Raw genomic sequence first — 55,310 nt, 5'->3', positions numbered from 1 at the left:
TCCGCGGCCCGAACGGCGCCGCCGCCCGCGTCGGCGCGCAGCACTCGCAGGATTACGCCGCCTGGTATGCGCAGATCCCCGGCCTCAAGGTCGCCATGCCCTATTCGGCGGCGGATGCGAAGGGGCTCATGAAATCCGCGATCCGCGACCCGAACCCGGTGATCTTCCTCGAGAACGAGATCCTCTACGGCAAGAGCTTCGAGGTGCCGGTGCTCGACGATTTCACCATCCCCTTCGGCAAGGCGCGGATCTGGCGCGAGGGCACGGATGTGACCCTCGTCTCCTTCGGCATCGGCATGACCTATGCGCTCGAAGCCGCCGACAGGCTCGCCGAAGAGGGCATCTCCGCCGAGGTGATCGACCTGCGCACGCTGCGGCCCATCGACTATGACACGGTCCTCGCCTCTGTCATGAAGACCAACCGCTGCGTCACCGTGGAGGAAGGCTGGCCGGTCGGCTCCATCGGCAACCACCTCTCCGCCACGATCATGACCCGCGCCTTCGACTATCTCGACGCGCCCGTGATCAACTGCACCGGCAAGGACGTGCCCATGCCCTATGCCGCCAATCTCGAACGCCGCGCGCTGATCACCACGGACGAGGTGATCGCCGCGGTGAAAGACGTGACCTACCGCTGAGGAGAGAGAAGATGGCGATTGAAATTCTCATGCCCGCCCTGTCTCCGACGATGGAGGAAGGCACCCTGGCCAAATGGCTGGTGAAGGAGGGCGACACGGTCAGCTCCGGCGATGTCATCGCGGAGATCGAGACCGACAAGGCGACGATGGAATTCGAGGCCGTGGACGAGGGCGTGATCGGCCGGATCGTCGTCGCGGAAGGCACCGAGGGCGTGAAGGTCAACGCCCCCATCGCGGTGCTGCTCGAGGAGGGCGAGGACGCCTCCGCCGCCGATGCGGTGGGCGCCACTTCCGAACCCGACCCCGCCCCGACGGCCGAAGCCCCGAAAGAGGCCCAGGCGCGTCCCGAGGCGCTGAGCGACGAGGCCGGCACCGGCACGCAACCCGACACCGGCGACGCGACAAAGGCGCCCCCCGCCCCGGTGAAGGATGGCGAGCGCATCTTCGCCTCGCCGCTCGCCCGCCGGATCGCCGCTCAGAAGGGCCTCGACCTCACCGCGATCGAGGGCTCCGGCCCGAAGGGCCGCATCGTCAAGGCCGACGTCGAAGCCGCCGAAGCCGCCCCGAAGGCGGACGCGAAACCGGAGGCCGCGAAACCCGCCGCCCCCGCCGCGGAGGTGAAGACCGCGCCCGCCGGCATGGGCCCGGAGACCGTGCTCAAGATGTATGCGGACCGCGAGTTCGAGGAGGTGAAGCTCGACGGGATGCGCAAGACCATCGCCGCGCGCCTCACCGAAGCGAAACAGACGATCCCGCATTTCTACCTGCGCCGCGACATCCGGCTCGACGCGCTGCTGAAATTCCGCGCCGAGCTGAACCACCAGCTCACCGGCAAGGGCGTGAAGCTCTCGGTCAACGACTTCATCATCAAGGCCTGCGCCAATGCCTTGCAGGAGGTGCCGGAGGCGAACGCGGTCTGGGCCGGCGACCGCGTGCTGAAGCTGAAGCCCTCCGACGTCGCCGTCGCGGTGGCCATCGAGGGCGGGCTCTTCACCCCGGTGATCAGGGACGCCGAGATGAAATCGCTCTCGGCCCTGTCGAAGGAGATGAAGGATCTCGCCCACCGCGCCCGCGACCGCAAGCTCGCTCCGCATGAATACCAGGGCGGCAGCTTCGCGGTCTCCAACCTCGGCATGTTCGGCATCGACAATTTCGACGCCGTCATCAACCCGCCCCACGGCGCGATCCTCGCGGTCGGCGCGGGGGTGAAAAAGCCGGTGATCGGAGAGGATGGCGAGATCGCCGTCGCGACCGTGATGAGCGTGACCCTCTCGGTCGACCACCGCGTGATCGACGGCGCGCTCGGTGCCGAACTTCTGAAGGCGATCACGGAGAATCTCGAGAACCCGGTGGCGATGCTGGCCTGACGCCCCGGAAATCCGCCAGAACAAGACCCCCGGAGCACCGGCTCCGGGGGTCTTTCACGTCCAGACGCCGGAGGGAGGCGGCTCAGCCCTCCTTCGTCTCCTGCTGGCGCGCCGGCGTGGCGTCGATGGCCGCGAACAGGTCGGAATTGGAGATGATCGTGCCGCTGTCGATCTTCACCGACCCGTCCCTGCCCACGAGCACCATGCCGAACCCGTCGATGCCGAGCTCCTCGCGCACCTTGCCGCGGGCGGAGGGATTGCTGTCCATCAGCACGAGGACATCGCGCGCCTTCAGCGCCTCCTCCGCCTCCTCGAGCTGCATCCGCGCCGATTTATAGGTCACCTCGTCATGGCTTTCCCCGAAGAGCAGCACGAGCCGGTTCGCGTCGCGATATTCGCTCAGGTCGCCCTCCTGCGGGTCGAGCATGCGAAAGACATCGCCGGAAAGCTCGCTGCCCTGGGCGACGGTGCCCGACCCGAGGCCGGACGCGGCGCGGGCGAGCGGGGTGGTATGGAATGGCATGGGATCCTCCTGTCCTTGTCGTGTCGGACGTCGTGTCAGACTGTCGGAAGGACAACGCGGAACGGGCCGGATTGATCCGGGAAAACGCGACTGTGATCGGCACGGGACCGCGACAGGCGGTCAGCCGCGCAGGCCGAACTCCGCGCGAACGGCCTGCTTCTCCGCCTCGTCGGTGATCTCGCAGGCATCGAGATAGCGGGACTTGTCGTTGCCCTTGCGGATCTGCATGTTGTCGCCGTGGTTGACCACGTAGAGCATCGCCGGAAACGGCACCGGTGCGAGCGGATAGCCAAGGCGCGCGCAGCGCTCCGCATAGCTCTTGTGCCCCTTCCCGATCAGCCGCATGTAGAACACCGGAAGGCGCTGCCGCCCCCAGTCCACCGCGAAGAAGGCGCAGGAGCCGCAATGCTCCCAGAAATCGAGCGCCCCGCCGATCGCCCGGCCGAGCGGCGCGATGCGCCCGCTCGAGGCATCGACCATATAGCCCTGTTCGACCAGATAGCCGCGCCCGTTGTTGTCCCCCGCCACGAAACCGAAGAGGTCGGGATGCAGCAGGTCATCGGCGTCCAGATGCATCACATAGGTGAATTCGTCGAAATGCGCGGCGGCATATTCGGCCAGCAGGCGCACCTTCACCCGCTGGTCGGAGACATTCGCCGCGGCGGTGTGCGGCGGCGCGGTCACGAAATGATACCCCGGCGCATCGGGGAAATTCTCCGGCCGGTCCTGGCTGCACAGCAGGATCTCGAACCGCCGGTAGCTCTGCGCGCGCAGGGAATTCAGCGTGTCCTCGAGGATCGCGCAGACCCGCCCCCAGTCCTCCGCCCGCGCCTTCGGCAGAAGCGGGATCATCACGAGGATCAGCGGATCTTCCGGCGGCACATGCGGCTTGGACAGCAGGACGCGATAGCCCGACGCGAGCAGGGATTTCACATTCATCGGTCAGGCGATCCCTCTGGTCCCGAGCGGCCGGACACGGCGGATCAGCTGCGCGCGCCGATAAGCTGGTTCATCGACACCGAGGGCTGCGAACAGCCCGCCTCGCCCACGACCTTCGCGGGAACGCCCGCGACGGTGGTGGCGGGCGGCACGTCCTGCAACACCACCGACCCGGCGGCAACGCGGGAGCAATGGCCGATCCTGATGTTGCCGAGCACCTTCGCCCCGGCGCCGATCAGCACGCCGTCGCCGATCTTCGGGTGACGGTCCTCGTCCTCCTTGCCGGTGCCGCCGAGGGTGACGTCATGCAGGATGGAGACATTGTCCCCGATCACCGCCGTCTCCCCGAAGACGAGCGCATGGGCATGGTCGAGGAACAGCCCCTTGCCGATGCGGCAGGCCGGGTGGATGTCGATGGAGAACTGCTCGGACATGCGCATCTGGAAGAAATAGGCAAGATCGCGGCGCCCCTCGTTCCAGAGCCAGTGCGACACGCGATGCGCCTGCACCGCCTGGAAGCCCTTGAAATACAGCAGCGGCTGGATATAGCGGTGGCAGGCCGGATCGCGTTCGTAGACGGCGGAGATATCGGCCCGCGCCGCCTCCGCGATCGTCGGATCGGAGGCATAGGCCGCATCCGCGATCTCGCGCACGAGCTGTTCGGACATTTCGGGCGAGGCGAGTTTCTGCGCGACCCGGTAGGCCAGCGCATCCTCGAGCGTCTCATGGTGCAGGATACAGGCATGGACCATCCCCCCCAGAAGCGGTTCGCTCGCGACCACGTCGCGCGCCTCCGCGACGATCCGGGTCCAGACGGGGTCGACCTTGGTCAGTTGGGTGCGGGTCTTGGCCATGCGGAATTCCTCTCTCTCGAGACTCTACTATAGATAGGGGTGCGGGCCAAAACGCAAGCCGTTGCGCGGACAATTGAACCGGATGTGGCGCAAAAATCCCCGAACCGGAGGCCGGGTCGGGGCAGGCAGGGCAGATCCGCCTCACTCCGAGGGCAGCGCGAATTGCGCGCAATGGATCGCAAGGCGGATCGCGCCGCCGGCAAATTCCCCGCCCTCCGCGGTCAGCACGAGATCCTCGGGCGCATAATAGGTCAGCGGCGTGCCGGTGAGCCCGCGCAGCCAGCTCCCCCGCGCCGCCGACAGGCCGGAGCCGTAGCGGTTCGCCGACGCCGCCACGCCGAGCGAGAACCCGGTGAGCCCCGCCCCGGTGATCTCCGCCAGCACCCGCCCCGTGACCCCGTAGACCACCGATTGCCCCGGCAGCGCGGCCGCGATCGCGGAGCGCGCACCCGGCGCGAGCGTGTGGTCGAGCTCGATCACACGGAAAACCATGCCCGCGCCATGGGCGGACAGGGTCTGGAGCCCGGTGACCCAGCCGCCGCCGTCATGCCCCGCCCAGCCCCGCTGGTCCGCGACATAGGCCCGCATCCCGCGCCGCGCCGGCAGGAAAACCCAGCCGCCGTTCACGAAAAGCGCGATCTCGCCCTCATGCCCGGCCCAGCCGTTCACCGCCCCCGGCCCGACACCATAGGCATCGCCCTCCGCCGCGGTTGCGGGCGGCGTTCCGGCGGTCACGGATTTCAGCGAAAGCTGCACCAGCCCGTCGAGGCGGGCGAGCGCCTCGTTCACCGTCACATGTTTCTGCGCCTGCGCGGGCTGGAGCAGCGGAAGTGCGAAATGCGTCGTCTCACTCATGGATCTCGATCCTTCTGAACAGGCCCGGCCCGAACCTCTCGGACATCTGGGCAACATGGATTTCGTAGGCGCCTTCCACCCCGTCCGCCGCCTTCTGCGCGGCGGTATAGGTCCAGCCGGGCCGCGCCACCGTCACCTCGCGCAGGATGCGGCCCGCCGACACGACGCGCAGCAGGTAGAGCTCCGCGCTCTCCCCGAGCGGCACCTCGAAGGACTGCCAGCTGTCGCCGTCGATCCGCGTCCGCCGCACCCAGCCGAGCACGGTCTCGCCCGCGGCGGTCCCCGCCGCACGCAGATGCACCGGCGCATAGGGCCGGAGGCCGATGCCGTCGAAGGCCGCCTGCACATGCTCATAGGCGGGATCGTCATAGCCGCGCTGCGCCGGGCCGATCCGGTAATGGCGCGCCAGCCCCCGCGCGGAGAGCGGCAGGTCGAGCTGGCGCAGCGCGGCATCGAGCAGCACGAACCGCGACCCCGCCGGCCAGCCCGCGCCCAGCGCATCCGTCCCCGCCTGCCCCCGCAGCCGCAGCGAGATCTCGTAGGTCCGCGGCGCGACCAGCTCGGCGGTGGCGAACTGGAACACTTCCCAGCGCCCCGCCGTGCCGTCCCCGATCGCCGCCACATTGGCGCCGTTCAGCACCTCGGACGGCGACACGGAACTCATCTCGCCGCGCGCGAGCGTCACCCGGAGCGGCGCGCCACGGTCCCAGAGGCCGGGCGCGGCGGCGGCGAGCGCGGTCTGCGTGACCCCCATCGTCGCCGGTCCCGGCAGCAGCGTGTCGAGCGCATAGCCGCTGTCCGAGGCGGAGGCATAGACCGCCGCCGCCCCCGGCCAGGGCTGCGCCGTCGCCGCGACATGCGGGCTGTGCGGCACCTCCTCGCCCGTCAGCAGCGGCAGGTCGAGGAACAGCGCCTGCACCGGCAGCGGCGCCGCGAAGGGCCGCGCCGCCACGATCTCCTCCACCGCGTCCGAGGGCTCGTAGATCTCCGGCTCCACCCGCACCGCCTCGATCTGCTGCCCCTCGGCGAGCGTCGCGCGGTCGATCCGGTAGCGCAGCACGCCCTCCGCCGTCGCGACGTTCACCACGTCCCCCGCGCCGCAGCCAAGCCGCGAGGGCGGCAGCGCGAAGCGGATGCTGTCGCGCGCCACCCGCGCCTCCGACAGCCAGCGTTCGACCACCTGCCGCCCCTCCGCCCGCGTCAGCGCGACCGGCAGGTCGGTCTGCGACACGAGCCGGCTGTCGTCGTCGGGAAACACCGCCTCCTCGGCCCGCGCGGCATAATCGCCGTCGGCATCGACATAGGTCAGCTTCACCCGCCCCGCGACCTCCGCCTCCGGCGCGCGGATGAGCACGGGACCGCCCTCGCCCTCGCCGTCCCCCTCTCCCGACAGCGCGAGATCCGCCTCGTCGAGATCCGCCACCGCCCGCCCGTCGCGCGAGCGGAAGACGAGCCGCCCCCCGCGCTCCACCGCCTCGAACCCGAAGGCGAGCATCAGCGGCTGAAGCGCCGCGCGCGCCCCCGCGATGTCGCTCACCCCATAGCCGCGCAGCACGCCCCAGAGCGCGGCGGTGTCGATCCCGGTCACGCCGGAGCGCGCACAGATCTCCGTGACCACATCCGCGAGCGCGCGCGAGGTGGACCGCCCGTTGAGCCAATGCCCGCGCGCGTAATTGGCGCCGTCGCTCCACAGGCCGGTGACCGCCGGAAAGGCCGGATAGGGCCGCGCGTCCCAGGCCCAGACATGCGCCCGCCCCATGTCGATCATCGGCCCGCCATAGACCTGCGACACCGGATTGTGCGCGGCCTCCCTCCAGTAGGAGGTCATCGCCCGCACATACTGGAGCTGGATGAAATCGTCCCGCCGGCCGTTGGAATATTTCGGCAAGTCGCTTTCCGAGGATTTCGGATCGAGGAACTTGTTGGGCTGGTTCGTGCCCTTGTCGATCGCCGCGCAGCCCATTTCGGTGAACCAGACCGGCTTCGACTGCGGCACCCAGGCGGTCGGCACGGCGCTGCGCACGCCCCCGATCCGCTCGAAATGGTCGTTCGACCACCAGTTGCGGATGTCCTTGTAGCGCCAGATCCAGTCCTCGCCCCAGGCCCCGTCGGCGATCGGCGTGCGGATCTGCGCCGCCTCATGCTCGGGGCAGGCATAATACCAGTCATAGCCCTCCCCGCCCTCGATATTGGCGCGCAGGTAGTCGAGATCGTAGACCGACCCCCAGCCCGCCGCGGCATCGGCATGGGCCTCGCCCTCGCGCCAGTCGGACAGCGGCATGTAATTGTCGATGCCGATGAAGTCGATATTGCCATCGGCCCAGAGCGGGTCGAGGTGGAAATGGACATCCCCGTCCCTGTGACAGCCGAAATATTCCGACCAGTCGGCGGCATAGCCGATCCGGCACGCCGGGCCGAGGATCGCGCGCACATCCGCGGCCAGCGCAATGAGCGCCGCCACCGCCGGAAAGCCGTTCGCGCCGCGGATGGAGGTCAGCGACCGCATTTCCGAGCCGATGCAGAAGGCGTCCACCCCGCCCGCGAGCGCGCAGAGATGGGCGTAATGCAGGATCATCCGCCGATAGGAGAATTCCGCCGGTCCGCGATAGCCGACCGTCCGCCCCGAAGGCGTGAAATCCCCGACCTGCGCACGGCCGAAGAAGGCCGCGACCTCGGCCTCCGCCGCCGCCGAGCCATCGGGCGAGCCGGCGATGCCCGGCGCGCGCGAGGTGGTGATCCGCCCCCGCCAGGGCAGCGCCGGCTGCCCCGCCTCGCCCGTCCAGGGATCGACGAGCGCATTGCCCGCCATCTGCTCCATCAGGATGAAGGGATAGAACATCACCTCCTGCCCCGCCGCCTTCAGCGCGGCGATCGCCTCCACGACGGACTGGTCGGTGGGCGTGCCGCCATAAACCGCGCGCCCCTCCGCATCCCGCGGCACGCGCCCCGCGGTCCGCCGCGACAGCCCCGAGACCGACCAGCCCATCTTCGTCCCGTCCGCCTCCGCCTGCTCCACCTTCGGCTGCAAGCGGCACGATCCGCAGCGCAGGTCGTCCCCGAACCAGGACACGACGAGAGCGGTCGACCTGCACGATTTCAGCTCCCCGGTCAGCGCCTCGAGCGAGGTGGTGAAATCCGGCCGCCCGGATGCCGAATTGACATTCGCCACGCGCATCTCCCCGCCCTCCGCCGAGAGATAGACGGGCGTGGTCGCAAGCGCGTATTCCCCCGTTCCGGGGATCATCGCCACCGCCTCCACCAGATGCGCGAGATCGCCGCCGTGCTCCGCCTGGTCCGGGCGCATCACCTCGAAGGAGAATTGCGGCACGCGGTTGCCGAAGGGCGTGAGATCCACATCCTCGAGCACCACATAGGCGATCCCGCGATAGGCCGGCGCCCGGCCCGCCCCCTCGACCGCCTCGATCTTCGCATCCGGAAGCTGGTCCTCGCTGCCGGTGTAGACGCGCATCGTGAGCGTGCTCGTGTCGATCTCCCCGCCATCGGCCCAGACCCGCCCGACGCGCGAGATCTCGCCCTCGCAGAGCGCGACGGCGAGCGAGACCGAATAGCTGTATTCCGTGACCTTCGGGGCCTTCGGCGCGCCCTTGCCGCCGCGCCCGCCCGAGGTCTCGCTGTGCTCCTCGAACTCGGTCGCCCAGATCACCTGTCCGCCGACCCGCATCCGGCCATAGACCTGCGGCACCGGCGTGCCCTCCGAGGCGCCGGTGAGGCGGAAGCGTTCGACGCGGCCCGTCTCCACCGCCTCGCTGCCCGCGCCCATCAGGCGCTGGTCGAGCGCCCGCCCGAGCGTCGCCCCGAGCGCGCGCCCGAGCACCACGGACGACAGCCCGAGCACCCCGCCGCCCACCGAGGCGCCGACGGCCGCCCCCGCTGCCGAAAGAACGATAGTCGCCATGATCAACCTCCCACGGGTGGAAATGCGAAACAGGCGGCGATCCTGCGCCGCCAGGGTGCGCTGAGCGCATTCTCGAGGACACCATGCCCGCTATAGGCATGGATGAAGCTCGGCGCGGGCGCGGCACGCCCGACGATGCCGAGATGCTTGGCCACCCCGCCCTCCCGCATCCGGAACAGCAGCACGTCGCCCGGCGCCATCTCCGCGGGCGGCTTTTCGATCAGATGCCGCCGCGCCGCGCGCCAGAGCAGCTCCTCGCCCTGCGGCTCGCTCCAGTCGGGCGTGTAGGCCGGGATCTCCTGCGGCTCCGCGCCGTAGAGCTCCCGCCAGATCCCGCGCAGCAGCCCGAGGCAATCCGTCCCCGCCCCCCTGCACGAGGCCTGGTGCCGGTAGGGCGTCCCGATCCAGGCGCGGGCGCGCCCGGCGATACATGTCCCCGCCATGTCAGCCTCCCGACCCGGCAACGAGGCTTCCGCCCCCGTTCGCACCGCCGCGCAGCGGATAGCGCGCAAGCCAGTCGTCGCCCGGAATATGCGGAAATCCGCGGTAGTTGAGGAAATTGTCGAATTTCAGCCGACAGGTCTCCGCCCGCCTGTCGCAGCCCGCCTCGATCCGCACCGGATCGCCCGGCGCGATCTCCGCGCGCAGGTCTTCCCAGAGCTCGATCACCCGCTCCCCGGCGGACAGGCGGTCGGTCTTCACGATCCCCGCGAGCCCCGCCGCCGCGCCGCCCAGCACCGTCAGCCGCCCGCGCTCGAACCAGCGCGGCTCGAACCCGTCGAGCCGGGCGAAGCGAAAGATCTTGCGCTTCCCGACCTTCTCCACCGCGACCTCCGCCGAATACCCCGGCCGGCCCAGGTCCACGCCGCAGCCCCGGCCGCCGAGGATGGCCGAACAGCCCGGCTGGTAGACCCGGCCCTGCGGCTGGTTCAGCGCCTCGGTCAGCCCGCGCAGCTCGGCGCGAAAGCTGCCCCCGGCGCGCGTGATCTCGCCGAAGGTGCCGTCGAACAGCCGCACGCGCTGGCGCACATCCGTCCAGTTGACGAGCCATGCGCGCACCCGCGCCCCGTCGAACCGCCCGGCGCGGATATCCGCCTCGCTCACCGCGGCCGAGCTCAGCGCGCCCAGCGCCTCGGTGTTGTCGACCGAAAGCCCCGTCGCCTGTTCGAGCGCATGGGCCGTCAGCCCCGTGTCGGCCCGGAAGGTCACGCCATCGAAGGCGAGATCCCTGTCGTGATCGGTGAAACCATAGCTCTCCCCGTCGCGCCGCACCACCGCCCAGGTCCGGCACAGCGTGGTGGTGCCGCTGTCGAGATGCGCCTGAAGATCCGCAGGAAGACCCATCACACCCGCACCTCCACCACCGGCACGCTGGGCACCTCGCCCGCCTGGAAGGAGGCGACGGAGGTGGCGATCCGGTCGGTGTCGAAGCGCACCGGCACGTCGAACTCGCACCCCGCCGTGACCTCCGCGCCCTCTTCCGGCGCAGCCTCGAAGGTGATCAGCCCGCTCGCCGGATCGACGCGCCAGTCCACCGCCTCGAACCGCTCCTGCCCGCCGACCCCGGCGCGCACCGTGCCCGCCACCGGCTTCTTCACCGGGCGGACACAGCGCGCCGCGCCGGAGACATAGGATTTCGAGAGCCGGAACACCCGCGTCCTGCCGTCCCCCGTCGCGATCACCTGGTCGCCAAAGCCCACCTCGCCGGAGGGGCGGCAGGTCTTGTAATCCGACCAGTCCTTCCAGCGGAAGCCGAAAAGTTGTCCCTGGCGCGCCTCGAAAAAGGCGATCAGCGTCTCGATATCGTCGAGCGCACGCATCCCGAGCCCCGCGTCGTAGCGCCGGCGCGAATGCGCCCAGGGGGTGTTGCGCTCCTCGAACCCGTTGGCGAGCGTCACGACATCCGTGCGCCGCTCCGGCCCGCCGACCGAGCCGAAGCTCAGGTTGGCCGGAAATCTCACCTCGTGAAAACCCATGGTCTGCCCTCCGATCGAATGGCGTTGCGTTACTGGTTGCGCCGGCCGCGGCCGAGCGCGCGGGTGAGCTGCGCCGCGATCTGCGACTGGCTGCGCCGGAACCCGGCGACATCGGGCGTCGAGATGTTCATGGTGACGCTGACCGGGCGGGCGGAGCCTTCGGCGCGCACGCCGAGCCGGCCGTCCGCACCGCGGGTGAGCGGCATGATCGCCTCCGGCCCCGCCTCCCCCATCAGCCCGGTGCCGCCGCGCATCGGGAACTGCACCGGCCCCGAGACGACGCCGCCCCTGGCGAAGGGCATCACCCGCCCCTGCGCAAAGGCGCCGCCCGCCGCAAAGGGCAGGATCCCCCGGATCAGCCCCTCGATCCCGCCGCCCAGCGCCCCGGCGACATGGCGCGTCACCGGCTTCAGCGCCGCGGCATAGGCCGCATCCAGCATCGACCGCCCGACACCGCGCAGCGCCTCGGACAGCGTGTCGCCGTCGAACACGAGCCCGTCGATCGCCCGTTTCAGACCGCGCGAAAGCCCGCGCTCGAGCGTGCCCAGCTCGCGCCCGGTCTCCGCCACCGTCGCCTGGAACCGGGTCATTTCCCGGCCGAAGGCCGCGGCCATGGTCTCCGCACCGCCGAGCGCGCCCTCCATCTGCCGCACCCTTTCCTCGAAGCTCTCGTACCCGTCGATCTCATCCATTCTTTCGCCCTTTCGCTTGCCCTTTCGCCTGCCCCCCGTCGGGGAAGGCCCGCGCCAGCTCCTCGAGCCGCGCGCGCCCCATCGGCGCCGTGCCCGACCCCGCCCCGAGCAGGATCAGGAATTCCGCCGGTGTCAGCGCCCAGAACTCCGCCGGCCTCAGACCGAGCCCCCGGAACCCCAGCCGCATCAGCGCCGGCCAGTCGAAACCGCCCCTGTCGCCCATCATGCCCATGCGCCCGCCCTCAGTCCGGCACCGTGAAGGCGCGCGCGATCAGCTCCGCGCCGACCCGCGCCGCCTCGAGCGGCCCGCCGGCGATCTCCGCCGTCAGGATCTCCCGGTAGCCGCCGCTCCAGCCGCCGCCGCGCAGCCCCGCCACCACCAGCCGCAGCACATCCGCCGAGGAGAACTTTCCCGCCTCGTAGCGCTCCACGAGCGCCACGAGCGTGTCCGTCTCCAGCATCGCCTCGAGCTCCGCGAGCGCGCCGAGCGTCAGCCTGAGGACATGGCGCTCGCCGTCGAGCGTCAGCGCCACCTCGCCGTGCCAGGGGTTCGCCATGGTCACGCCGCCGCAAAGGTGAGCCGCCCTGCCGAGGCCATCGACAGCTCATAGGTCGCCTCGCCGTCGTAGCTTCCGGCATAGTCGATCCCGGTGATCTGGAACGCGCCCTCGACGATGCCGAAATCCGGGATGACGACCTGAAACCGCGGCACCTCCCCGTCGAAGAAGATCTGGCGGGCGCGGGCGTCCGTGCCCTCGTCCCGGAACACGCCGGACCCGGAGATCGTCGCGCTCTTCACCCCCGCCCCGCCGAGAAGCTCGCGCCAGCCTCCCGCGCTTTCGAGCGAGGTCACGTCGACGCTTTCCGCGTTGAAGGAGATCCGCGTCGCACGCAGCCCCGCGATGGTCTCGAAGGCGCCGGAGCCCGTCATGTCCAGCTTGATGAGAAGGTCCTTGCCGTTTTGGGCAGCCATGGGTCTAAACTCCGTCTTGAAAGGTTCAGTTGTCTTCGACGCGGGCGCGGAACCGCAGGTCGATCCTGCGCCTGTCGCCGTCCCGCAGGCGCCGCGCTTTCGCCGACACGAAGGAGAGGCCCACGAGCCGCCCCCGCGCGAGCGTCAGATCCGCGTCCGCGAGCACATCGGAAATCGCCGCCGCCGCCTGTTTCGCGGCGAGGAACCCCGCGCCGTCCGAGAGGACCGACACGGTGAAGTCATGCCGCGCGCCGCGGGCGGTCTTGTCGGAGGCGTCGGTGACCTCCTCGGGTCCGAGGCTCACGTAGAGCGCGGGAACCGCCCCGGCCGGCGCCGCGTCATGGATCGCCCCGCCGACCAGCCCCGCGAGGACCGCGTCCTCCGCGAGCGCCCGATAGACCGCCGTCTGCAAGGCTGCCGCGATGCCGTAGCTCATGACGCCACCTCCTCGCGGGCCTCGCAGACCAGGTAGCGGCCCTGCGGATCGTGTTCGCCCACCGACAGGATGCGGAATTTCCGCCCGCCCTCGACGAACCTCTGGCCGGGCTTCGGCCGGCGCGGCGATCCGACCGGCGCGGCGCGCAGCACGACGCGCACCGGCAGGCGCGAGACGGTCACGGCCTCCGCCGGCCGTTCCGATCCCCGTCCCGCCCCGATCGCGGCCCAGAGTGCGCCGAGCGCCTGCCAGACCTCGGTATGGCCGCCCGCGCCGTCGGGCAGCCGCAGCGCCCCCTCGAGCAGCAGCCTGCGGTTGAGATGCACCGGCGCCGCCATCAGACCCGCCCTCCGAACAGGCGCAGCGCGCGGTAGCGCTCGGTCAGCGCGTTCACCCCGAAGGGCATCGTCGCCCCGCCCACCGCCGTCTCGTGGCGGTGCTCGTAGTAATGCGCGGCCAGCAGCATCACCGCCTGGCCCAGGTCGGCCGGCAGCCCGTCCCAGGCGTCGGCCATCCCCGCGGTGAAGGCGATCCGCGCCTGCCCGGCCACCGGGATCTGCGGCAGCAGGAAACCGGCGGAGACGAGCCGCGGGCGGTGCATGTCGGGCTCGAGCATGTAGCGGCCGGCGGGGATCACCCGTTCCGCGCCGAGGCGGTCGGTGATCGACAGGGCGGTGATCGCGCGCACCGGCGCCACCGGCAGGACCTGTGCCCCCGGATCGCGCCAGGCCCCCACCGCCAGAAGATAGTCGCGCGCGATCAGCACCTTGCCGGTGCGGGCCTCGACCGCGACCATCGCCGCGCGCAGCACGCGCTCCAGGAGCCCGTCCTGAAGCCCGTCGTCGCCGAACCCGGTGCCCAGCCGCACATGGTCCCTGAACTCGGCGACCGGCAGCGCCGCCGCGGCCACCTGAGTCTGCTCCATCAACATCATGGTCTTTCTCCGTCTCCGGCGTCTCCGGCGTTCCCTCCGGGTTGCATGTCTGGATGCGCGGCCCCCCGTGACGCTCGGTCGGAGGGGAACTGCTGGACATCACGGGGCATTCGGGCCGCGCATCCATCGCCCCCGTGACCCCGCCTTCGGGCGCGGCCACGGGAAGCTCGTCTTCGGCCCCCTCAGACGAAGGAGAATTTCAGCAGCTTGATCGCCGCGAAATCGGAGACGTCGCCGCCGACGCGCTTGGTCGCGTAGAACAGGACGTGGGGCTTGGCGGAGAAGGGATCGCGCAGGATGCGCATGTCCGGGCGCTCCGCCACGGTATAGCCGGCGCGGAAGTCGCCGAAGGCGATGGCCGCCGCATCCGTGGCGATGTCGGGCATGTCCTCCGCGATCAACACCGGATAGCCCAGCAGGCGCGCGGGTTCGCCCGCCGCCAGCCCGTCCGACCACAGGAAGCGGCCGTCCGCGTCCTTGAGCTTGCGCACCTTGCCGGCGGTCTTGGAATTCATCACGAAGGTGCCGTTGGCGCGGTATTGCGCGCCCAGCGCATAGACCAGCTCGACGATGGCATCGGCCGGCGTCGCGGCGTCGAACTCGCCATTGGTGCCGGTCGCGACATAGCCGAGCGATCCCCAGCTCCACTGGTCGTTGTCCACCTGCGCGTGGTTCAGGAAGCCGGTCGGCTTGTCGACGCCGTCGCCGTTGACGAAGGCCGAGGCCTCCGCGGCGGCGAAACGGTCCGCGATCCGGCCGGCGAGCCAGCCCTCGATGTCGAAGGCGCTGTCGTCCAGAAGGCGCTGCGACGCCTTCGGCAGCGCCGAGAGCTCGTAGAGCGGGATGGAGATCCGGTCGATGGTCGGCGTCGCGGTTTCCGCCACGGTGCCGGTCTCCGTCACCCAGCCGGAGCCGAGGTCGGTGGTGTCGATCAGCACGTCGTAGGAGCTCGCCTCCACATTCACGACATTGGCGAGGGAGCGGATCGAGGCGGTGGATTTCAGCACCGACCGGATCGCCTCCGAGGTCTGCGGATCGACGAGATAGCCGCCGTCGCCGTTCACCGCCGCGGACATCGACTTGCCCTCGAGCGCGAGGCCGCGCAGCGCGTCGTCGTCGCCGTTGCGCAGATAGGTGCCGAAGGCGTTCCTGTGGGACATGTCCGCCTCGGGCCCGGCGGCGAGAGCCGGACGGGCAAAGCTTTGGGTTTTACGTTCAGGCATGGTCAGTCGCTCTTCCTGGTCTTGAAGTTTCGATTTGATCTCGGCCCCGAAGCCCTTGAGATCCATGATGAAGCCGTCCAGCGCGGCCTTTACGTCCCCGGCCGGTCCGGTCGCATTTCCCGGCCTGCCGGCCGTCGGTTCGGTGGTGCTCATCCAGGCGTTCCTCGTGGTGGTTGACGGGTGAGTTCGCCGGCCCGGTCACGGTCCGGCCAGCAGCGTGCGGGCGCCCTCGAGCGCATCCGCGAGATCGCGCAGCATCCGCTCCGCGGCGAGCGCGTCATCGCCCTTCGCCCCGGCGCCGAGCCGCGCCTCCGGCAGCATCGGGAAGGTCACGAGCGACACTTCCCAAAGCTCCAGTTCCGACAAAAGGCGCGTGCCCTTCGCATCCTTGCGCGCCGTGACCGTCCGATAGCCGATCGACAGCCCGTCGATCGCCCCCGCCGCGATCAGCGCCGCCGCCTCGCGCCCCTTCTGGAGCCCGGTCAGGATCCGGCCCCGGACATGGAGACCGCGCGCATCCTCGCGCACCTCGTCCCAGATCCCGATGGGCTGCGCCGGATCGTGCTGCCACAGCATCTTCACCGACCGGCCCTCCCGCGCGAGCGCGGCGAGCGATCTGGCATAGGCGCCGCTGAGCACCACGTCCCCGCCCGAGTCCCGGCGCCCGAAGAGCGAGGCGTAGCCCTCGATCTTGACCCCGTCCCCGACCCTCAGCTCCTCGCCGAGCCGGCAGAATTTCGTCTCGAGCCCGGTCTGCATGTCCGTCCGCATCTCAGTGTCCTTCCTCTTGCGCCGCCGGATCCGCCCCGGCGCGCTCCATCCCCAGGGGCGGCAGGCCGAGCATCGCCCGCTTTTCCTCCGCCGTGAGGAAATCCGCGCCCGCCACCCGCGCCCATTGCGCGTCGCGCTCGACCGACAGGGCCGGCACCTGGTCGAGATCGGGTTTCAGCTCCAGCGCCTCTCCCGTCATCTCCGACAGCCAGTGCCCGACCGCCGCCGTCACCTTCGCCACCAGCGGCAGGACCGTGAGCCGGTAGAAGGCCCGGTTCGCCTCCTGGTAATTCGCATAGGTCGCGTCGCCGGGGATCCCGAGCAGCATCGGCGGCACGCCGAAGGCGAGTGCGATCTCCCGCGCGGCGGCTTCCTTCGTCTTCTGGAATTCCATGTCCGACGGGCTGAACCCCATCGGCTTCCAGTCGAGCCCGCCCTCGAGCAGCATCGGCCGCCCGGCGTTGCGCGCGCCCTGGTGGTGGGTCTCCATCTCCGACAGGAGCCGGTCGTACTGATCCGCGCTCAGCGCCCCCTGACCGTCCGCGCCGCGATAGACAATGGCGCCCGAGGGCCGCGCGGCATTGTCGAGAAGGCTCTTCGACCAGCGCGAGGCGGAATTGTGCACGTCGATCGCCGTCGCCGCCGCCTGAATGGGCGAGAGCCCGTAGTGGTCGTCGCTCGGGTGGAAGCTCTTGACATGGCAGACCGGGGAGTGCCCGTCCGCGACATGAAAGCGATGCCTGCGCCCGCCCACCGCGTAGTCGTAGGCCACCGGCCAGCCATCCGCGCCGGGCACGAGGCTCATCCGGTCCGAGCGCAGCACATGCAGCTCCTCGGGCACCCGGCCCCATGTCCCCACCGCCTCGAGATAGCCGTTGCCGGACAGGAGGACCTGGGCATAGAGCGCCTCGAACAATTCCGCGCGGCCCTGTGCCGGGTTCGGGCGGGAGATCACCGTCAGGAGCGGATGCGCCTCGAACCGGGCCGTCCGGTCCTGAAGCACCAGCGGCAGCGCCGAGGCCGCCTCCGCGATCAGCTTCACCGAGCGGAAGCCCACCGGATTGCCGGTGAACCCGACCCGCGTCAGCGTCACGGTATCGCGCGGGCTCCAGGCCACGCGGCCCACACCCGACACCGCCGCCACGACCGGGCCGGTCGCCGAGGCCTTCGTCTCGGGCGTGCCGCCCGCGGTCCGCTTCAGAAAGTCAAACGCCATCCGTCTCTCTCCTGTCCCTTGTCCGGCGCGGCGCCCGCCTCCGGGGTCCGCGCCGTCTCTGAGAAAGGTTGTAAACGAGAGATCGAAAGAAATTCCGAGCAGGGCGCGCGCTCCGCCGCGCCTTGCGCAACACCTGTCAACCGATTGTTTTTATGTGATATAAATCCGAAACACCGGCTCGGCTTGCCATCCGCGCCGCAATTGCGGTCCCTCGCCGGAGGAAGTTCAGGGAAAAACTTTCACACAGAATCTGGTCCCGGCTAACCCGCGCCATGGCGCGACCGGCTCCTGACCGATGTCGCGCCGGGCCTTTCGCGGCTCACGCAAGATGCGGCCGGCCGGGCAAGTCGCGGGCCTTCCCTGCCTCCCGAGCTTTGACAGCGCGCTTACATGCGTCGTGCGACGCACAGCCACCTTGCACCGGGCCGAAACGGTTTCGCGCAACCGCTTCACATGAACGAAAAAACCCCGCCCGAAGGCGAGGTTCCGACGCGCTAACCCAGCGTCCTGATCCGTGGCTTGCCCGGATTTGGCAGGATCATCAGCTCGTGCACCGCCCAGACCAGCGCGTCGAGACGGTCGGGCGAGCCGCGGCCCCGATAGCCCTGCACCGTCATCCTCACCATCTGGTCCTCGAGCGCGCCCAGATCGCGCGTGTGAAACACCCGCCCCTGATCGTAGAGCGCGGCCACCGGCTCCGCCCGCGCCGCCTTGCCGCGCGAGGCGCGCAGGGATTTGTAGGGCACGAACGGGTCGATCTGCCGGATCACGGTTTCGACGAGGTCACCGCCCTGGTTGACCTCCGCCACGATCCGGTCGGCCTGCCAGCGGGTGAATGCGGCGATCGCCGCCTCCGCCCAGACCACCGGCGAGGCGGCGGAGAGGGAGGCATCCTCCAGCACATAGGCGCGCCAGTCCTGCGGCGGGCCTTGGGTCACGGCCCCCACGACGACGATGCCGCAGTCGTCCGAGCCGGAATGCCCCGTGACCGGCGGGTCCACGGCGACGACGATCCGGTCGAGCACCGGCACATGATCCTCGCGCATCCCCTCCAGGCGGGACAGCGACCAGAGCGCGCCCTCTTCCTCCTCGATCAACACGCCGTCGAGCTCCTGCCGCCCGAGCCGCGTGCCGGCGTAGCGCCTGCGCACCTCCTCGAGGAAGGAGGCCGCGAGGTTGGCGCGGTTCGCCTCCGTCGGCGCATGGGTCGCCACCGTGCTGCCGCGGTCGAGAAGCGCCTTCAGGATCCCCACGTTGCGCGGCGTGGTCGTCACCACCGCCCGCGGATCGTCCCCGAGGCGCAGCCCGAATTGCAGCATGTCCCAGGCCTCCTGCGGCCGGCGCCATTTCGCCAGCTCGTCGACCCAGGCCGCGTCGAATTGCGGCCCGCGCAGCGCCTCGGGGTCGCTGCCGGAAAACACCGTCGCCTCCGCCCCGTTCGGCCAGACCAGCATGCGCCGCGTGGCGTGCCACACCGGCCTCCGGTCCGGCGGGCTGCACGCGAGGAGGCCGCTTTCGCCGAAGACCATCACCTCGCGCGCCTGGTCGTAGGTCTCCCCCACCAGGGCGACGCGCCGGGCCCGGCCCTTCTCCCAGGGTTTCGCGCCTTCCACCATGGCGCGCACCCATTCCGCGCCCGCGCGCGTCTTGCCGGCGCCGCGCCCGCCCAGGATCACCCATGTGCGCCAGTCGCCCTCCGGGGCGAGCTGGTGATCGTGCGCCCAGGCCTCGAACAGGAACGGGAGCGCCAGAAGCGCCCCCTCCCCGAGCCCGTCGAGGAACTCAACCTGCTCCTCCCGCGGCCTTGAGGCGAGCCAGCCGATCAAGCACCTCAGCCCGTGCGGCGTCGAAGTCGATCTCTCCGCGCTGAAGCTCCCCGTCCTTGCGTCGCAGTTCATCGAGCCGTCTCCTTTCCACCTGTGCCGTTTCAAGCGCCGCCTTCAGCTCCTTGAAACTCTTCGGCAGGACGAAGGCCACATCCGGGTCGTCCGCCACGATCCTCTCGATCGCGCGGTCGATCACCAGGATCGCGCGGTCGAATTGCCTGAAGGCGACGATCATCCGATCCTCGCCAGCGTCCTCATCCCCCACAGATGACATCGCCTTTTCCATGGTCCGTGCCTCTCTTGCTCGCATGACCTCCGAGCCGAGCGCATGGGCCGTCCCCGTCCGGTCCCGGCCTGCTGCCGGGCCGGACCGTGCGGGACGACAGCGGCCATCCCCGTCGCACACCCCCTCAGGTGCCCGACACGGCCGCCCTGCCCATGTCTTCCAGCATGTCCCGATCCTGCCACGGCAAGGCGAAAAAGTCAAGTTTTCAATTACTTTCAAATTGTTAACGGACCGCTCGCCACCCTGAGCGGCGCCCGGACCGATGGCCGTTCCCCGGCGCGCGCCCTTGAAACCCGGTGAAACAGGACCAGTTCACGCGCCATGCCCTCGACATTCAAGACGACCCTCACAGAGCTCTACGAAGGCGACAGCGCCCGCGCGCATCGCTTCCGCTATGCGCTTCTCGCCTTCGACATCGTGACGATGATCTTCGTCATCATCACCTCCTTCCTCGCGCATGCGCTCTGGGTCGAGGTGACCGATCTCGTGCTGGGCCTCGTGATCCTCTGCGACTTCTCCGCCCGCGTCTGTGTCACGCGGCGCACGCTGCGCTACTTCCTGCGCTTCTCGACGCTGGCCGACATCGCCGCGCTCATGTCCTTCCTCGCGCCGCTCGCGGGCGAGGGGCTCGGCTTCCTGCGCATCCTGCGCACGCTGCGGCTGCTGCACACCTACCAGCTCCTCGAACGTCTCCGGCAGGATTTCAGGCTCTTCCGCGCGCATGAGGAGGTGATCCTCGCCGCGCTCAACCTGCTCGTCTTCATCTTCGTGACCACGGGCCTCATCTATGCGCTCGAACACGGGCACAACCCGCATATCCGCAACTATGCCGACGCGCTCTATTTCACCATCACCACGCTCACCACCACGGGCTTCGGCGACATCACCCTCGACGGCACCACGGGGCGCCTGCTCTCGATCGCGGTCATGTTCTTTGGCGTCACCCTGTTCCTGCGGCTCGCGCAGGTGCTCTTCCGTCCCACCAAGGTGCGCTGCGAATGCAAGGTCTGCGGCCTCATGCTGCACGATGCCGACGCCGTGCACTGCAAGCATTGCGGCACGGTCATCCATATCGGCACCGAGGGCCAGGGCTGAGGCCGCCATTCGACCGCCGCGGCAAGGCCCGCGCTCGCGATGGAGAGGTTTTCCATGCCGGCCCGTCGAACGAAAGGGGCGCCCCGCGGACGCCCCTTTCCCTTGCCTTACTGGTTCGCCTGCTGCTGCTGCGCCTCGATCGCGCGCCAGCGGGCCACGTTCTCGTTATGCTCGGCCAGCGTCTCGGCAAAGGCGTGGCCGCCGCTGCCATCCGCCACGAAGAACAGGTAGGGCGTCGTGTCCGGGTTGATCGCCGCCTCGAGCGAGGCCAGCCCCGGATTGGCGATCGGCCCCGGCGGCAGCCCCTCGACCACATAGGTGTTGTAGGGGCTGTTCGATTGCAGCTCCGACTGGCGCAGCCCGCGCCCGAGCACGCCGCGCCCGTCGGTGACCCCGTAGATCACGGTCGGGTCGGTCTGGAGCCGCATCCCCTGCCGCAGGCGGTTCTCGAAGACCGAGGCCACCTGGCGCCGCTCCTCGGGCACGCCCGTCTCCTTCTCGATGATCGAGGCGAGGGTCAGCATCTCCTCCGGCGTCTCGAAGGGCAGCCCCTCGCGCCGCTGCGCCCAGACCGTGTCGAGCCGCTGCTGCTGCAACGCCCGCATCCGCGCGACGAGGTCGGCCATGTCGGCCCCCTCGGTCACCTCGTAGCTGTCCGGCGCGATCATCCCCTCGAGCGGCGTGTCCTCCGGCGCGAGCGTCCCGGTGAGGAAATCCGCCTCCTTCAGGCTCTCGACCACGCGCCAGACCGTCGTGCCCTCGGCCACCAGGACGCGATAGCGCGTCTCCGCCTCGCCGCGCACCCGCGTATAGGGCTCGGGAACGGTGTCGCCCTCCTCGCCCGCCTCTCCGGGCTGGAACTCCGCCGCCTCGACATAGGTGCCGGTCGCGGGATCGAGTTCGCGCACCTGCATCAGCGCCCGGTTCACGCCGATCCGGTAGACCACTTCCGTGCCGCAGGTCGAGGCCCCGCCACGGGTCACGATGTCGACGATCTCCTCCATCGAGGCGTTTTCCGGCACGAGGAACGACCCGGCCTTGAGCTCGGTCGACCTGTCGGAATAGTCGGCGCCCACGCGGAAGATCGACGGATAGGAGACCGCCCCCTGCGCCGCGAGGTCTTCGGACACCCGGCGCATCGTCGAGCCCGAGGGCACGCGCAGGCAGATCGCCTGCTCGAGCGGCCCCTCGGCCACGTATTCGCGCTTGCCCCAGGCGATCGCGCCGGCCAGCGCGATGAGCAGGACGATGAAAAGCGTCAGCGCGTTCGAGGCGATGGATCGCCACATCAGCCGTCAACCTTCTTCAGAACGAGCGAGGCGTTGGTGCCCCCGAAGCCGAAGGAATTCGACAGCGCCACGTCGATCCGGCGCTCCCGCTTCGCATTCGGCGCGAGGTCGAGCTTCGGCTCGACCGCCGGAGTGTCGAGGTTGATCGTCGGCGGCGCCACCTGATCGCGGATCGCCAGAATGCAGAAGATCGCCTCCACCGCGCCGGCCGCGCCCAGAAGGTGCCCGATGGAGGATTTCGTCGAGGACATCGTCGCCGTCGCCGCCGCATTGCCGAGCAGCCGCTCGACCGCGGCAAGCTCGATCGTGTCGGCCATGGTCGAGGTGCCGTGCGCGTTGATATAGTCGATCTCCGAAGGCGCGATCCCCGCCCGCGCGATCGCCGCCTGCATCGCGCGGAAGCCGCCGTCGCCATCCTCGGCCGGCGCGGTGATGTGATAGGCGTCGCCCGAGAGGCCATAGCCCACGACCTCGGCATAGATCTTGGCGCCGCGGGCCTTCGCGTGCTCGTATTCCTCGAGCACCACGACCCCGGCCCCCTCGCCCATCACGAAGCCGTCGCGATCGGTGTCATAGGGCCGCGAGGCATGTTCGGGATCCTCGCGCCGCTTCGTCGACAGCGCCTTGCAGGCGTTGAACCCCGCGATGCCGAGTTCGCAGATCGCCGCCTCCGCGCCGCCCGCGACCATCACGTCCGCATCGCCCAGCATGATCAGCCGCGAGGCGTCGCCGATCGCATGCGCCCCCGTCGAACAGGCCGTCACGACGGCATGGTTCGGCCCCTTGAACCCGTAGCGGATCGAGACCTGGCCGGAAATGAGATTGATGAGCGAACCGGGAATGAAGAAGGGCGAGATCCGCCGCGGGCCCTTCTCCTTCAGAAGCACCGCCGTGTCCGCGATCGAGGAGAGCCCGCCGATCCCCGATCCGATCAGCACGCCCGTGCGCAGCAGCTCGTCCTCGTCTTCGGGTTTCCAGTCGGCATCGACCAGCGCCTGTTCCGCCGCCGCCATGCCGAACAGGATGAAATCGTCGACCTTGCGCCGCTCCTTCGGCTCCATCCAGTCGTCGGGGTTGAACGTGCCCTCCGTCCCGTCACCGAATTTCACTTCGCAGGCGTAATTCGTCGCCAGATGGTCCGCGTCGAAGCGCCGGATCGTCCCCGCCGCCGACTGGCCGGCCAGAAGGCGCTCCCACGTTTCCTCCACACCGCATGCGAGCGGCGAAACCATTCCAAGACCCGTGACAACTACTCGGCGCATCCTCGCCCCCTTGTTCTTTGACTGCCTCTCAATACACGCCCTTGTCCCACGATGGAAGGCCATGGGGCGCCGCCCGCGCAATTCCGCGACCGCGCTCCGCCGCCCCGGACCGGCGCCGGCACCGCCCCCGCCTGTGCCCCGCGCGCAAAGAAAAACGGCGCGCCCGGTGGGGTGCGCCGTTTCCATCGCGCCGCGATCCCGCCGGGACCGCGAAACGCCTCAGGAGGCTTCGGAGATGAACTTCACCGCGTCGCCGAAGGTCTGGATCGTCTCGGCCGCGTCGTCCGGAATCTCGATGCCGAATTCTTCTTCGAAAGCCATCACCAGTTCGACGGTATCGAGGCTGTCGGCGCCCAGATCGTCGATGAAGGATGCGTTTTCGGTCACCTTGTCCTCTTCAACGTCGAGATGCTCGACGACGATCTTTCTCACGCGATCTGCGATGTCGCTCATGGTCTTTCCTCACATAATTCCGGGCCCGCTGCCCATTTTTCCACTGGCCCTCGGGCCGCTCTTCGACATGCCGGCCGGCCCTTCCGGACCTGGTCCGGCCACCGGCATGGCCATGGGGCCGAAAACCGCCCCCGTGGCGCCATCTGCGCTGCTCATAGCACAATCCTTTCCGGTGGCAAATGGTTTGTGCCCACCCGCCCGGCAAGGCTCCGCGCGTTCACAGCATCGCCATTCCGCCGTTGACGTGAAGCGTCGTTCCCGTCGTATATCCCGCCTCCTCGGAGGCCAGATAGAGCACCGCCGCCGCGATTTCCTCGGGCCGGCCCATCCGCGCCGCCGGGATCTGCGCGTTGATCTTGTCCTTCTGCTCGTCGGTCAGCTTGTCGGTCATCGCCGTGGCGATGAAACCGGGCGCGACGCAGTTCACCGTGATCCCGCGCGTCGCCACCTCATAGGCCAGGGATTTCGACATGCCGACCATCCCCGCCTTCGAGGCGGCGTAATTGCCCTGGCCGGGATTGCCCGTCGCGCCGACGATGGAGGAAATGTTCACGATCCGGCCCCAGCGCGCCTTCATCATGCCGCGCAGCACGCCCTTGCAGAGCCGCATCGTCGAGGTGAGGTTCACGTTCAGCACGCTCTCCCATTCCTCCTCCGACATCCGCATGAACAGGTTGTCGCGCGTGATCCCCGCGTTGTTCACGAGGATGTCGACCGAGCCCATCGCCTCCGCCGCCTGTTTCGGCAGCGCCTCGACACTCTCCCGGTCCGACAGGTTGCAGGGCAGCACATGCACCCGCTCCCCGAGCTCCGCGGCCAGCGCCTCGAGCGGCTCCACCCGCGTCCCCGACAGCGCCACCGTCGCCCCGGCCTCGTGCAGCGCCGTCGCGATCGCCCCGCCGATGCCGCCGGACGCACCGGTGACCAGCGCATTCTTCCCCGTCAAGTCAAACATCTCTCTCGCCTCCCGAAGCCTTCCGCTTCATCTGCTCTTAAATATCCGGGTGAACCGGCCGCCCCGAGGGCGGAGCCCTCTCTCTTCACCCGTCCAGTTTCGCGATATCCTCGGGCGTGCCGATCGCGGTGCAGGCGATCGACCTGTCGATCCGCTTCACCATCCCCGACAGCGCCTTGCCCGCGCCGATCTCCCAGATCTCGGTGACGCCCTGCGCCGCCATGAACTCGACGCTCTCGCGCCAGCGCACCGAGCCCGTCACCTGCTCCACCAGGAGCGCGCGGATCGTCGTCGGGTCGGTCACGTCCGAAGCGGTCACATTCGCCACCAGCGGCACCTGCGGCTCGGCAATCTCCACATCGTCGAGCGCCTCGGCCATGACCCGCGCGGCCGGCTGCATCAGCTTGCAGTGGAAGGGCGCGGACACCGGCAGCAGGACCGCGCGCTTCGCGCCCTGCGCCTTCGCGATCTCCACCGCGCGCTCGACCGCCTCCTTGTGCCCGGAGACGACGACCTGTCCCGGATCGTTGTCGTTCGCCGCCTGGCAGACCTGGCCCTGCGCCGCCTCCTGCGCCACGCGCGTCACCGTCCCGAAATCGAGCCCCAGGAGCGCCGCCATCGCGCCGACGCCCACCGGCACCGCCGCCTGCATCGCCTGGCCGCGCGTGCGCAGAAGCCGCGCCGTATCCGCCACGGTCAGCGATCCCGCCGCCGCCAGCGCCGAATATTCCCCGAGCGAATGCCCCGCGACAAAGGCGGCATCGCTCACCGCAAATCCGTCCGCCGCGAGCGCGCGCAGCGCCGCGAGCGAGGTCGCCATCAGCGCCGGCTGGGCGTTCTGCGTGAGCGTCAGCGTCTCGATGTCGCCCTCCCAGATCAGCGCGGAGAGCTTTTCGCCCAGCGCCTCGTCCACCTCGTCGAACACGGCCTTCGCCGCGGGATATGCCTCGGCCAGCGCCTTGCCCATGCCGATCGTCTGGGCGCCCTGCCCCGGAAACACGAATGCGCGCGTCATGCCCGCCCCCTCCGTCATGCTCGGTTTCTCATTGCCGACGGGTCTACCCGCCCGGCAGGCGCGCGGCAAGCCCGCTGTCGCAATTCCCGCCGCCGCGCCCGCCGTCGCTTTCGCCCTTGATCGCCGGGCCGCAATGCGTATAAGGGCACATCCTTTCCGCAAGACAGCTATGAACCGCGCAGCCTCTCGTGGCCGGGCCGCGGAAAGGCCGAACCGCCCGACCTATGAAATGCGCTTGAAACGAACTGGAGTCTCCATGCCGCTTTACGAGCATGTCTTCATTGCGCGTCAGGACCTGTCCAACGCGCAGGCCGAAGGTCTCATCGAACATTTTGGCACCGTCCTTTCGGACAACGGCGGGAAGGTCGTCGAATCCGAATACTGGGGCGTCAAGACGATGGCCTACAAGATCAACAAGAACCGCAAGGGCCACTATGCCTTCCTGCGCACCGACGCCCCCTCGGCCGCGGTGCAGGAGATGGAACGCCTGATGCGCCTGCATGACGACGTGATGCGCGTCCTGACCATCAAGGTCGACACGCATGAGGAAGGCCCCTCCGTCCAGATGCAGAAACGTGACGAGCGCGACGACCGTCGCCGCCGCAACTGATCTTGAGAAAGGACCGAACCCATGGCCGCTAAACCGTTTTTCCGTCGCCGCAAGGTCTGCCCGTTCTCCGGCGAGAACGCCCCCGCGATCGACTACAAGGACACCCGCCTGCTGCAACGCTACATCTCCGAGCGCGGCAAGATCGTGCCCTCCCGCATCACCGCAGTCTCCGCCAAGAAACAGCGTGAACTGGCCCGCGCCATCAAACGCGCCCGTTTCCTCGCGCTCCTGCCCTACGCCGTGAAGTAAGGAGTAGATCCAATGGAAGTTATCCTTCTCGAACGCGTGGCCAAGCTCGGCCAGATGGGCGATGTCGTGACCGTCAAGGACGGCTACGCCCGCAACTTCCTGCTCCCGCAGGAAAAGGCCCTGCGCGCCTCCGACGCCAACATCAAGGCGTTCGAAGCCCAGAAAGCCCAGCTCGAGGCCCGCAACCTCGAGACGAAGAAAGAGGCCGAGGCCCTCGCCGCGAAACTCGACGGCCAGAAATTCGTCGTGATTCGCTCCGCCTCCGACGCCGGCTCGCTCTACGGCTCCGTCACCACCCGTGACGCCGCCGACGCCGCGACGGAGAACGGCTTCTCGCTCGACCGCAAGCAGGTCGCGCTGAAGGCGCCGATCAAGGAGCTCGGCCTGCACGAGGTCTCCGTGGTCCTGCACCCGGAAGTCGAGGCCACGATCATCCTGAACGTCGCGCGCTCCGCCGAGGAAGCCGAGCTTCAGGCCGAGGGCAAGTCGATCCAGGAACTCGCCGCCGAGGAAGAGGCCCGCGCCGAATTCGAGATCGCGGAACTCTTCGACGACATCGGCGCCGCAACCTCGGAGGACGAGGATTACGGCGACACCGCCCCGCAAGAGGCCGCCGAGGAAGAGTGACCCTCTCCCGCATCGCATGTCGAAAGCCCCGCCCCCGGCGGGGCTTTTGCATTTTCGGATGCAAAGTCAAATTGATGGGCGAGGTTTTGCCGACGCAGAAACCGCAAGCTTGGCAGATCCGGCCAAACATGCTGAATACCGGCAGCGTCACTGCAAATGAGAAGCCGAATGTCGACACTGGCCCGCCGGACCTTCCTCCTGTCCGCCCTCGCCCTCGCCGCCTGCGGCGACAACACCGCCGAAGTTTCCCGCGCCGCCCCCTTCGATCCGCCGCTCTATCCCAACGAGACGCCCGAGCTGCGCCGGCTGATCAACCGCTGGGCGGATCACTACCAGATCCCGCGCGAGCTCATCCACCGCCAGGCCATCCGCGAAAGCACCCACCGGCCCGGCGCGCGCAACGGCCCCTATTACGGCCTGTTGCAGATCCTGCCGCAAACCGCCCGCACGATGGGCTTCCAGGGCAAGCCCGAGGATCTGCTCGATCCGAACGTCAACCTCCAATATGCCGGCAAGTACCTCAAGGGCGCCTATATGGTGTCCGGCGGCGACATCAACCGCGCGATGGGCTGGTACGCCCGCGGCTATTACTACGAGGCCAAGAAGATGGGCCTCCTCCACGAGACCGGGCTCAGAGGCTGAGGCGGGCCTTCATCTGCTCTGAAATATCCTGGGGGTGAGGCCGCGGCGCGGCCGAGGGGGCAAAGCCCCCTTTTTCATGCCTGCGGGGGCAAGGCCGCCTTCGGCATGTCCGCCCGCCTCCGTCTCCACCCCCCGTCTCCACCCCCCGTCTCCACCCTCCCTCCGTCCCTCACCCATACCCGACGCACAGCAAAAAGGCCGCCCCGTCGCCGGAGCGGCCCTCTGTCCCCCGTCGATGACGAGTGCCCTTTTGCGGGCTTATGTCATTCCTCGTCCAGCGCCTCGACGGCCTTCTCGAGATCGTCCTTGGAGACCTCCTTTTCCGTCACGTCGGCCTGTTCGGCGATCCAGTCGACCACCTTGTCCTCGAACAGCGGCGCCTGGATCTGCTGGCGCATCTGGGCGTTCTGCTGCACGAATTCGAAGAACTGGCGCTCCTGGCCCGGATATTGCCGCGCCTGTGTCATCACCGCCTGGGTGAATTCGGCATCCGAGATCTGGATCTCCTGCTTCTGGCCGATATCGGCAAGCAGCAGGCCGAGCCGCACGCGGCGCTCGGCGAGCTTGCGGTGCTCGTCGGTCACCTCGATCTCGCCATGGTCATGGCCGTGGTGATCGGGGTTTTCCTCGTGCCAGAGCTGGTGCGCGATCTGGTTGGCCTCCGCGTCCACGAGCGAGGGCGGCAGATCGAAGGAGACCTTGCCGTCGAGCTGGTCGAGCAGCGCGCGCTTCATCACCGCGCGGGCCGCGCCGGCATATTCGCCCTCGAGCCGCTCCGCGATCTGGCCCTTCAGCGTCTCGAGATCCTCGACGCCGAATTTCTTCGCGAGCTCGTCGTCGATCTCCGCCTCTTTCGGACCTTTCACGGCCTTCACCGTGCATTCGAAGGTCGCATCCTTGCCGGCGAGGTTCGCCGCGCCGTATTCCTCGGGGAACTTGACCTCGACGGTCTTCTCGTCGCCGGCCTTCACGCCCACGAGCTGCTCCTCGAACCCCGGAATGAAGGAGCCGGAGCCGAGCACGAGCGGGTAATCCTCCGCCGCGCCGCCCTCGAAGGCCTCGCCGTCCACATAGCCCGTGAAGTCGATCACCACCTGGTCGCCGTCCTCGGCCGCACCGTCCTTGTCGTCAAAGGACTGGGCCGTCGCCGCGAGGTTCTTCAGCGCGTCCTCGACCTCCTCGGCAGAGGCCTTCACCACCAGCCGCTCGAGCGTCACGCTCGACAGGTCGGCCTCGGGGATCTGCGGCAGGGCCTCGTAGGTCATGGTGACGACGACGTCGTCGCCCTCCTTCCACTCCTCGCCCGCATCCATCTTCACCTCGGGTTGGAGCGCGGGGCGGTCGCCAGTCGCGTCGAAATGCTCGTTCATCGCGCCGTCGACGCTTTCCTGCATCGCCTCGCCCAGGACGCGCGGACCGAACTGTTTCTTCAGGAGCGCCATCGGCACCTTGCCCTTGCGGAACCCCTTCATCTCGATCTCGGGCTGCGCCTCCCTGAGCTTGGCATTCACCTTCTCGTCGAGCTCTGCGGCGGTGATGGTGATCTGATAGCCGCGCTTCAGACCTTCGTTCAGGGTCTCGGTGACCTGCATCTTGGCGTCCTTTTTACGTCTTGTGTCACGTCTTTATCGGGCCGCCGGGCAGCGACCATGTAAATCAAGCGCCCTTCTAGGGGCGAATGGCCCTCTGCGCAAGGCGATTCCCGCCCCCTGCACCGGTCCGGCGGACCCGCTACCGCCGCCGTCCCGGCGCCCGCGCGTTGTGGGGCGTCGGCAACACTCCCCCGCATTTGCCCGGCGCGGTCCTCCCCGGCCTCGCGCGGGGCGCGCGGTCCCGCTAACCTCCCGCACATATTCGCCAAATCATTCCCCGAGGCCTTCATGTCGCGCATTTCCCCCCTGCTCGTTCCGCTTCTCTGCCTGTCGCTCACCGCCTGCCGCATCAGCGAGGACGACGTCGCCCCGCCGCCGGTCGCCCCCGCGCCTCCCGGCAGCGGCACCGGCGACGATCAGCGCACCTATGAGGATTACAACAGGGTGCACGACCTCACCCTCGACGTCGCGGCCGCCCAGGACCTGACCGGACATACCGATCCGCTGACCAGGGACGATATCAGGCAGGTGCAGGATACGGCGGAGATGTCGGGGATCTATGCCATCGCGGCGGAAAGCCTGCTGGACACGCGCGGCGCCTTCGTCGGGGAAATGTCCATGACCGCGAATTTCGGAACCGGAGAGGTGTCGGGCAAGCTCCACAACAACCACATCGACAGCGCCTATTTCCCGGTGCCCGAACATGCCCATGGCCAGGTCACCCCGCTCTCCGGCGAGGTGACCTATGCCGGCAGCATCACCGAGGAGTCCGACACCGGAATTGCCGCGATTTCCGCGAACGGCACCGGGGTTCTTTCGACCGCTGCCAACGAGAAATACGAACTCTACGTCGACATGGACGGGAATTTCTATCGCGTCGACAAGGAGGCCCTCGTCTCCCTCGACATCGACCAGGTGGAGAGCGCCCTGGCCGCGGTCGGCGGCATCGAGGGCAACGTCAACATCCTCGACGACGGGGACGCGACCCTCTACGACCTCGACGGCGCCTATGCCGTCTGCGAAACGACGGTCTGCGCACCCCGGTGATCCGGGCGGCGCACCGCCGGAGCCCCGACATGCCCCGCCTGCTCCCGCTCCTCAGGGTCACGCTCCTCAGGGCCGCGCTCCTCGGTCTGGGCCTTCTCGCCGCCCCCGCCGCGGCGCTCGACCCGCGCGCGATCCTCTTCCACGCGGCGCGCGCGGATGCGGAGCTTGCGGCGGGCCGGCCCGAGAGCGCCTATCGCCGCCTGCGCTGGCTCGCGCTGAACGATGCCGGGGACACGCGCCGCACCGATGCCTATCTCACGGCACTGCAGCAGATCCGCCGCGACCGCCCGCTCGGCTTCGCCGCCGGCCTCGCCGTGCTGCCCTCCACCAACATCGCCCGCACCAGTTCGCATGACCGCTTCGAGACCGGGGTCGGCACATTCGATCTTGCCGACGAGCGCGAGAAAAGCGGGCTGGGCCTGCGCCTCGACACCGCGGCGAACGCCACCTCCGCCTATGCGCCGGGCCGCGAACTCGGCCTGCGGATCTCGCTCGGCGGCGCCTGGTACGACGATCCCGCCCTGCGCCTGGTCACCGGCGCCCTCGCCCTGAGCCACACCTGGATCCTGCCCCGCCGGACCTGGACCGTCGCGGCCCTCGCCTCGGCTACGGCCTATCCCGCCCATGACGCGGACAGCGCCCCCGACTGGCAGGGCGCGGGCGCCGCCCTCTCCGCCACCCGCGCGCTGTCGGACGCCGGAACGCTGCGCGGCTCCGTGCTGGTGCAATACCGCGACTTCGAGACCCGCGACTACATGGACGGCCCCTTCGCCGCGCTGGACCTGAGCTACAGCCGCCTCGTCTCCCCCCGCGCGCGCGTCACCCTCAGCGCCGGGCTCGACCGCGCCCGCACCCGCGCCGACCATTACGCCTATGGCGCCGCCAGCCTCGGCCTCGGCTATCGCCGCGCGACCCGCTCCGGCCTCACATGGGAGGCGGGCGCCGGGGCGGAACTGCGCGGCTTCGACGCCGATTTCACCGCCCTCACCCATCCGCGCGAGGACCGGATCTACGACCTGAGCCTCGCCCTGTCGCACGAGAAGCTCCGCGTCCTCGACACGCAGCCGCGGCTCGAATGCACCGCGCGGTTCCACGAGTCCAACGTGGCGCTCTACGACTACGACAGCCTCGACTGCGCCCTGAGCCTGCGCCAGGACTTTTGAGCGGTCCGCCCCCGCCGTCCCCGCTCAAGCAGATGTGATCACCCCCAAAGGCAGCACAGACTACTTCTAATGTCTGTATCACCCTTGGGAGTCCCTCCGGATGGCCATGATCACGCTCCGGCTCCGCGGCGACCAGATCGGCACCTATACGCGCTTTTACGGACAGGGGAACGGTGCCGAACGCGTCGTGACGGTCGAGGGGGTGACGGCCCTCGGCCCGCGTGAGGCGCTCTATACCGTCATCGTCGAACAGGTGGGCGACGGCGTCGAGGAATTCCGCAACGGGCAATTCGTCACGATCCAGGGCCCGGACGGGTCCGTGGTGATGCCGAAGACCTCCGTCCAGCCCGATATCGAACAGGGGCTGGGCGCGGGCGACGAACATCTGCTGATCGCCGAACGCCCCTTCCTGATCGACCTCGGCGGTGTCCCGGCCGGGCCCGAGACGGTGCGGTATTCGCAGGCGGACAAACCGGCGGGCGCCGGCGGCGACGATGACGGCAATCTCGATTTCGCCGATTTTTCCTGCTTCGCACCGGGGACCGCGATCGCGACGCCGGAAGGGCCGCAGGATGTCGCCGCGCTGGAGCCGGGCACGCTGGTGACGACGCGCGATCACGGCGATGTGCCCCTGCTCTGGGTCGGGCGCCGCACCCTCGACCTCACGCAGGCGGAGGAGCGCGGGAAACCCGTGCTGCTGAAACCCGGCAGCATGGGCCCGGACTGCCCCGCGAGGGAGACGGTCGTCTCGCCCGATCACCGCATCCTGATCCGGGACGCGGCCTGCGACTTCCTGTTCGGGGCGGCCGAGATCCTGGCGCCGGCAAAGGCGCTCACCGGCCTGCCGCGCATCCAGAGCATGCGCGGCAAGACGCGGATCACCTATGTGACGCTGTTCACCCGGCGGCACGAGATCATCCTCGCCAACGGGCTCCCGGTCGAGACGCTCTATCCCGGCCCGCAGGCGCTGCGCCGCCTCGGCCCGCTGCTCCGTGCCTCCCTCCTCGCAGCCTGTCCCGGCATCGCCGGGAGCGACGTCGGGCGCAGCTATCCGCCCGCACGACGCATGCTCTCGGTGACGGAAGCGGTGGAACTGGTGACAGTGATCAACGCGCGCAACAGGCTCCTCTCCCCGCCGCCCGCCCCCCTGCACGCGGCGCGCCCCGGCGGAGAGGGATGACGCGGGAAGACGGGAGATGTCGGGATGGTGCGGGTGAGAGGGACAAACCAGAACCGCCATCTCTTCCCGAACTGCTGGAAGAACTGGGAGTGGTCGCAGATGATCGCGTCAGAACCGGAAGTTCAAAAGGCGCTGGATGCTTCGCATGAAGCCCTGTTGCCGGAGATGGAGCCATGACCCATCTCGCGCGCCAACACACTGAACATGCACAGCCTGTTTTTACCGACGCAGCCAAGTTCCCTGTGCGGTGCAAGGCGAAGAAACCACCTCCCTTTTCCCTGAGACTGAATGCCGAAGAACGTCAGAGGCTGGAGACTGCGGCGGCAGGCATGCCGCTCGGCAGCTTCATCAAGGCCCGGCTGTTTGACGGTGATCTGCTCCCCGCCGCACGGGTGGACAGGCTCCGGCGAAAGACCATGCGGCACTGGCCCGGATACTGGGGATGCTCGGTAACATGCGCCTCGCCAGCAACCTGAACCAGCTCGCCAAGTCCGCCAGTATCGGGGCGCTGCCCCTGACCCTGCAAGTCGAAGAGGAACTGGCAACCGCATGGGCAAAGCGATCGAACAGATCCAGATTAGGAAAACCAGTTCTGGAACACGAGTTGAAAGCTCGAGAAGTAGATATGGACCCGACCCGCCGATAATCATCCCGGCCCGCGGCTTCTGGAAAAGGTCGCACACTCAGGCCGGACAGAAGCTCGCGCTCGATCACATGCCTGAACGGTCGGAAAGGTCTTGCACTACGGGCGGCAACCACAGGAGTCCCAGAATGACATGGGCCGGCGCCTCCCCAAAAGGACGCTCCGTGCGAAATGAAGTGCATGGCCTGTTCCCGCCACCTCGCAGGCCCCGAACCCGTGAGTTCTTAACCCATGAGTTTTTCATGTGTTCCGGGGCCTCGGCAGAACGGCGGCACCGCTGGACGGCGGTTTCGTCACATCCGATCCGGCGCGGGAGACACTGGATGCGGGATGAATGTCCTCAGGACCGGCGCAGCATGTCCGGCGTCAGTTCGGAGACACGTGTCACGCCCATCAGGCGCATGCCGCGGGTGATCTCGGCAGTGAGCTGGCCCAGCATCCGCTCGACCCCCGGCTGCCCCGCCGCCGCAAGGGCATAGAGATAGGCACGCCCGAGACCCACCGCCTTGGCTCCGAGCGCCAGGGCCTTGAGCACGTGAGTGCCGCGCTGAAAGCCTCCGTCGACCATCACGTCGAGCCTGTCGCCGAGCGCCTGGACAATTTCGTCGAGCTGATCGAAGCCTGTCCGCGAACCGTCGAGCTGCCTGCCGCCGTGGTTCGAAAGGACAATGCCCTGACAGCCGATTTCCGCCGCCCGCCTCGCATCCTCGACGCTCATCACCCCCTTGAGACAGAACGGCCCGCCCCATTCGGCGACCATCCGCTCCACATCGTCCCAATTCATTGACGGATCGAGCATCTCGGTGAAATAGCGCCCGATGGTCAGGGCATCACCCCGCATGTCGATATGGGCATCCAGCTGCGGCAGGCTGAATTTCTCATGGGTGACATAGTTGATCCCCCACATCGGCTTGAGCGCGAATTGCAGCATGCCACCAAACGTGAGGCGGAAGGGGATCGAGAACCCCGTGCGCAGATCCCGTTCGCGGTTGCCGCCTGTAATGCTGTCCACGGTGAGCATCATCACATTGATGCCGCTGTCCCTGGCGGCCTGCATCATCGCGGAATTGAGGCCCCGATCCTTGTGAAAATAGAACTGATAGACCTGCGGCGTGGGATGTTTTGCGGCGAGCTCGGCCATGGAGACCGTGCCGAGGGAGGACACGCCGAACATCGTGCCGAATTTCGCCGCCGCTCCCGCCGTGGCGCGCTCACCCTCGTGATGAAACAGGCGCTGAAGCGCGGTGGGCGAGAGATAGACAGGCAACTCGAGCTTCTGCCCCATGATCTCGGTCGAGAGATCCACATCTGTCACCCCACGCAGCACGTTGGGCACGAGATCGACGGCTCCGAAGGCCTCCGTGTTGCGCCGCAGCGTCACCTCGTCATCCGCGCCGCCGTCGATATAGTGGAAGATCGGCCCCGGAACACGCCGCTGCGCGAGCCTGCGAAAGTCGTGGAAATTGTGACAATCCTTCAGGCGCATGTCGTCTCTCCTTCAACTGCGGCGCGCCAATGCGCCGCGTAGTCCGCAAGCCGCGCTCTCTGTCGTGGGGTTACCCGGCGGGTTGCGGGCGGGGAGGCCTGCCGGGCGAAAAGCATCGCGGCCCCGACGGAGGTGCCGGTCGCGGACTCCGCAATCTCGACGCCGTCCTCATGCAGGCTGGCAAGCATGTCCAGATATTCGGAATTGCGCGCAAACGGCCCTTCGACGATGACCGGGCCCTTCGCGCCCACGAGGTCGAGGCAGGTCCTGGTCATCAGGGCGAGATAGAAGCCGAGCGCGGCCATGCGCGCCCCGTGCGTCCCCGGCTCGCCGGTCCAGCGGGCCTCGCGCCCCTGGAAAGGCCCCGATCCCGGCTCGACGGCGGGCAGGAGCATGATGGATTTGTCCAGAATCTCTGCGCGGTCCGCCTCCCTCACGGCAACCTCGCCGCCCGCGCGAACGATCTCGTATTCGCGCCCGCCCATGAACCGGGCGGAAGGCACAGCCTGGCCCAGCGCATTGACGTTGACCAGCGTGTCGCGATCGGGATCGAGCGCGGTCGCCTCCCCCCGGACGGACATGGCCACGACCCAGGTGCCGGTGGAGACTACCGAGAATGCTCCAGTCCGGCCAAGAACATGTGGCAGGAGCGACGCGTTGGAATCATGTATGCCGCAGACCACCGGCGTTTCCGTGGACAGCCCCGTGCGCGCGGCAATGTCCTCTGTCACTGTCCCGAGCACATCGCCGGAGCGGTGCGCGGGGGCAAGTCTGCCCGACAGTCCCAGCCGCTCCACGAGCATCGAAAAGCCGCCTTTCCAAGGGTTCCACAGGTCAGTATGGCACCCGAGAGAGGTCACATCCGTCGCCATGACCCCGGTGAGCTTGTACCCCCAGTATTGCGGATAGGTAAGCACATGCGCCGTGCGCGCCGCCAGGGCAGGATCGCTCCGAAACTGCCAATGGAGCTGCGCGCCGAGGTTCAGCCCCATGGCAAGGCGCGCGGATCCGGTCTCGGAAAACGGCGGCCGGATCGCGTCGTAATCCGTCGCCATCCGGTCCGGCCCGTCATGTTCGTAATCGAGCATCGGAGCGGCCAGCGCGCCCTCCGTGTCCAGCAGAACCGCCGCAGCTCCATGGGTGGTCACGGAAATGGCGTCAATCCCGTGGCTCGTCTGAAACGCCGCAAGATGTTCGAGGAAGAACGCCCAATGTCCGTCGAGGTCGAAATGCGGCCACGGCGGCCCCTGCAACACGTTGTTCGGACGGGTGACTACAGCAATCTCCTTCAGGGTCTCTCCATCGACCAGCGCAAGCTTGGCGTTTGTCTTGCCAACATCGAGGACAGCGATATGTCTTGGCACTGTCATCTGTCGGCTCATGGCAAATGAAACACGGTTTCGAGCGCTTGCTCCCTGGGACGATTGTCGGGATGCGTTTCCATGATGTCCGCCATGTGCGCCCACCAGCGTTTCATCACCGGATGATCAGGCAGCGCCGCCATCGCGTGATCCTCGCGCCGCCAGAGCACGCCAAAGAGGTGTCGCGTCTCCGGATCGTAGTGGATCGAATAGTCCTCTACCCCGGCCTCCTTCAGCAGTTCGACCAGTTCCGGCCAGATCTCTTCGTGACGCTTGCGGTATTCGCCGAGCTGTCCTTCATTCAACACCATGCGGAAAGCATATTTCTCCATCATTTCCTCCGGAGGTTCCTGTAGATGCGCGGCAGGGCGATGACCCCGATCAGAAGCGCGCCCACGACGATGGACATGACGATGCCCGGCACGTTCAGAAGTCCCAGCCCGAAGGTCACAAGCCCCATGACGAAGGCCGCGATCACCACGCCGGGGAGCGATCCGGAGCCGCCGAGGATATTGACCCCGCCGAGCACCACCATGGTCACGATCTCGAGTTCCATCCCGGATGCGATGGACGGGCGCGTCGAGCCGAGGCGCGAGGTCAGGCAGACCGAGGCCAGCCCCGACATGAGCCCGGTCAGAAGGAACAGGATGAGTTTCACGCGTTCGACGCGAACGCCCGAGAATGTCGCGGCAGTGGCATTGTTGCCGATGGCATAGACCGTCCGCCCGAAGTTCGTCTTGTGCAGCAGCACGCCATAGACCACCGCAAGCAGGACGAAGAACACCATCTCGACCGTGATCACCCAGAACGCGTAGCCCTGCCCGAACCACGCGAAATCCGCGGGATAGCCGCGGAAGGCCCCATCGCCCAGGATGATGTAGCTTATGCCGCGAAACAGGCTCATCGTCCCGATGGTCACGACGATGGACGGAAGGCCGAGGCGTGTGACCAGAATGCCGTTGAACGCCCCGCAAAGCAGACCGGTCAGAAGCCCGGCCGCCACGATGGCGGGCGTGCCGAATCCTGCCTGCATCACGAGCCCCATGGCGGTGGACGACAGCGCGATGATGGACGCCACGGAGAGGTCGATCTCTCCCGAGATGATGAGAAGTGTCATGGCGAAGGCGATCATCGCCTTTTCCGTGAAATTGAACGTCGCGTCTGAAAGATTCCATGCGTTGAGGAAGTAGGGAGAGGCAAACGAATTGAGGACGAAGATTCCGATCGCCACGAGCAGGAGCAGGCTCTCCCAGCTTTTGAGGATCCGGGTCGCCGGGCTCGTAAGGCGATCGGGGATCAGACGCGGCGTGTTCGCGGTTCGGGATTCGATATGGCTCATTGTGCATGCTCCGCGGATTTGAGGATGACGCGGCCTTTCGAGCGGCCTGCACGCGAATTGAAGGTCACCGCGATGATGATCGCGGCACCGGAAATGGCCAGTTGCCAGAAGGGCGAGACGTCGATCACCGGAAGCGCGTTCTTGATAATTCCCAGGAACAGCGCGCCGAGGACGGCACCAGCCACTGTCGCCACACCCCCCGCGATGGACACGCCGCCAATGACGCAGGCCGCGACCACATCGAGTTCGAATCCTCCGGCGATGTCGACATAGGCTACGGCATAGCGCGCGACCCAGAGATAGCCTGTCAGCCCGGCCAGCATGCCGGAAATCACGAAGGCGAGGAACTGCGTCCTTCCCACGTTTATGCCGGTGTAGACCGACGCATGCGGATTGCCACCCACCGCAAAGAAAGCCCGCCCCAATGTGGTGCGGCTCATCACGAGCCCGAGCCCGAGCGTCACGATCACCGCCACCCAGCCAAGCACCGGGAGTCCGAGGATCGCCTCGCGGGGAAAGCTCTTGAAAGCCATGCTCATCTGATGCGAATTGACCCAGCTGCCATTGGTCAGAAGAAAAATGACACCGCGGAAGATTGTCATCGTGCCCAGCGTGACGACGATCGGCGGAATGGAAAGTTTCCAGACGAAGAACCCGTTGATCGCTCCCATCAGCGCCCCGAGCCCAAGCGCCAGCGCGATGAGGACGGCCACCGGCACTCCGGGAAAGGACACGTTGATCAGTGCGCAGACCATCCCCGTCAGGGCGAGATTGGCGGCGACAGAGAGGTCGATGGACCTGGTGAGGATAACGACCATCTGGCCCAGGGCCAGAATGACAAGCGGCGCGGTATCGGTGAAGACGGCGACGAGGTTGCGCGGAGTGATGAATCCGGGAAAACGGCTCGCCACGCCGGCGAGCAACAGGAGGATCGCGGCCACGAGGATCGCCTCGCGGGATTTCAGGAGGCTCATGCGGCTTCTCCCTTTGGTGAAATGCCCGCCGCATGACGGACGAGGGTTTCCGGGGTCATGTCGTCGCCTTCCAGCTCCGCCACGATCCGCCCTTCGCGCATCACGATGATCCGGTCAGACATCCCGAGGATCTCCGGGATTTCGGAACTGACCATGATCACGGAAAGTCCTTCGGCGGCCAGTTCGGACATAAAATCATGCACGGCGGCCTTGGACCCGATGTCAATGCCTTTCGTGGGCTCGTCGAGGATGATGACCTTGGGTTGCGTCGCGAGCCATTTGGCGATCACCACCTTCTGCTGATTGCCGCCGGAGAGGCTGCCGACGGGTGTATCGAGCGACGCCGCACGCAGATCGAGGCGCTCCGTGTAGCGCCGCGCAAGGGCAAATTCCTCTGCCATCCGGGTGAAGCCGTTCCTCGAGAGGCGCGACAGTGAGGGCAATGTCACATTCTGGAAGATCGGCATGTCGAGGATCGCGCCCTGTTTGCCCCGGTCCTCAGGCACGTAGACGATCCCGGCGGCGATTGCATTGGCAGGAGACCGGATCACCCGCACCTTGTCCTCGATCCGGACGGCCCCTTTGGACGGGCGGGTCACACCGATCAGGCTTTGCATGAATTCGGATCGCCCCGCCCCGACGAGGCCGTAAAAGCCCAGGATCTCGCCCCGTCGCAGCGTAAACCCGATGTCTTCGAATTCGGTCGGATGACTGTAACCTGCGACGGTGAGAACGACCTCGCCGATCTCGGCGGCGCGTTTGGGATAGATCTGGTCGACAGATCGCCCGACCATCATCTTCACGAGTTCAGACTCGACCATCTCCGACATCTCGCCCGCTCCGATGAACTGGCCATCGCGAAAAACCGTATAGCGATCGGCGATCCGGAAGATTTCGTCGAATTTGTGGGAAATGAACAGGATGGCCTTGCCTTGCGCCTTCAACTGCTCGACGAGCGCGTAGAGTTCCTCGATCTCCTTGCGGCTGAGCGCGGCGGTAGGCTCGTCCATGACAACGACCCGAGCCTCGACCGACAATGCGCGGGCGATGGCGACAAGGTGGCGCGAGGCGATACCGAGATCCTTGAGGCGCACCTCCGCATCGATCCTGGCACCGATTTCATCGAGAATACGCTGCGCGCCGACATGCATGGCCTTGCGATCGATGAGACCGAATTTCCCTTTCGGCGCATGGCCGATAAAGATGTTCTCCGCAACGGAGAGCTCGTCGAAGAGCACGGTTTCCTGATGGATCGCCGTGACACCGGCCGCGGACGCCGCCTGCGCCGTCGCAAAACTCACTTCCTGTCCGTCCATGAGGATCCGCCCGCCGTCCGGCTGGTAGATGCCGGTCAGCATCTTGACGACCGTGGATTTGCCCGCGCCGTTTTCCCCGATCAGCGCGGTCACACGGCCCGCGAAAAGCTCGAGATCGACGCCGTCGAGCGCCTTCACCCCCGGAAAGGTCTTGGTGATGCCGTCGAGCGCGAGAACCGGCACGGCATTGGTCTGGTCTGAGCCCATGATCATAGCCCGTTGATACAATATATCTGCAATCAGGTGAGGCGGCGCCAATGGCCCAAAGGCGCCGCCCCCCTCTGGGACATCTCCGGAGTTAGAAGATGTCCTTGAAATCCGCGATGTTGGCCGCGTCATAGACGAAAGGATCGGCCATCGCCCCGGAGGTCGTGTCATCGAGCGTGACCTCGCCCATGCGCCCCATCGGAATGCTCGCGCCGGGCTCGGCGGTCGCGTCGCCCTTAGCAAGATGGTAGGCGATCATGGTCGCCGAATAACCGAGGTCGATCGGGTTCCAGATGGCGAAGGACTGGGACGCTCCGCTCTCGATCGCGCCCGCCATCTCCGAGGGCAGACCGAGACCGGTGACATTGACCTCGCCCACCTTTCCGGCATCCACGACGGCCTGCGCGGCGGCCACGATCCCCACCGACGTCGGCGCGATGATCGCGTCGAGATCGGGGTAGGACTGCATCAGGCCGGTGGCCTCACGATAGGATTTGTCGGCAAGGTCGTCGCCATAGACGGTCGCCACCACCTCGATACCCGGATAGTTTTCCATCGCCTTGTTCATCTCCTCGATCCAGATGTTCTGGTTGGTCGAGGTGGTGGTGGCTGACAGAACGGCGACCTCGCCGCCGTCCGGCAGGTGATCGGCCGCCAGCTTGATGATCATGTTGCCGATCAGCGGGTTCGAGGACGGGTTGAGGTGCATCTGACGGCCCTCTTCGGCCACACCGGAATCCCAGGAAATCACGGTGATGCCGCGCTGCATCGCCTTCTTCAGAGTCGGCACGAGGGCATCGGTGTCATTGGCGGACACGGCGATGGCGTCCACATTCTGCGCGATCAGCGAATTGATCACCTCGATCTGGCCTTCGGCGGTGGTATCCGTCGGACCGGTATAGATGATCTCGACATCGCCCAGCTCGCTGGCCGCCTCTTCGGCCCCTTTGGCCGCAGCTTCGAAAAAGCCGATGCCGAGGGCTTTCGCCACAAGGGCGATACGCATGTCTTCCGCGGATGCAGACCCGGCAAACAGCCCGGTCGCGACAGCCACGGAAGTCAGAAGTCTGGTCAGTTTCATGTGGAGTCCTCCCTGAATCTCCATGTTGCGCAGCGCCCGCCGATTGCGTCAGGACGCCGCCTCCTCCTCCCTCGCGCCCCCTGCGGGGGCCACGATGAGTCTGATATCCGCCGCTTCGATCATGGCGGCGGCGCGATCGCTGATCCCGTCATCGGTGATCAGCACGTCGATTTCCGAGAGAGGGCAGAGCACGAGGCTCGAACGGCTTTCGAATTTCGTCGAATCCACCAGCAGCACGATTTCATCCGCCTGCCCGATCAGCTTGTGTTCGGCCTGGATGAGGAGCGGGTCCGCCTCCATCACGCCAAGAGGCGCAACTCCTTGCGCGCCCATGAACATGCGCCGCGCATAGAAATTCCGCGTCACGTCATTGTCGAAGGGAGACAGCACGATGTTCTGCTCACGGTAGATCACGCCCCCCGAGATAAGCACTGAATTCTTCGAATTTTTCAGAAGATGTTCCGCGATAGGAAAGGAGTTTGTGAACACCTGGCAGCGGCGTGTCGCCAGCGGATGTACCATCTGGAACGTCGTCGTACCGCCATTGATGATGATCGGATCCCCATCCGCGCACAGGTCCACCGCCGCGCGGGCAATTGCCTGCTTTTGCTTGATGTTGATTGTTTCGTTCACCGCGAAGGTCCGCCCCGCCAGTCCGGGAAACGGGTTCGGCGCCAGAGCTTCCGCCCCGCCCCGCACCCGGCGCAGGCGCTTGGCGACATGCAATGCCGCGATATCCCGGCGGATGGTCGCCTCCGACGCGCCCGTGAGGCCACAAAGCTCCACCACCGTCACAACCGGCCGGTCCTGAACGGCAGACAGGATAATCTCGTGGCGTTCCTTTTCATGCATGGGTGTCCTCCTCTGAATTCAAGAGTGCCGCAGGGAAACGATCATTGTCAATCATATTATGTCATAAAAATCATTCTGCACCTGCATTATGATCGACAATGATCATTTATGATTGACAACAGCGCGCGCGCTGCACAGTGTTAACAGGCAATACGAAACTACCCATTATCTGAGGATCGGGAGGAGATCACCATGACATCCGCAACCTCGCGGCTTGCATCGCTCTGGGATGACGCCAAAGCGGAAACGATGAGCGAACCGGAGAAACTTCTGTACCGCTCCAACCTTCTCGGCTCGGACAAGCGCGTGACCAATTACGGCGGCGGCAACACCTCTGCGAAAGTCACGGAAATCGACCCGTTGACCGGTGAAGAGACCGAAGTTCTCTGGGTCAAAGGCTCCGGCGGCGACGTCGGCTCCATCAGGATGGACGGGTTCGCAACGCTCTACATGGACAAGCTACGCGCTCTCAAGGGCAAATATCGCGGCGTCGCGTTCGAGGACGAGATGGTCGGCTACCTGCCTCATTGCACGTTCAACCTGAACCCGCGCGCGGCCTCCATCGACACGCCCCTGCACGCCTATGTGCCGAAAAGGCACGTCGATCACATGCACCCGGATGCAATCATCGCCATTGCCGCCTCGAAGGATTCCAAGGCACTCACGCAGGAGATTTTCGGCGAGGAGATCGGCTGGCTTCCGTGGAAGAAACCGGGCTACGAGCTGGGCCTGTGGCTTGAGGATTTCTGCCTTAAGAACCCCGAAGCGAAGGGCGTCGTACTCGAGAGCCACGGGCTGTTCACCTGGGATGACGATGCGAAGGCCTGCTACGAGCTGACGCTGGAGATCATCAACAAGGCCATCGCCTATTTCGAGGAAAAGACGGCGGACATCCCGGCCTTTGGTGGTGCAATACACGAAAGCCTCGCCCCCGAGACCCGTCGTGAGGTGGCCGCGAAACTGATGCCCGTGATCCGTGGTTATGTTTCGGGCGCCCAGCATATGGTCGGTAATTTCGAGGACAGCGAAACGGTGCTCGAATTTGTCAACGCGAAGAACATGCGTGATCTGGCCGCTCTGGGCACCTCCTGCCCCGATCATTTCCTGCGCACGAAGATCCGGCCGCTGGTGATCGACTTCGATCCCGCGAAGAACAATATCGACGAGGTGCTCGACGGTCTCGACGCGCAAATTGCGGCCTACCGCGACGACTACGCAGCCTATTACGAGCGCTGCAAACACGATAATTCGCCTGCCCTGCGCGATCCGAATGCGGTCGTCTACCTGATCCCCGGCGTCGGCATGATCACCTTTGCCAAGGATCGCGCCACCGCACGGATTTCCGGCGAGTTCTACGTGAATGCGATCAACGTGATGCGCGGTTCCTCTGCGGTGTCCGAATATCGCGGCCTGCCGGAACAGGAAGCCTTCGACATCGAATATTGGCTCCTCGAAGAGGCAAAGCTGCAACGCATGCCCAAACCCAAGAGCCTGGCCGGTCGTGTGGCGCTCATCACTGGCGGCGCGGGCGGCATCGGGGCGGCAACGGCCGCACGCTATCTCACGGAAGGCGCCTGTGTCATGCTCGCCGACATCGACATGGAGGCGCTCGCCGAAGTGCGGGATGGCTTTGCCGCGCAATTCGGAGCGGATGTGGTGCGGGCCGTCGAGATGAACGTGACCGACGAAGCCGCGGTCGAAGCCGCCTATGCGGATGTCTCCGTTGAATTCGGCGGTGTGGACATTCTCGTTTCCAACGCCGGCATCGCCTCTTCCGCCCCAGTCGAAGAGACCTCCCTTGCGCTCTGGAACAGGAACATGGACATTCTGTCCACCGGCTATTTCCTTGTCTCCCGCGAGGCGTTCAAAGTGATGCGCCGGCAGGGTATCGGCGGCTCCGTGGTCTTCGTCGCCTCGAAGAACGGCCTCGCGGCCTCGCCCAACGCCTCGGCCTATTGCACGGCGAAGGCATCCGAGATTCACCTCGCGCGCTGTCTGGCACTCGAAGGGGCCGAGGCAGGCATCCGCGTCAACGTGGTGAACCCCGATGCGGTGCTCCGCGGCTCGAAAATCTGGGAAGGCGAATGGCTCGAACAACGGGCCGGCACCTACGGAACCGACAAGAACGGGCTGGAGGAGATGTATCGCCAGCGCTCGATGCTCAAACGCTCCGTGTTGCCCGAAGACATCGCGGAAGCAGCCTATTTCTTTGCCTCCGAACAATCCGCCAAATCCACGGGCAACATCGTGAACGTGGACGCCGGGAACGTGCAGGCATTTACCCGCTGAGCCCATTTCAAGCAATACCGCGCGCCTCACGGGGCGCGCGCGACGTTCATGGGAGGACAAGATGATCGACACCACCATTATCGAGGCGCAGAACGCAACGCGCGAGGCGGACCTCAGGCGCGATTACGACGCACTGGGCGAGAAACTGTCCCGCTCCGGGGTGGATATCGACGCGATGAAGGAACGCGCCAGGGGCTTTTCGGTCGCAGTGCCATCCTGGGGCACAGGGACGGGCGGCACCCGTTTTGCCCGCTTTCCCGGCAAGGGTGAGCCGGCCACGATCTTCGACAGGCTCGACGACTGCGGCGTGATCCACAGGCTCACGGACGCGGCCGGTTCCGTCTCGCTCCATATCCCCTGGGACAAGGCGGCACCGGAGGATCTCCTGGCCAAGGCCGAGGAGCAGGGGCTGCGCTTCGATGCGATGAATTCGAACACGTTTCAGGACCATGCGGAGATGCCGCTGTCCTTCAAGTTCGGGTCGCTGTCGCATACGGACGCGGCAACGCGCGCGCAGGCCGTCGAGCACAATCTCGAATGTATCGAGATCGGCACAAAGCTCGGGTCCAGGGCGCTGACGGTCTGGATCGGGGATGGTGCGAACTTTCCGGGTCAGACCCATATGGGCCGCCAGTTCGAACGCTACCTGTCCTCGATGAAGGAGATCTACAAGGGCCTTCCCGACGATTGGCGCCTGTTCTCCGAACACAAGATGTATGAACCCGCCTTCTATTCCACCGTCGTGCAGGATTGGGGCAGCTCGCTTCTGACCGCGCAGGAACTGGGCGACAAGGCGAAATGCCTCGTCGACCTCGGGCATCATGCGCCCAACGTGAACATCGAGATGATCGTCTCGCGCCTCATTCACGCGGGCAAGCTCGGCGGCTTCCACTTCAATGACAGCAAATACGGGGATGACGATCTCGACAGCGGCACGATCGAACCCTATCGCCTCTTCCTGGTCTGGAACGAGCTGGTCGACGCCGAAGGGACGCCGGGGCTGGAGCTGTCGCATATGATCGACCAGTCGCACAACGTGACCGATCCGATCGAAAGCCTGATGATTTCGGCGATGGAAATCCAGCGCGCCTATGTTCAGGCGAGCCTCGTGGACCGGGAAACGCTTGCGGGATATCAGGACGAAAATGACGCACTGATGGCCTCCGCCACGTTGCGCGCCGCCTTCCGCACCGACGTCGAGCCGATCCTGCAAATGGCACGGTTCGAGGCGGGCGCCGCGATCAACCCGGTCCTGACCTACCGCGCCTCCGGCTATCGCGCCAGGGTCGCCTCCGAGCGTCCCGAAGTTTCGGGTGCAGGCGGCGGGATCGTCTGAGCGGTCGCATCACTGTCCATTGCGGTTGTCCTCCGCAATGGACATCTCAGCTCTCTACAAGTCGGCCGGAAACACCGCGATAATGGTGCGACACACCGTCGTGAAGCCCATAGAGAATGGCCTGGAGAGAATGGTAAATGTCGGGTTTTCCGATGAACTGACGCTCTCTCTGTCGGCCATTCTCATCGACTTCGGGCACCCAGCCGCCGTCTTCTTCGTCCACGAAGAGATCGAACGCAGTGTCCCAGAGGCGGCGATACCAGTGCAGATCCCCTTGCGTGCCGCCGAGCTTCAAGAGGGTTGCGACGGCGCCGATCGCCTCCGTCACCGGCCACCAGTAGCGATCCGCGACCCTCACCGACCCGTCGAAGTTCAACGTATAGGCAAAGCCGCCCGACGGAAGCCAGGCGTCCCCGAGACCGGTTTCGATCAGAGCCCGCGCGTTGCGTAGCGCATGACCTTCCGGGCGGCCGGCCAGATCCCAGTGCTGGATCAGCAACCGGCCAAGCTCGAAGGAGTGCCCCGGCGTCGTGCCCGCGGGCCGGAACATCGGATTGCCCGCGTAACCCCGGTCCACCGACCAGTCCGCGTGGTAATGCTCCGGCAGCCGCCAGTCGTTCGCAGCGCCGATCTCATCCACGAAAAAGGACAGAATTCGCCCTGCCCGCTCAAGGTAGAGAGGGGCGCCCGTGACCTCGAAGGCGCTCAGATGCGCCTCGACGCCGTGCATGTTCGCGTTCATGCCGCGATAGTCGGAGAAGACGGTCCAGTCGCGCCGGAACTCGTCGCGCATCAGCCCCGCGTCCTCATCCCAGAAATGGCGCGTGATGACCTTGGTTACATCCTCGCGCAGGCGCAGCGCGTCGGGATGGCCGGCGGCCTCCGCGCTCGCCGCGGCCAAGAGGACGAACATGTGCCCGTAAGCCAGCTTATCGGACAGCACAGGCCCGTTCGCGTCGAAGGACCAGAGGTATCCGCCATGCTCCGCATCCCGATGACCGTGCCAGAGCGCCTGCATGCCCGCCTCGATCATCGGCCAACAGTCTGCCGCACCCGCGAGATGGCCGAGGGCGTAGGAATGCACGAGCCGCGCCGTGGTGATAAGCTCCTGCGGCCCGTCCACCGGCGCCCCGTCTCGCGTCAAAGCAGCAAGTTGGCCATCGGGACGCAGGCTGTTGCGGAAAAAGGCAAGCTGCGCCGTCGCATCCCGTCGGAGACGAGCGACGAACTCCGGCGTGTGGGCCTCGGACAAGGTTTTGTTTCCAGCGTACATCCCGCTCCAATCAGACAAAGCTCGCATCTATGAGATGCTGGGCATAGGGATCGCTCGCCTTGCGCGCGGCGATGGCCTCGGGCGCGAATTCATCCACGAACTTGCCTTCTTTCATCACGAGGATACGGTCGCACATATGGGCGATCACGGACAGGTCGTGGCTGACCATCACATAGGTCAGGTCTTCGCTCTCCTTCTTGTCGGACAGGAGGTTGAGCACCTCCGCCTGCACACTCACATCGAGCGCCGAGGTCGGTTCGTCGAGCAGCAGGATCGGCGGTTCGAGCACGAGCGCACGGGCGATGGCGACGCGCTGGCGCTGACCGCCGGACAGCTCGTGCGGGAAACGATCGGCAAAGTCGGCGGGAAGCCCGACCTGTTCGAGCGCCTCGCCCACGAGACCCTCGCCGACCGGCACTCCCATGCATCTGAGCGGTTCGGAGACCGCGCGCCCGATGCGGTGACGCGGGTGAAGAGACGCGAACGGGTCCTGGAACACGAGTTGCACCTTGCGGAGCTCCTCCCGCGTCCGACGATGGGACATCGGCGAGCCCTCGACGCGGATTTCACCCGTCCAGCCGCGCTCCAGACCGATCAGACAGCGCAACACCGTCGATTTCCCGCAGCCGCTTTCGCCCACGATACCCAGCGTCTCACCGCGCCGCACGTCGAAGTCAAGCGCGCGGACGACGTGGTTGCGGTCCTCGCCCTCGCCATAGACGACGTCGAGTCCCCTGACCTCGATCGCATTCATGACTGTGCCTCCAGTTGGTCAAGACGCTTGCGGTCCGGCACGGCCAGACGGCGCACCGGCCTGGCCGGATCGGGCAAGGCGGAGAGCAGACCGCGGGTATAAGGATGTTCGGCCTGTGCAAGATCGTGGATCGTCTCCACCACACGGCCCTTGTACATCACCGCCACCTCGTCACAGAAGGAGGCGACCATGCGGATGTCGTGGCTGATGAGGATCAGCGAGGAATTCTGTTCGCGCACCAGTTCGTCGAGAAGTTCGAGCACCTCGGCGCGCACACTCACGTCGAGTGCGGAGGTGGGCTCGTCCGCGATCACGAGGCGCGGCCGCGCGATCAGCATCATCGCGATCATCACCCGCTGCCCCATGCCGCCGGAAATCTGATGCGGATAGAGGTCCATCACCGTGCGGACGTTACGGATGCGCACCCGTTCAAGCATCGCTGCCGCGGCCTCCCGCGCCGCCTTGCCGCGCAAGCCGAGATGAAGCCCTGCCGCCTCCGCCACCTGGTCGCCGATGGAGCGCACCGGATTGAGCGAATAGCGCGGGTCCTGCATGATGAGCGACATCCGTTTGCCGCGCAGCTTGCGATAGCCACGCTCCCCGAGGCTCAGCAGGTCTTCGCCCTCGAACCGCATGCGCTCAGCGTCCGCCTTCGCCGATGGCGGCAGCAGGCGCATGAGCGCGCGTCCGACAGTGGACTTGCCCGACCCGCTCTCGCCCACGATCCCGAGCCGACCGGAAGAAAGATGCAGGTCGACGCCGTTCACCGCCTTGATACGGCTGCGCGCATAGGTAACCGACAGGTTCTCGACGTCGAGCGTCGGCGGGGTGGCGGAGGCTGTGAGCTCAGGAACGTTCATGGCGAGGGTCCAGAATGTCGCGCAGGGTATCCCCCACGATATTGAAGGAAAGACTCGTCAGCAGGATTGCCAGGCCCGGCATCACCGCAACCCACCAATAGTCGATCATATAGCGCCGCCCCGCAGAGATCATCGCGCCCCATTCGGGCGCCGGCGGTTGCGCGCCGAGGCCGAGAAAGCCCAACGATGCGGCGGTCAGGGTGATGACAGCCATGTTGAGGGTGAGGCGCACCACGACCGAGGGGATGCACATCGGCGTCACGTAGAGCGCGATGAGGCGCAGATGGCTTGCCCCATAGACGCGTGCGGCGGAGACATAGTCCGAATTGCGGATGACGAGCGTCTCGGCGCGGGCAAGGCGGGCGATCGGCGGCCAGGAGGTAAGGGAGATCGCGATGATCGCGGTGTTGAGCCCCGGCCCGATGGCCGCGGCAAAGGCCAGCGCCAGCACGAGCGAGGGGAAGGAGAGCACGATGTCGGTGATCCGCATGAGGATCGCATCCGTCCATCCCCCGAAATATCCCGCCGCGACTCCGATCACCAGGCCGATGGGCCCGACAATGGCCGAGACCGACAGCACCGTGCGCAACGTCAGGCGCGTGCCCCAGATGAGACGGCTCAGGATATCGCGGCCGAATTCATCCGTGCCGGCCCAATGCGCCCCGGAAGGCGCCATGAGCGCATCCGTGAGCACCTGGCGGTTCGGTGAGTAGGGTGCGAGCAAGGGGGCGAAAAGCGCCACCAGAACGAGAAAAGCCAGCAGGATGAAGCCGGTCAGGCCAAGCGGTTCGCGCGACAGGTTCCCCCAGAAAGGATGGCGGAGCGCACGCAGTGCGATGTTCGGGCGGGGCGCCCTGGCGGTGGATTGACGGGACATGGAGAGGTTGTTCATCCTGCCTCCTTAGTGCGGGGATCAAGCAGCGTGTAGGCGATGTCCGAAAGGAAATTCAGGACCATGAAAACGACGCCGATGATGATGGTTGCGGCGACGACGGCGTTGATGTCACCGATGAGCAAAGCACTGGTCATGTATTGACCGATGCCCGGCCAGGAAAAGACGACCTCGGTCACGACCGCCCCTTCGAGAAGACTGCCGTAGGAAATCGCGGCGACGGTGATAAGCTGCACCGCGATATTCGGAAGGATATGCCGGCTCAGGATGCGCGCGGGACTGACGCCCTTTGCCCGCGCGGCGATCACATAGTCCTGTGACAGTTGTTCAAGCGCGAAGCTGCGCGTCATGCGGGTGATATAGGCCATCGCCGCGTAGGCGAGCATCGAGGCAGGCAGGATGATATGGGTCAGCGCGTTCTGGAAAATCGCAACTTCCCCTGCCAGGAGGCTGTCGATGAGGATCATGCCGGTAACGCTGGGCACAATGCCCTCGTAATAGACATCGACCCGGCCGGGGCCGCCCACGACCTGAAGGAGCGCGTAAAAGACAAGAAGCCCGATCATCCCGAGCCAGAACACCGGGACGGAATGGCCGACGAGCGAGATCACCCGGATCGTCTGATCGACCCAGGTGTCGCGCCGCAGGGCCGCGGCGAGCCCCAGGGGCACCCCGACCAGCATCGACAGCACGATCGCCAGTGTCGCAAGCTCAAGCGTGGCCGGGAAGGCCCGCCAGAGATCCTCCGTCACCGGATTGCCGGTCAGCGCCGCCACCCCCAGATCGCCCTGAAGCATGTTCCAGACGTAATGCCCGAACTGGACCAGCACCGGCTGGTCGAGCCCAAGGCGGGCGCGCATCGCGGCATAGGCCGCGGGATCGGCCAACTCGCCGACGAGCGTGCCGACCGGATCCGTTGGAAGAATACGGCCGATCACGAAGGTGATCGCGATGAGCACGAGAAGGCTGAGGAAGAGCTGGAAAATCCGGCGTCCCAGCCGCATCGACGCGACGGTTTTCATGAACGACCGTGTCATGTTCACTCCGCTTTAGAGACTTTGTCGAGACGCGTCACCTGTTGTGGATGACCTTCGTAGCCCTTTACATCCGTGGAGATGGCCAACGGCAGAAAACGCTCGAACATGGGAAGGATCGCGGGAACCGCATCGACGAAGGCCTCTTGCATCTCACCATACATCTCGATGCGTTTTTCGGCATCGTTTTCCTTCAACGTGCGGGTCGTCAGGTCGGTCAGTTCGGGAATGTCCCAGCCCGACCGCCAGACGAAGTTGCCTGCGTTGTTGGCCTCCGGGGCGTTGTCCGGGTTGTTGGAAAACTGCTCCATCGCCCCCATCGCGTTCGGCATGTAAGCGGCGGTCTGCGGGATCAGAAGCTGGAAATTGCGCGACCGGTGATCGGGCACGATGTCCGCGCCGCTGCCTTGCGTGATCGAAGCCGTGATGCCGATCTCGGCGAGGCCCGCCTGCACCGCGGTCGCGAGTTCGACGCGCGGGGTCTGGGAAATCACCTTGATGTTGGTGTCGAACCCGTCGGGATAGCCCGCCTCAGCCAGAAGCTCGCGCGCCAGGTCCGGATCGTAGGTCCAGTCCGGATCGGGCAGCGCGCCCGCGTAGCTCTCCGGCACGGGCAGAAGACGCTTCTTGCCGTAGGGCCCCATGATCGCCGTCTCAATGCCCTCGTAGTCGATGGCATGGAAGATCGCCTCGCGCACCTTCGGATTCGAGTAGGGTTCTTCGGTCACGTTCATTGCCAGGGCATAGAAACCGCCGGTGGGAATCCCTCGGATCTCGACCCCGTCCCTGTCCCGGAAATACGCGATATCCATGGGCGACAGCGCGCCCGCGATGTCGATGTCTCCGCGTTCGAGCATCAGACGCTCCGCCTGGCTTTCCGGGACATGGCGCATGACGACACGGCTCAGAACCGGCGCGCCGCTCCAGTTGTCCTCGTCCGCGTTCATGATGACGATATCGTTGGGCGCCCAGCGTTGCAGGTCGAACGGCCCGGACCCTGCCGCATGCGTGCGCAGCCAGTCGTTACCCATGTCCCCGTCCCTGTCATGCGACATCACTTCCGCCTTCTCGACGACCGAGGCGGCCACCTCCGACAGGCGATAGAGAAGGAAATCGGCGGCCACGTCCCCGGTCAGGCTGATGCGGAAGGTCTTCTCGTCCAACGCCTCCGTGAGACTGTCGATGTTCTCCGCAGTATATCCCGTCGAGCCGAGCTTCGCGGCCGGAGCCTGGTTGAGCTTCAACACCCGGCGGATTGACCAGACGACATCCTCGGCGGTCACGGGATTGCCAGTATCGTTGAAGGTCGCATCCCGCAGATGAAAGGTGATGCCCTCATCGTCGATGTCCCAACTCTCCGCCAGTTGCGGAGACAGGTTGCCTTCCGCATCCGAGGCCACCAGCCGGTCGTACAGATTCGCCATGATCTCTAGCGAGGTGACCTCCTGACCCTGATGCGGGTCCAGCGAGATCACCTGCGCAAGTGACGTGCCGTAGACGAGCGTGTCCTCCGGCGTCTTTGCGAGCGCGGGCGCAAGCCCTCCGAACGCAAAGGATGCAGCCAACACACCGCATGCGACGCCGGATTTGAGAAATCGGATATCCATGTCTTCCTCCCTTGGGTGATATGGTGTGGGCCGGACCTCCACCGGCCTCACGCGTTTTCCTCTGATCAGGCCGCCTTGCGCCAGGGGCGTATCAGATCCTGAAGCATTTCCTCTTCTTCGCCGCTCAGATCGGTCAGCGGCGGACGCACGGAACCGACGGCGAATCCCTGTTGGCGCACACCGGCCTTGATGGCCGACACGGCATATCCGGGCTTGCGGCCGCGCAGATCCATGAAGGGAAAGAAGAACTCATTCAGGATACGTTCGCAGACCTCTCGCCGTCCGGCCCGCAGCGCGCCATAGAACTCCTGCGCAAGCGCCGGCACAAAGTTGAAGACCGCCGAGGAATAGGTCGTGAACCCGGCGCCGAGATAGGCCTCGGCGAACAGCTCCGCCGTGGGCATGCCGCCGACATAGGTCAAACGGTCGCCGAGCGTCGCGGTGATCCGGCGCACGAGAGCCATGTCGCCGGTGCCGTCCTTGAACCCGACAAGATTGGGGCATTCCTCGGCCAGGCGAGCGAGCGTCTCGGGCTGCAACACGCTGTTGTCGCGGTTGTAGACGGTGATGCCGAGGCCGGTCGCGTTGCAGACCGCTTTCACGTGGGCATAAAGACCTTCCTGCGGCGCGTCGATCAGGTAGTGCGGCAACAAAAGGATCCCATCCGCCCCTGCGCTCTCGACCTGGCGCGCCAGATCGACGGAAACGGCCGTGCCCCAGCCGCAGCCGGCCACGATCGGCACATTGCCCGAGGCCTCTTTCGCGGCGCGAACGATCAGCGGCACTTCGGCGGGGCGCAGGGAAAACATCTCTCCCGTACCACCCGCCGCGAACAGCACCGACGCATCGAAGGACGACAGCCACTCGATGTGCTGGCGATAAGGCTCGGCGACGAAATCGCCCGCCCCGTCAAAAGGCGTCACGGGAAAGGACAGCAACCCGCCCCCAAGTGCTGATTTGATTGCTTCAGTATCCATTGCGGCGCGTGCCCTCCCCTCAGCATCCGAGGTGCCCCGTGCATTTGACTATCGGGACGGTTCAACGGATGATATTAGAAATTCATATGACGACTCGTAGTATGATTAACGACGACTTGCAACTGGAGTTCACCAGAAATGTTGGAAGCCCGAAAGACGAAGGCGCGGCTGGCCGAAACTGTCATTGAGAAAATCAAGGCGGATGTGGGGGCCGGAAGGCACCCTCCGGGCTCACAGCTTCCGACGGAGCCCAAGCTGATGGAAGCCTTCGGCGTGAGCCGCACCGTGATTCGGGAGGCACTCGCCGAACTGCGCGCGGCCGGCTTCGTACATCCCATCCAGGGCAAGGGCGTCTTCGTAACCGATCGACTGCCCAACACCCTGCTCACCCTGTCACAGGACGAGCGGCGCTCCATCCCGCGCACGATCGAGCTGATCGAATTTCGCGCCGCGATCGAAGTCGAGGCCGCAGGCCTTGCCGCCGCCCGCCGAACAAGCTCACAAGATTTTGAAATATTGTCTAAAAGCAGAATAATGCGTCAATCCATTCATGACGACAGCCGCACCTCCCAGGCGGATTTCGATTTTCACATGGCCATAGCAACCGCCTCCAACAACGCCTATTTCGTCGAGGCGCTCTCCCAGTTCGGCTCCGCCGCCATTCCGCGCGCGAACCTTCCGAACCTGACCGAAGCCCGCACCCCGGCCTATCTCGAGACCATCCAGTCGGAACACGACAAGATCGTCGCCGCCATTTCCGCACAGGATGTCGAGGGCGCACGCGCGGCCATGCGCGCGCATCTCAAAAATGCGCAATCAAGATACCGCGCTCTGGCGCTTGCCGTAAGGGACGCCCCCGCGTCGTGATCGCCAATCCGCCACGGGGGGCTTTGCATTGCGGACATGTCATACTATGACTTGGTCTGACTCAAGATTCGGAGGCGACCCCCCGTGTATATCGGCACACAGCGCGAGCCGCGCCACGACACTGATTTCAAGATGTTGACCCAGTTCGGTGTACGGCATATCTCGCTCGATCCACCGGGTCCCTGGACCGACTGGACGCTCGAGGCGCTTGAACGTCATCGCGATCATGTCGAGGCGCGGGGGATGGTCCTGGACATGATCCAGCTCCCCCTGCCCTCCGTGCCGGTCGACAAGGCGCCCTGTGCCGATATCCTTCTTGCGGGGCCGAACCGCGATGCCCAGATCGACGCGATCTGTCGTCTGATCGAGAACTGCTCCAAAGCCGGCATTCCCGCGGCGAAATACAATTTCAATTACATCGGCATTCCGCGCAGCGCCGACGAGATCGGGCGCGGCGGCGCACGGCTGCCGTCGTTTCGCTGGGACAGGATGGACCCGGATGCGCCGCCGCACTGCGAGCCGCTGAGCGAGGAAGAGATCTGGGACCGCGCGGACTATTTCCTGCGCCATGTCGTCCCCGTGGCGGAGAGCGCCAAACTGCGGCTGGCCTGTCACCCGCACGATCCCTACACCCCGCCCGGCTATCGCGGTGTAACGCGCATCCTTGGCACGTTCGAGGGGATGAAGCGGTTCGTCCAGACCCACGAAAGCCCCTATCACGGGCTGAACTTCTGCATCGGAACCATGGCGGAGAACCTCGACCACCCGGACGCGGAAATCGACGGGATCGTGCGCTGGTTCGGGGAGCGCGGCAAGCTCTTCAACATCCATTTCCGCAATATCCGGGGCGGCAAGCTGGGCTTCTCCGAAGTGCTGCCCGACGACGGCGACGTGGACATGCTCCGCGTCCTCAGGGTCCTCAAGGAGGTCGGGTATAAATATATGATTATGCCGGACCACGTACCGGAGATCGACGCCGTCGATCCCGAAGGAGCGGCATTCGCCTTTTCCTACGGATATATCGCGGCGGCCTTGCAAGCAGCGAAAGGGAGCTGACATGACCTTCACCCCCCACGGCAAACACCTGATCGCCGGCGAGTGGATCGCAGGCGAGACGACCTTCCGCTCGGAGCCGGCCCATGGTCCGGCGTATGACTTCTCGGTGGGCACGCCCGACCTCGTGAACCTCGCCTGCGAAGCCGCCGAGGAGGCGTTCTGGTCCTACGGCTACACCCCCCGCGAGGATCGCGCCGTCTTTCTCGAAACCATCGCCGGGGAGATCGAGGCGCGGGCCGAGGCGATCACCACGATCGGCAGCCAGGAGTCCGGCCTTCCCGAGGCCCGTCTTCAGGGCGAGCGTGGTCGCACCACCGATCAACTGCGTCTGTTCGCCTCGCATATCCGCGCAGGCGATTATCTCGACCGCCGCCATGACCCGGCGCTGCCCGACCGCCAGCCGCTGCCGCGTCCCGATCTGCGCATGATGCAACGTCCGATCGGGCCGATCGCGGTCTTCGGTGCCTCCAACTTCCCGCTGGCCTTCTCGACTGCCGGTGGC

Annotated in this window: 58 protein-coding genes (2 of these 58 cut by a window edge); 17 read left to right on the top strand and 41 right to left on the bottom strand. The window is 66.6% G+C overall.

The genetic code is table 11. The features are described from left to right. Together P73_RS08630 and P73_RS08625 are read left to right on the top strand one after the other, a co-directional pair. Positions 1-638 carry the 3' portion of a pyruvate dehydrogenase complex E1 component subunit beta gene (locus P73_RS08630; RefSeq protein WP_043869302.1) on the top strand. Its footprint begins 748 nt before the window's first position, so 638 of the gene's 1,386 nt are visible here — the last part of the coding sequence; its start codon lies beyond the left edge, outside the window; it ends in the stop codon at positions 636-638. Positions 639-649: 11 nt separating this feature from the next. Continuing rightward, positions 650-2,005 carry a pyruvate dehydrogenase complex dihydrolipoamide acetyltransferase gene (locus P73_RS08625; RefSeq protein WP_043869301.1) on the top strand — a complete coding sequence of 452 codons (1,356 nt, stop codon included), beginning with the start codon at positions 650-652 and terminating at the stop codon, positions 2,003-2,005. Positions 2,006-2,087: 82 nt separating this feature from the next. On the opposite strand, the gene P73_RS08620 is transcribed toward P73_RS08625, so the two are convergent. The 20 genes from P73_RS08620 to P73_RS25520 all read right to left on the bottom strand — a co-directional run bounded on the left by P73_RS08620 (position 2,088) and on the right by P73_RS25520 (position 19,413). Next, on the bottom strand, positions 2,088-2,528 hold the full coding sequence (locus P73_RS08620; protein ID WP_052453123.1) for a DUF4174 domain-containing protein: 441 nt from the start codon (positions 2,526-2,528) through the stop codon (positions 2,088-2,090). A 120-nt stretch (positions 2,529-2,648) separates the two neighbouring features. Next, positions 2,649-3,467, bottom strand: coding sequence for a glycosyltransferase family A protein (locus tag P73_RS08615; protein WP_043869300.1), 819 nt, complete (start codon positions 3,465-3,467; stop codon positions 2,649-2,651). A gap of 44 nt (positions 3,468-3,511) precedes the next feature. Next, positions 3,512-4,321 (bottom strand): serine O-acetyltransferase, encoded by an 810-nt coding sequence (gene cysE / locus P73_RS08610; RefSeq protein ID WP_043869299.1) that lies wholly within the window; start codon positions 4,319-4,321, stop codon positions 3,512-3,514. A 141-nt stretch (positions 4,322-4,462) separates the two neighbouring features. Continuing rightward, complete coding sequence (locus P73_RS08605) at positions 4,463-5,176, bottom strand: DUF2793 domain-containing protein (protein WP_043869298.1); 714 nt, start codon at positions 5,174-5,176, stop codon at positions 4,463-4,465. Beyond that, positions 5,169-9,092: a baseplate multidomain protein megatron gene (locus P73_RS24320; RefSeq protein WP_052453552.1), complete on the bottom strand. Its 3,924-nt coding sequence runs from the start codon at positions 9,090-9,092 to the stop codon at positions 5,169-5,171. The genes P73_RS08605 and P73_RS24320 overlap by 8 nt, the downstream gene beginning before the upstream one ends. A gap of 2 nt (positions 9,093-9,094) precedes the next feature. Next, the gene (locus P73_RS08595; protein WP_043869297.1) at positions 9,095-9,535 is read right to left on the bottom strand and encodes an NlpC/P60 family protein; all 441 of its coding nucleotides are present in this window, start codon (positions 9,533-9,535) and stop codon (positions 9,095-9,097) included. Position 9,536: 1 nt separating this feature from the next. Next, entirely contained in the window at positions 9,537-10,436 is a 900-nt protein-coding gene (locus tag P73_RS08590; protein WP_043869296.1) for a DUF2163 domain-containing protein, read from the bottom strand. After that, entirely contained in the window at positions 10,436-11,068 is a 633-nt protein-coding gene (locus tag P73_RS08585; RefSeq protein ID WP_043869295.1) for a DUF2460 domain-containing protein, read from the bottom strand. The genes P73_RS08590 and P73_RS08585 overlap by 1 nt, the downstream gene beginning before the upstream one ends. A gap of 29 nt (positions 11,069-11,097) precedes the next feature. Then, positions 11,098-11,760, bottom strand: a complete 663-nt coding sequence (locus tag P73_RS08580; protein WP_043869294.1) for a phage tail tape measure protein — start codon at positions 11,758-11,760, stop codon at positions 11,098-11,100. Further along, positions 11,753-11,992, bottom strand: a complete 240-nt coding sequence (locus P73_RS08575; RefSeq protein WP_043869293.1) for a rcc01693 family protein — start codon at positions 11,990-11,992, stop codon at positions 11,753-11,755. The genes P73_RS08580 and P73_RS08575 overlap by 8 nt, the downstream gene beginning before the upstream one ends. A 10-nt stretch (positions 11,993-12,002) precedes the next feature. After that, complete coding sequence (locus tag P73_RS08570) at positions 12,003-12,317, bottom strand: gene transfer agent family protein (protein WP_043869292.1); 315 nt, start codon at positions 12,315-12,317, stop codon at positions 12,003-12,005. Positions 12,318-12,319: 2 nt separating this feature from the next. Beyond that, positions 12,320-12,733 (bottom strand): phage major tail protein, TP901-1 family, encoded by a 414-nt coding sequence (locus tag P73_RS08565; RefSeq protein ID WP_043869291.1) that lies wholly within the window; start codon positions 12,731-12,733, stop codon positions 12,320-12,322. 25 nt (positions 12,734-12,758) lie between these two features. Then, positions 12,759-13,169 carry a DUF3168 domain-containing protein gene (locus P73_RS08560; RefSeq protein ID WP_043869290.1) on the bottom strand — a complete coding sequence of 137 codons (411 nt, stop codon included), beginning with the start codon at positions 13,167-13,169 and terminating at the stop codon, positions 12,759-12,761. Further along, positions 13,166-13,507: a head-tail adaptor protein gene (locus tag P73_RS08555; RefSeq protein WP_043869289.1), complete on the bottom strand. Its 342-nt coding sequence runs from the start codon at positions 13,505-13,507 to the stop codon at positions 13,166-13,168. The genes P73_RS08560 and P73_RS08555 overlap by 4 nt, the downstream gene beginning before the upstream one ends. Continuing rightward, positions 13,507-14,103: a head-tail connector protein gene (locus tag P73_RS08550; RefSeq protein ID WP_043869288.1), complete on the bottom strand. Its 597-nt coding sequence runs from the start codon at positions 14,101-14,103 to the stop codon at positions 13,507-13,509. The genes P73_RS08555 and P73_RS08550 overlap by 1 nt, the downstream gene beginning before the upstream one ends. A 182-nt stretch (positions 14,104-14,285) precedes the next feature. Then, complete coding sequence (locus P73_RS08545) at positions 14,286-15,479, bottom strand: phage major capsid protein (protein ID WP_043869287.1); 1,194 nt, start codon at positions 15,477-15,479, stop codon at positions 14,286-14,288. Between the two features lie 45 nt (positions 15,480-15,524). Beyond that, complete coding sequence (locus P73_RS08540; protein WP_043869286.1) at positions 15,525-16,097, bottom strand: HK97 family phage prohead protease; 573 nt, start codon at positions 16,095-16,097, stop codon at positions 15,525-15,527. 1 nt (position 16,098) lies between these two features. Then, complete coding sequence (locus P73_RS08535) at positions 16,099-17,313, bottom strand: phage portal protein (RefSeq protein ID WP_043869285.1); 1,215 nt, start codon at positions 17,311-17,313, stop codon at positions 16,099-16,101. Positions 17,314-17,807: 494 nt separating this feature from the next. Then, entirely contained in the window at positions 17,808-19,148 is a 1,341-nt protein-coding gene (locus tag P73_RS08530; protein WP_043871522.1) for a DNA-packaging protein, read from the bottom strand. Further along, the gene (locus P73_RS25520) at positions 19,096-19,413 is read right to left on the bottom strand and encodes a hypothetical protein (RefSeq protein ID WP_139267105.1); all 318 of its coding nucleotides are present in this window, start codon (positions 19,411-19,413) and stop codon (positions 19,096-19,098) included. Before P73_RS25520 ends, P73_RS08530 begins: the two co-directional genes overlap by 53 nt. A 333-nt stretch (positions 19,414-19,746) precedes the next feature. Here P73_RS25520 and P73_RS08520 point away from each other — a divergent pair, with 333 nt between their 5' ends. Further along, complete coding sequence (locus tag P73_RS08520; protein WP_043869283.1) at positions 19,747-20,520, top strand: potassium channel family protein; 774 nt, start codon at positions 19,747-19,749, stop codon at positions 20,518-20,520. 107 nt (positions 20,521-20,627) lie between these two features. Here P73_RS08520 and mltG read toward each other — a convergent pair whose 3' ends face one another. From mltG to fabD, 5 genes are all read right to left on the bottom strand, one after another. Beyond that, positions 20,628-21,809, bottom strand: coding sequence for an endolytic transglycosylase MltG (mltG, locus tag P73_RS08515; protein ID WP_043869282.1), 1,182 nt, complete (start codon positions 21,807-21,809; stop codon positions 20,628-20,630). Next, a complete protein-coding gene (gene fabF / locus P73_RS08510; RefSeq protein WP_043869281.1) occupies positions 21,809-23,071 on the bottom strand; it encodes a beta-ketoacyl-ACP synthase II in 1,263 nt (420 codons plus the stop codon). Before fabF ends, mltG begins: the two co-directional genes overlap by 1 nt. A 219-nt stretch (positions 23,072-23,290) precedes the next feature. Next, the gene (locus P73_RS08505; protein WP_043869280.1) at positions 23,291-23,524 is read right to left on the bottom strand and encodes an acyl carrier protein; all 234 of its coding nucleotides are present in this window, start codon (positions 23,522-23,524) and stop codon (positions 23,291-23,293) included. A 217-nt stretch (positions 23,525-23,741) separates the two neighbouring features. After that, on the bottom strand, positions 23,742-24,479 hold the full coding sequence (gene fabG, locus P73_RS08500; RefSeq protein WP_043869279.1) for a 3-oxoacyl-[acyl-carrier-protein] reductase: 738 nt from the start codon (positions 24,477-24,479) through the stop codon (positions 23,742-23,744). An 85-nt stretch (positions 24,480-24,564) separates the two neighbouring features. Continuing rightward, positions 24,565-25,494: an ACP S-malonyltransferase gene (gene fabD, locus P73_RS08495; protein WP_043871521.1), complete on the bottom strand. Its 930-nt coding sequence runs from the start codon at positions 25,492-25,494 to the stop codon at positions 24,565-24,567. Between the two features lie 256 nt (positions 25,495-25,750). On the opposite strand from fabD, the gene rpsF reads away from it, so the two are divergent. From rpsF to P73_RS08475, 4 genes are all read left to right on the top strand, one after another. Next, positions 25,751-26,104 carry a 30S ribosomal protein S6 gene (gene rpsF, locus P73_RS08490; RefSeq protein ID WP_043869278.1) on the top strand — a complete coding sequence of 118 codons (354 nt, stop codon included), beginning with the start codon at positions 25,751-25,753 and terminating at the stop codon, positions 26,102-26,104. Positions 26,105-26,125: 21 nt separating this feature from the next. Further along, positions 26,126-26,353 (top strand): 30S ribosomal protein S18, encoded by a 228-nt coding sequence (gene rpsR, locus P73_RS08485; protein ID WP_028957713.1) that lies wholly within the window; start codon positions 26,126-26,128, stop codon positions 26,351-26,353. Positions 26,354-26,365: 12 nt separating this feature from the next. Beyond that, on the top strand, positions 26,366-26,980 hold the full coding sequence (rplI, locus tag P73_RS08480) for a 50S ribosomal protein L9 (RefSeq protein ID WP_043869277.1): 615 nt from the start codon (positions 26,366-26,368) through the stop codon (positions 26,978-26,980). Positions 26,981-27,148: 168 nt separating this feature from the next. Next, positions 27,149-27,622 (top strand): lytic transglycosylase domain-containing protein, encoded by a 474-nt coding sequence (locus P73_RS08475; protein ID WP_043869276.1) that lies wholly within the window; start codon positions 27,149-27,151, stop codon positions 27,620-27,622. Positions 27,623-27,885: 263 nt separating this feature from the next. On the opposite strand, the gene tig is transcribed toward P73_RS08475, so the two are convergent. Further along, positions 27,886-29,214, bottom strand: coding sequence for a trigger factor (gene tig, locus P73_RS08470; RefSeq protein ID WP_043869275.1), 1,329 nt, complete (start codon positions 29,212-29,214; stop codon positions 27,886-27,888). A 288-nt stretch (positions 29,215-29,502) separates the two neighbouring features. Here tig and P73_RS08465 point away from each other — a divergent pair, with 288 nt between their 5' ends. The 5 genes from P73_RS08465 to P73_RS25515 all read left to right on the top strand — a co-directional run bounded on the left by P73_RS08465 (position 29,503) and on the right by P73_RS25515 (position 33,080). Next, on the top strand, positions 29,503-30,261 hold the full coding sequence (locus P73_RS08465) for a hypothetical protein (RefSeq protein ID WP_043869274.1): 759 nt from the start codon (positions 29,503-29,505) through the stop codon (positions 30,259-30,261). 29 nt (positions 30,262-30,290) lie between these two features. After that, positions 30,291-31,424, top strand: a complete 1,134-nt coding sequence (locus P73_RS08460; RefSeq protein WP_043869273.1) for a surface lipoprotein assembly modifier — start codon at positions 30,291-30,293, stop codon at positions 31,422-31,424. A 100-nt stretch (positions 31,425-31,524) separates the two neighbouring features. Further along, positions 31,525-32,604: a Hint domain-containing protein gene (locus P73_RS24315; protein ID WP_082033158.1), complete on the top strand. Its 1,080-nt coding sequence runs from the start codon at positions 31,525-31,527 to the stop codon at positions 32,602-32,604. 24 nt (positions 32,605-32,628) lie between these two features. Then, positions 32,629-32,781 (top strand): hypothetical protein, encoded by a 153-nt coding sequence (locus tag P73_RS25935; RefSeq protein ID WP_158401924.1) that lies wholly within the window; start codon positions 32,629-32,631, stop codon positions 32,779-32,781. Continuing rightward, positions 32,778-33,080, top strand: a complete 303-nt coding sequence (locus tag P73_RS25515) for a hypothetical protein (protein WP_139267104.1) — start codon at positions 32,778-32,780, stop codon at positions 33,078-33,080. The genes P73_RS25935 and P73_RS25515 overlap by 4 nt, the downstream gene beginning before the upstream one ends. Positions 33,081-33,587: 507 nt before the next feature. Here the strand turns inward: P73_RS25515 and P73_RS08450 are convergent. The 8 genes from P73_RS08450 to P73_RS08415 all read right to left on the bottom strand — a co-directional run bounded on the left by P73_RS08450 (position 33,588) and on the right by P73_RS08415 (position 41,863). Beyond that, positions 33,588-34,733 carry an alpha-hydroxy acid oxidase gene (locus P73_RS08450; protein ID WP_043869272.1) on the bottom strand — a complete coding sequence of 382 codons (1,146 nt, stop codon included), beginning with the start codon at positions 34,731-34,733 and terminating at the stop codon, positions 33,588-33,590. After that, a complete protein-coding gene (locus P73_RS08445) occupies positions 34,724-36,103 on the bottom strand; it encodes an FGGY-family carbohydrate kinase (RefSeq protein ID WP_043869271.1) in 1,380 nt (459 codons plus the stop codon). Before P73_RS08445 ends, P73_RS08450 begins: the two co-directional genes overlap by 10 nt. Before the next feature lie 8 nt (positions 36,104-36,111). Beyond that, positions 36,112-36,426: an L-rhamnose mutarotase gene (locus P73_RS08440; RefSeq protein WP_043871519.1), complete on the bottom strand. Its 315-nt coding sequence runs from the start codon at positions 36,424-36,426 to the stop codon at positions 36,112-36,114. Further along, the gene (locus tag P73_RS08435; RefSeq protein WP_043869270.1) at positions 36,426-37,433 is read right to left on the bottom strand and encodes an ABC transporter permease; all 1,008 of its coding nucleotides are present in this window, start codon (positions 37,431-37,433) and stop codon (positions 36,426-36,428) included. Before P73_RS08435 ends, P73_RS08440 begins: the two co-directional genes overlap by 1 nt. After that, positions 37,430-38,407, bottom strand: a complete 978-nt coding sequence (locus tag P73_RS08430; RefSeq protein ID WP_043869269.1) for an ABC transporter permease — start codon at positions 38,405-38,407, stop codon at positions 37,430-37,432. Before P73_RS08430 ends, P73_RS08435 begins: the two co-directional genes overlap by 4 nt. Beyond that, entirely contained in the window at positions 38,404-39,936 is a 1,533-nt protein-coding gene (locus tag P73_RS08425; protein WP_217621810.1) for a sugar ABC transporter ATP-binding protein, read from the bottom strand. Before P73_RS08425 ends, P73_RS08430 begins: the two co-directional genes overlap by 4 nt. Positions 39,937-40,021: 85 nt before the next feature. Next, positions 40,022-41,011, bottom strand: a complete 990-nt coding sequence (rhaS, locus tag P73_RS08420) for a rhamnose ABC transporter substrate-binding protein (RefSeq protein ID WP_043869268.1) — start codon at positions 41,009-41,011, stop codon at positions 40,022-40,024. A 48-nt stretch (positions 41,012-41,059) separates the two neighbouring features. Further along, entirely contained in the window at positions 41,060-41,863 is an 804-nt protein-coding gene (locus tag P73_RS08415; RefSeq protein ID WP_043869267.1) for a DeoR/GlpR family DNA-binding transcription regulator, read from the bottom strand. 192 nt (positions 41,864-42,055) lie between these two features. Here P73_RS08415 and P73_RS08410 point away from each other — a divergent pair, with 192 nt between their 5' ends. Next, positions 42,056-44,152: a bifunctional rhamnulose-1-phosphate aldolase/short-chain dehydrogenase gene (locus tag P73_RS08410; RefSeq protein WP_043869266.1), complete on the top strand. Its 2,097-nt coding sequence runs from the start codon at positions 42,056-42,058 to the stop codon at positions 44,150-44,152. 61 nt (positions 44,153-44,213) lie between these two features. Continuing rightward, positions 44,214-45,488: an L-rhamnose catabolism isomerase gene (rhaI, locus tag P73_RS08405; RefSeq protein WP_043869265.1), complete on the top strand. Its 1,275-nt coding sequence runs from the start codon at positions 44,214-44,216 to the stop codon at positions 45,486-45,488. 46 nt (positions 45,489-45,534) lie between these two features. Here rhaI and P73_RS08400 read toward each other — a convergent pair whose 3' ends face one another. From P73_RS08400 to kdgD, 7 genes are all read right to left on the bottom strand, one after another. Then, positions 45,535-46,740: an AGE family epimerase/isomerase gene (locus P73_RS08400; RefSeq protein ID WP_245629252.1), complete on the bottom strand. Its 1,206-nt coding sequence runs from the start codon at positions 46,738-46,740 to the stop codon at positions 45,535-45,537. A 31-nt stretch (positions 46,741-46,771) separates the two neighbouring features. After that, a complete protein-coding gene (locus P73_RS08395) occupies positions 46,772-47,515 on the bottom strand; it encodes an ABC transporter ATP-binding protein (RefSeq protein WP_043869264.1) in 744 nt (247 codons plus the stop codon). Further along, positions 47,512-48,375 carry an ABC transporter ATP-binding protein gene (locus tag P73_RS08390; RefSeq protein ID WP_052453120.1) on the bottom strand — a complete coding sequence of 288 codons (864 nt, stop codon included), beginning with the start codon at positions 48,373-48,375 and terminating at the stop codon, positions 47,512-47,514. Before P73_RS08390 ends, P73_RS08395 begins: the two co-directional genes overlap by 4 nt. Next, positions 48,362-49,267, bottom strand: a complete 906-nt coding sequence (locus P73_RS08385) for an ABC transporter permease (protein WP_043869262.1) — start codon at positions 49,265-49,267, stop codon at positions 48,362-48,364. The genes P73_RS08390 and P73_RS08385 overlap by 14 nt, the downstream gene beginning before the upstream one ends. Further along, positions 49,264-50,304 (bottom strand): ABC transporter permease, encoded by a 1,041-nt coding sequence (locus P73_RS08380; RefSeq protein WP_245629251.1) that lies wholly within the window; start codon positions 50,302-50,304, stop codon positions 49,264-49,266. Before P73_RS08380 ends, P73_RS08385 begins: the two co-directional genes overlap by 4 nt. Before the next feature lie 2 nt (positions 50,305-50,306). Then, on the bottom strand, positions 50,307-51,908 hold the full coding sequence (locus P73_RS08375) for an ABC transporter substrate-binding protein (protein WP_052453119.1): 1,602 nt from the start codon (positions 51,906-51,908) through the stop codon (positions 50,307-50,309). A gap of 65 nt (positions 51,909-51,973) precedes the next feature. Then, entirely contained in the window at positions 51,974-52,885 is a 912-nt protein-coding gene (gene kdgD / locus P73_RS08370) for a 5-dehydro-4-deoxyglucarate dehydratase (RefSeq protein ID WP_043869261.1), read from the bottom strand. A gap of 138 nt (positions 52,886-53,023) precedes the next feature. Between kdgD and P73_RS08365 the strand changes: the two genes are divergently transcribed. From P73_RS08365 to P73_RS08355, 3 genes are all read left to right on the top strand, one after another. Next, positions 53,024-53,752, top strand: coding sequence for a FadR/GntR family transcriptional regulator (locus P73_RS08365; protein WP_043869260.1), 729 nt, complete (start codon positions 53,024-53,026; stop codon positions 53,750-53,752). A gap of 84 nt (positions 53,753-53,836) precedes the next feature. Beyond that, positions 53,837-54,808, top strand: coding sequence for a mannonate dehydratase (locus P73_RS08360; protein WP_043869259.1), 972 nt, complete (start codon positions 53,837-53,839; stop codon positions 54,806-54,808). Position 54,809: 1 nt separating this feature from the next. Next, positions 54,810-55,310, top strand: the 5' portion of a protein-coding gene (locus tag P73_RS08355; protein WP_043869258.1) for an aldehyde dehydrogenase (NADP(+)). Its footprint extends 1,020 nt past the window's final position; only the first 501 of its 1,521 coding nucleotides appear in the window; it begins with the start codon at positions 54,810-54,812; its stop codon lies beyond the right edge, outside the window.

The sequence above is a fragment of the Celeribacter indicus genome, from assembly GCF_000819565.1.
GTDB lineage: Bacteria > Pseudomonadota > Alphaproteobacteria > Rhodobacterales > Rhodobacteraceae > Celeribacter > Celeribacter indicus.
The sequence above is the reverse complement of the archived record's forward strand: the minus strand, read 5'-3'. Positions and strand labels throughout refer to the sequence as shown.

Excerpts from the sequence above, each read along its gene's own strand:
- P73_RS08475 (WP_043869276.1), top strand. The coding sequence starts at position 27,149 with ATGTCGACACTGGCCCGCCGGACCTTCCTCCTGTCCGCCCTCGCCCTC.
- P73_RS08615 (WP_043869300.1), bottom strand. The coding sequence starts at position 3,467 with ATGAATGTGAAATCCCTGCTCGCGTCGGGCTATCGCGTCCTGCTGTCC.
- P73_RS08410 (WP_043869266.1), top strand. The coding sequence starts at position 42,056 with ATGACATCCGCAACCTCGCGGCTTGCATCGCTCTGGGATGACGCCAAA.
- fabD (WP_043871521.1), bottom strand. The coding sequence starts at position 25,494 with ATGACGCGCGCATTCGTGTTTCCGGGGCAGGGCGCCCAGACGATCGGC.
- P73_RS08465 (WP_043869274.1), top strand. The coding sequence starts at position 29,503 with ATGTCGCGCATTTCCCCCCTGCTCGTTCCGCTTCTCTGCCTGTCGCTC.
- P73_RS08415 (WP_043869267.1), bottom strand. The coding sequence starts at position 41,863 with ATGCATGAAAAGGAACGCCACGAGATTATCCTGTCTGCCGTTCAGGAC.
- P73_RS25935 (WP_158401924.1), top strand. The coding sequence starts at position 32,629 with ATGGTGCGGGTGAGAGGGACAAACCAGAACCGCCATCTCTTCCCGAAC.
- P73_RS24320 (WP_052453552.1), bottom strand. The coding sequence starts at position 9,092 with ATGGCGACTATCGTTCTTTCGGCAGCGGGGGCGGCCGTCGGCGCCTCG.
- fabF (WP_043869281.1), bottom strand. The coding sequence starts at position 23,071 with ATGCGCCGAGTAGTTGTCACGGGTCTTGGAATGGTTTCGCCGCTCGCA.
- P73_RS08375 (WP_052453119.1), bottom strand. The coding sequence starts at position 51,908 with ATGGATATCCGATTTCTCAAATCCGGCGTCGCATGCGGTGTGTTGGCT.
- P73_RS08520 (WP_043869283.1), top strand. The coding sequence starts at position 19,747 with ATGCCCTCGACATTCAAGACGACCCTCACAGAGCTCTACGAAGGCGAC.
- P73_RS08390 (WP_052453120.1), bottom strand. The coding sequence starts at position 48,375 with ATGAACGTTCCTGAGCTCACAGCCTCCGCCACCCCGCCGACGCTCGAC.
- P73_RS25515 (WP_139267104.1), top strand. The coding sequence starts at position 32,778 with ATGACCCATCTCGCGCGCCAACACACTGAACATGCACAGCCTGTTTTT.
- P73_RS08540 (WP_043869286.1), bottom strand. The coding sequence starts at position 16,097 with ATGCGGACGGACATGCAGACCGGGCTCGAGACGAAATTCTGCCGGCTC.
- P73_RS08575 (WP_043869293.1), bottom strand. The coding sequence starts at position 11,992 with ATGGGCATGATGGGCGACAGGGGCGGTTTCGACTGGCCGGCGCTGATG.
- P73_RS08435 (WP_043869270.1), bottom strand. The coding sequence starts at position 37,433 with ATGAGCCATATCGAATCCCGAACCGCGAACACGCCGCGTCTGATCCCC.
- P73_RS08590 (WP_043869296.1), bottom strand. The coding sequence starts at position 10,436 with ATGGGTCTTCCTGCGGATCTTCAGGCGCATCTCGACAGCGGCACCACC.
- P73_RS08560 (WP_043869290.1), bottom strand. The coding sequence starts at position 13,169 with ATGAGCTACGGCATCGCGGCAGCCTTGCAGACGGCGGTCTATCGGGCG.
- rplI (WP_043869277.1), top strand. The coding sequence starts at position 26,366 with ATGGAAGTTATCCTTCTCGAACGCGTGGCCAAGCTCGGCCAGATGGGC.
- P73_RS08505 (WP_043869280.1), bottom strand. The coding sequence starts at position 23,524 with ATGAGCGACATCGCAGATCGCGTGAGAAAGATCGTCGTCGAGCATCTC.
- P73_RS08595 (WP_043869297.1), bottom strand. The coding sequence starts at position 9,535 with ATGGCGGGGACATGTATCGCCGGGCGCGCCCGCGCCTGGATCGGGACG.
- rhaI (WP_043869265.1), top strand. The coding sequence starts at position 44,214 with ATGATCGACACCACCATTATCGAGGCGCAGAACGCAACGCGCGAGGCG.
- P73_RS08620 (WP_052453123.1), bottom strand. The coding sequence starts at position 2,528 with ATGCCATTCCATACCACCCCGCTCGCCCGCGCCGCGTCCGGCCTCGGG.
- P73_RS08425 (WP_217621810.1), bottom strand. The coding sequence starts at position 39,936 with ATGATCATGGGCTCAGACCAGACCAATGCCGTGCCGGTTCTCGCGCTC.
- P73_RS08535 (WP_043869285.1), bottom strand. The coding sequence starts at position 17,313 with ATGGCGTTTGACTTTCTGAAGCGGACCGCGGGCGGCACGCCCGAGACG.
- mltG (WP_043869282.1), bottom strand. The coding sequence starts at position 21,809 with ATGTGGCGATCCATCGCCTCGAACGCGCTGACGCTTTTCATCGTCCTG.
- rhaS (WP_043869268.1), bottom strand. The coding sequence starts at position 41,011 with ATGAAACTGACCAGACTTCTGACTTCCGTGGCTGTCGCGACCGGGCTG.
- P73_RS24315 (WP_082033158.1), top strand. The coding sequence starts at position 31,525 with ATGGCCATGATCACGCTCCGGCTCCGCGGCGACCAGATCGGCACCTAT.
- P73_RS08625 (WP_043869301.1), top strand. The coding sequence starts at position 650 with ATGGCGATTGAAATTCTCATGCCCGCCCTGTCTCCGACGATGGAGGAA.
- P73_RS08365 (WP_043869260.1), top strand. The coding sequence starts at position 53,024 with ATGTTGGAAGCCCGAAAGACGAAGGCGCGGCTGGCCGAAACTGTCATT.
- fabG (WP_043869279.1), bottom strand. The coding sequence starts at position 24,479 with ATGTTTGACTTGACGGGGAAGAATGCGCTGGTCACCGGTGCGTCCGGC.
- P73_RS08565 (WP_043869291.1), bottom strand. The coding sequence starts at position 12,733 with ATGGCTGCCCAAAACGGCAAGGACCTTCTCATCAAGCTGGACATGACG.
- P73_RS08395 (WP_043869264.1), bottom strand. The coding sequence starts at position 47,515 with ATGAATGCGATCGAGGTCAGGGGACTCGACGTCGTCTATGGCGAGGGC.
- P73_RS08605 (WP_043869298.1), bottom strand. The coding sequence starts at position 5,176 with ATGAGTGAGACGACGCATTTCGCACTTCCGCTGCTCCAGCCCGCGCAG.
- rpsR (WP_028957713.1), top strand. The coding sequence starts at position 26,126 with ATGGCCGCTAAACCGTTTTTCCGTCGCCGCAAGGTCTGCCCGTTCTCC.
- P73_RS08580 (WP_043869294.1), bottom strand. The coding sequence starts at position 11,760 with ATGGATGAGATCGACGGGTACGAGAGCTTCGAGGAAAGGGTGCGGCAG.
- P73_RS08460 (WP_043869273.1), top strand. The coding sequence starts at position 30,291 with ATGCCCCGCCTGCTCCCGCTCCTCAGGGTCACGCTCCTCAGGGCCGCG.
- P73_RS08545 (WP_043869287.1), bottom strand. The coding sequence starts at position 15,479 with ATGAGCACCACCGAACCGACGGCCGGCAGGCCGGGAAATGCGACCGGA.
- P73_RS08570 (WP_043869292.1), bottom strand. The coding sequence starts at position 12,317 with ATGGCGAACCCCTGGCACGGCGAGGTGGCGCTGACGCTCGACGGCGAG.
- P73_RS08440 (WP_043871519.1), bottom strand. The coding sequence starts at position 36,426 with ATGGAGAAATATGCTTTCCGCATGGTGTTGAATGAAGGACAGCTCGGC.
- P73_RS08380 (WP_245629251.1), bottom strand. The coding sequence starts at position 50,304 with ATGACACGGTCGTTCATGAAAACCGTCGCGTCGATGCGGCTGGGACGC.
- P73_RS08445 (WP_043869271.1), bottom strand. The coding sequence starts at position 36,103 with ATGACAGTGCCAAGACATATCGCTGTCCTCGATGTTGGCAAGACAAAC.
- P73_RS08555 (WP_043869289.1), bottom strand. The coding sequence starts at position 13,507 with ATGGCGGCGCCGGTGCATCTCAACCGCAGGCTGCTGCTCGAGGGGGCG.
- P73_RS08385 (WP_043869262.1), bottom strand. The coding sequence starts at position 49,267 with ATGAACAACCTCTCCATGTCCCGTCAATCCACCGCCAGGGCGCCCCGC.
- tig (WP_043869275.1), bottom strand. The coding sequence starts at position 29,214 with ATGCAGGTCACCGAGACCCTGAACGAAGGTCTGAAGCGCGGCTATCAG.
- P73_RS08430 (WP_043869269.1), bottom strand. The coding sequence starts at position 38,407 with ATGAGCCTCCTGAAATCCCGCGAGGCGATCCTCGTGGCCGCGATCCTC.
- kdgD (WP_043869261.1), bottom strand. The coding sequence starts at position 52,885 with ATGGATACTGAAGCAATCAAATCAGCACTTGGGGGCGGGTTGCTGTCC.
- rpsF (WP_043869278.1), top strand. The coding sequence starts at position 25,751 with ATGCCGCTTTACGAGCATGTCTTCATTGCGCGTCAGGACCTGTCCAAC.
- P73_RS08450 (WP_043869272.1), bottom strand. The coding sequence starts at position 34,733 with ATGCGCCTGAAGGATTGTCACAATTTCCACGACTTTCGCAGGCTCGCG.
- P73_RS08585 (WP_043869295.1), bottom strand. The coding sequence starts at position 11,068 with ATGGGTTTTCACGAGGTGAGATTTCCGGCCAACCTGAGCTTCGGCTCG.
- P73_RS25520 (WP_139267105.1), bottom strand. The coding sequence starts at position 19,413 with ATGTCATCTGTGGGGGATGAGGACGCTGGCGAGGATCGGATGATCGTC.
- cysE (WP_043869299.1), bottom strand. The coding sequence starts at position 4,321 with ATGGCCAAGACCCGCACCCAACTGACCAAGGTCGACCCCGTCTGGACC.
- P73_RS08550 (WP_043869288.1), bottom strand. The coding sequence starts at position 14,103 with ATGATGTTGATGGAGCAGACTCAGGTGGCCGCGGCGGCGCTGCCGGTC.